At 30.0% G+C, this 40,890-nt stretch carries 37 protein-coding genes, 9 tRNA genes and 1 rRNA gene (1 of these 47 cut by a window edge); 19 read left to right on the top strand and 28 right to left on the bottom strand.

The window, feature by feature from the left end:
• The 3 genes from lepA to KQ878_RS01940 form a co-directional block, all read left to right on the top strand.
• On the top strand, nt 1–845 hold the end of the coding sequence (gene lepA, locus KQ878_RS01930) for a translation elongation factor 4 (protein WP_216505535.1). It extends 949 nt beyond the left edge of the window; only the last 845 of its 1,794 coding nucleotides appear in the window; the start codon falls outside the window, past its left edge; the stop codon is at nt 843–845.
• A gap of 90 nt (nt 846–935) precedes the next feature.
• Nucleotides 936–2,753: an MAG1210 family protein gene (locus KQ878_RS01935; protein ID WP_216505536.1), complete on the top strand. Its 1,818-nt coding sequence runs from the start codon at nt 936–938 to the stop codon at nt 2,751–2,753.
• A gap of 30 nt (nt 2,754–2,783) precedes the next feature.
• Complete coding sequence (locus KQ878_RS01940) at nt 2,784–3,452, top strand: LemA family protein (RefSeq protein WP_216505537.1); 669 nt, start codon at nt 2,784–2,786, stop codon at nt 3,450–3,452.
• Between the two features lie 43 nt (nt 3,453–3,495).
• Here KQ878_RS01940 and KQ878_RS01945 read toward each other — a convergent pair whose 3' ends face one another.
• Nucleotides 3,496–4,323 (bottom strand): HAD hydrolase family protein, encoded by an 828-nt coding sequence (locus KQ878_RS01945; protein WP_216505538.1) that lies wholly within the window; start codon nt 4,321–4,323, stop codon nt 3,496–3,498.
• A gap of 234 nt (nt 4,324–4,557) precedes the next feature.
• Between KQ878_RS01945 and KQ878_RS01950 the strand changes: the two genes are divergently transcribed.
• The 14 genes from KQ878_RS01950 to KQ878_RS02015 all read left to right on the top strand — a co-directional run bounded on the left by KQ878_RS01950 (nt 4,558) and on the right by KQ878_RS02015 (nt 16,696).
• Nucleotides 4,558–5,574 carry a nicotinate phosphoribosyltransferase gene (locus KQ878_RS01950; RefSeq protein WP_216505539.1) on the top strand — a complete coding sequence of 339 codons (1,017 nt, stop codon included), beginning with the start codon at nt 4,558–4,560 and terminating at the stop codon, nt 5,572–5,574.
• Nucleotides 5,574–6,314, top strand: a complete 741-nt coding sequence (gene plsY, locus KQ878_RS01955; protein WP_216505540.1) for a glycerol-3-phosphate 1-O-acyltransferase PlsY — start codon at nt 5,574–5,576, stop codon at nt 6,312–6,314. Before KQ878_RS01950 ends, plsY begins: the two co-directional genes overlap by 1 nt.
• Nucleotides 6,315–6,424: 110 nt before the next feature.
• A complete protein-coding gene (gene efp, locus KQ878_RS01960; RefSeq protein ID WP_216505541.1) occupies nt 6,425–6,988 on the top strand; it encodes an elongation factor P in 564 nt (187 codons plus the stop codon).
• Nucleotides 6,988–7,290, top strand: coding sequence for an MMB_0454 family protein (locus tag KQ878_RS01965; protein ID WP_216505542.1), 303 nt, complete (start codon nt 6,988–6,990; stop codon nt 7,288–7,290). Before efp ends, KQ878_RS01965 begins: the two co-directional genes overlap by 1 nt.
• Before the next feature lie 46 nt (nt 7,291–7,336).
• Nucleotides 7,337–8,458 carry a tRNA 2-thiouridine(34) synthase MnmA gene (gene mnmA / locus KQ878_RS01970; RefSeq protein ID WP_216505543.1) on the top strand — a complete coding sequence of 374 codons (1,122 nt, stop codon included), beginning with the start codon at nt 7,337–7,339 and terminating at the stop codon, nt 8,456–8,458.
• Between the two features lie 8 nt (nt 8,459–8,466).
• Nucleotides 8,467–11,085 (top strand): alanine--tRNA ligase, encoded by a 2,619-nt coding sequence (gene alaS, locus KQ878_RS01975; RefSeq protein ID WP_216505544.1) that lies wholly within the window; start codon nt 8,467–8,469, stop codon nt 11,083–11,085.
• Nucleotides 11,078–11,506 (top strand): Holliday junction resolvase RuvX, encoded by a 429-nt coding sequence (gene ruvX, locus KQ878_RS01980; protein ID WP_216505545.1) that lies wholly within the window; start codon nt 11,078–11,080, stop codon nt 11,504–11,506. Before alaS ends, ruvX begins: the two co-directional genes overlap by 8 nt.
• Nucleotides 11,506–12,210, top strand: a complete 705-nt coding sequence (locus KQ878_RS01985) for a BC85_0335 family putative methyltransferase (protein ID WP_216505546.1) — start codon at nt 11,506–11,508, stop codon at nt 12,208–12,210. Before ruvX ends, KQ878_RS01985 begins: the two co-directional genes overlap by 1 nt.
• A gap of 58 nt (nt 12,211–12,268) precedes the next feature.
• Nucleotides 12,269–12,757 (top strand): transcription elongation factor GreA, encoded by a 489-nt coding sequence (gene greA, locus KQ878_RS01990; RefSeq protein WP_216505547.1) that lies wholly within the window; start codon nt 12,269–12,271, stop codon nt 12,755–12,757.
• A gap of 48 nt (nt 12,758–12,805) precedes the next feature.
• Nucleotides 12,806–13,477, top strand: coding sequence for a deoxynucleoside kinase (locus tag KQ878_RS01995; protein WP_216567830.1), 672 nt, complete (start codon nt 12,806–12,808; stop codon nt 13,475–13,477).
• Nucleotides 13,477–14,148 carry a deoxynucleoside kinase gene (locus KQ878_RS02000; protein ID WP_216567831.1) on the top strand — a complete coding sequence of 224 codons (672 nt, stop codon included), beginning with the start codon at nt 13,477–13,479 and terminating at the stop codon, nt 14,146–14,148. The genes KQ878_RS01995 and KQ878_RS02000 overlap by 1 nt, the downstream gene beginning before the upstream one ends.
• A 17-nt stretch (nt 14,149–14,165) precedes the next feature.
• Nucleotides 14,166–14,702, top strand: a complete 537-nt coding sequence (gene hpt, locus KQ878_RS02005; RefSeq protein ID WP_216567832.1) for a hypoxanthine phosphoribosyltransferase — start codon at nt 14,166–14,168, stop codon at nt 14,700–14,702.
• A gap of 220 nt (nt 14,703–14,922) precedes the next feature.
• Nucleotides 14,923–15,747, top strand: coding sequence for a DNA adenine methylase (locus KQ878_RS02010; protein ID WP_216567833.1), 825 nt, complete (start codon nt 14,923–14,925; stop codon nt 15,745–15,747).
• A gap of 82 nt (nt 15,748–15,829) precedes the next feature.
• Nucleotides 15,830–16,696: a type II restriction endonuclease gene (locus tag KQ878_RS02015; RefSeq protein WP_216567834.1), complete on the top strand. Its 867-nt coding sequence runs from the start codon at nt 15,830–15,832 to the stop codon at nt 16,694–16,696.
• A 36-nt stretch (nt 16,697–16,732) separates the two neighbouring features.
• Here KQ878_RS02015 and KQ878_RS02020 read toward each other — a convergent pair whose 3' ends face one another.
• Nucleotides 16,733–18,097 carry an FAD-dependent oxidoreductase gene (locus KQ878_RS02020; RefSeq protein WP_216505553.1) on the bottom strand — a complete coding sequence of 455 codons (1,365 nt, stop codon included), beginning with the start codon at nt 18,095–18,097 and terminating at the stop codon, nt 16,733–16,735.
• A gap of 1,228 nt (nt 18,098–19,325) precedes the next feature.
• Between KQ878_RS02020 and KQ878_RS02025 the strand changes: the two genes are divergently transcribed.
• Complete coding sequence (locus KQ878_RS02025) at nt 19,326–19,586, top strand: hypothetical protein (RefSeq protein ID WP_216567835.1); 261 nt, start codon at nt 19,326–19,328, stop codon at nt 19,584–19,586.
• A 32-nt stretch (nt 19,587–19,618) separates the two neighbouring features.
• Here the strand turns inward: KQ878_RS02025 and argS are convergent, their stop codons facing one another.
• From argS to KQ878_RS02145, 24 genes are all read right to left on the bottom strand, one after another.
• Nucleotides 19,619–21,244 carry an arginine--tRNA ligase gene (argS, locus tag KQ878_RS02030; protein WP_216567836.1) on the bottom strand — a complete coding sequence of 542 codons (1,626 nt, stop codon included), beginning with the start codon at nt 21,242–21,244 and terminating at the stop codon, nt 19,619–19,621.
• 69 nt (nt 21,245–21,313) lie between these two features.
• Nucleotides 21,314–21,580 carry a 30S ribosomal protein S15 gene (gene rpsO / locus KQ878_RS02035; protein ID WP_171110956.1) on the bottom strand — a complete coding sequence of 89 codons (267 nt, stop codon included), beginning with the start codon at nt 21,578–21,580 and terminating at the stop codon, nt 21,314–21,316.
• A 111-nt stretch (nt 21,581–21,691) separates the two neighbouring features.
• On the bottom strand, nt 21,692–22,558 hold the full coding sequence (locus tag KQ878_RS02040; protein WP_216505556.1) for an FAD synthase: 867 nt from the start codon (nt 22,556–22,558) through the stop codon (nt 21,692–21,694).
• 14 nt (nt 22,559–22,572) lie between these two features.
• Entirely contained in the window at nt 22,573–23,415 is an 843-nt protein-coding gene (locus tag KQ878_RS02045) for a YcsE-related riboflavin metabolism phosphatase (protein ID WP_216505557.1), read from the bottom strand.
• A 2-nt stretch (nt 23,416–23,417) separates the two neighbouring features.
• Nucleotides 23,418–24,272: a tRNA pseudouridine(55) synthase TruB gene (gene truB / locus KQ878_RS02050; RefSeq protein ID WP_216567837.1), complete on the bottom strand. Its 855-nt coding sequence runs from the start codon at nt 24,270–24,272 to the stop codon at nt 23,418–23,420.
• A gap of 40 nt (nt 24,273–24,312) precedes the next feature.
• Nucleotides 24,313–26,940 carry a protein translocase subunit SecDF gene (secDF, locus tag KQ878_RS04380; protein WP_216505559.1) on the bottom strand — a complete coding sequence of 876 codons (2,628 nt, stop codon included), beginning with the start codon at nt 26,938–26,940 and terminating at the stop codon, nt 24,313–24,315.
• Between the two features lie 137 nt (nt 26,941–27,077).
• Nucleotides 27,078–28,034, bottom strand: a complete 957-nt coding sequence (ruvB, locus tag KQ878_RS02060; protein WP_216505560.1) for a Holliday junction branch migration DNA helicase RuvB — start codon at nt 28,032–28,034, stop codon at nt 27,078–27,080.
• Nucleotides 28,006–28,617, bottom strand: coding sequence for a Holliday junction branch migration protein RuvA (gene ruvA / locus KQ878_RS02065; protein ID WP_216567838.1), 612 nt, complete (start codon nt 28,615–28,617; stop codon nt 28,006–28,008). The genes ruvB and ruvA overlap by 29 nt, the downstream gene beginning before the upstream one ends.
• 338 nt (nt 28,618–28,955) lie before the next feature.
• Nucleotides 28,956–29,040 (bottom strand) — tRNA-Leu (locus KQ878_RS02070).
• 5 nt (nt 29,041–29,045) lie between these two features.
• A tRNA-Thr gene (locus KQ878_RS02075) sits at nt 29,046–29,121 on the bottom strand.
• Nucleotides 29,122–29,254: 133 nt separating this feature from the next.
• Complete coding sequence (locus KQ878_RS02080; RefSeq protein WP_216567839.1) at nt 29,255–29,695, bottom strand: carboxymuconolactone decarboxylase family protein; 441 nt, start codon at nt 29,693–29,695, stop codon at nt 29,255–29,257.
• Between the two features lie 91 nt (nt 29,696–29,786).
• A tRNA-Val gene (locus tag KQ878_RS02085) sits at nt 29,787–29,862 on the bottom strand.
• Nucleotides 29,863–29,865: 3 nt separating this feature from the next.
• Nucleotides 29,866–29,941: transfer RNA gene (locus KQ878_RS02090), tRNA-Glu, on the bottom strand.
• Nucleotides 29,942–29,945: 4 nt separating this feature from the next.
• Nucleotides 29,946–30,020, bottom strand: a tRNA-Asn gene (locus KQ878_RS02095).
• A gap of 126 nt (nt 30,021–30,146) precedes the next feature.
• Nucleotides 30,147–30,220: transfer RNA gene (locus tag KQ878_RS02100), tRNA-Gly, on the bottom strand.
• A 148-nt stretch (nt 30,221–30,368) separates the two neighbouring features.
• Nucleotides 30,369–30,445 (bottom strand) — tRNA-Arg (locus tag KQ878_RS02105).
• Nucleotides 30,446–30,451: 6 nt separating this feature from the next.
• Nucleotides 30,452–30,526 (bottom strand) — tRNA-Cys (locus KQ878_RS02110).
• A 150-nt stretch (nt 30,527–30,676) separates the two neighbouring features.
• Nucleotides 30,677–32,815, bottom strand: a complete 2,139-nt coding sequence (locus KQ878_RS02115) for an MSC_0775 family lipoprotein (protein ID WP_216505563.1) — start codon at nt 32,813–32,815, stop codon at nt 30,677–30,679.
• 12 nt (nt 32,816–32,827) lie between these two features.
• Complete coding sequence (locus tag KQ878_RS02120; protein WP_216505564.1) at nt 32,828–33,721, bottom strand: MAG4940 family membrane protein; 894 nt, start codon at nt 33,719–33,721, stop codon at nt 32,828–32,830.
• Nucleotides 33,722–33,959: 238 nt separating this feature from the next.
• Nucleotides 33,960–34,991: an NAD(P)H-dependent glycerol-3-phosphate dehydrogenase gene (locus KQ878_RS02125; protein WP_373422572.1), complete on the bottom strand. Its 1,032-nt coding sequence runs from the start codon at nt 34,989–34,991 to the stop codon at nt 33,960–33,962.
• A 383-nt stretch (nt 34,992–35,374) separates the two neighbouring features.
• A complete protein-coding gene (gene rsmA, locus KQ878_RS02130; RefSeq protein WP_216505566.1) occupies nt 35,375–36,154 on the bottom strand; it encodes a 16S rRNA (adenine(1518)-N(6)/adenine(1519)-N(6))-dimethyltransferase RsmA in 780 nt (259 codons plus the stop codon).
• Nucleotides 36,141–36,908: a TatD family hydrolase gene (locus tag KQ878_RS02135; protein WP_216505567.1), complete on the bottom strand. Its 768-nt coding sequence runs from the start codon at nt 36,906–36,908 to the stop codon at nt 36,141–36,143. The genes rsmA and KQ878_RS02135 overlap by 14 nt, the downstream gene beginning before the upstream one ends.
• A gap of 8 nt (nt 36,909–36,916) precedes the next feature.
• Nucleotides 36,917–38,254 carry a tRNA uridine-5-carboxymethylaminomethyl(34) synthesis GTPase MnmE gene (mnmE, locus tag KQ878_RS02140; RefSeq protein ID WP_216567840.1) on the bottom strand — a complete coding sequence of 446 codons (1,338 nt, stop codon included), beginning with the start codon at nt 38,252–38,254 and terminating at the stop codon, nt 36,917–36,919.
• Nucleotides 38,255–38,327: 73 nt separating this feature from the next.
• Nucleotides 38,328–38,401: transfer RNA gene (locus KQ878_RS02145), tRNA-Gly, on the bottom strand.
• A 325-nt stretch (nt 38,402–38,726) separates the two neighbouring features.
• On the opposite strand from KQ878_RS02145, the gene KQ878_RS04205 reads away from it, so the two are divergent.
• A complete protein-coding gene (locus tag KQ878_RS04205) occupies nt 38,727–38,852 on the top strand; it encodes a hypothetical protein (protein ID WP_258451776.1) in 126 nt (41 codons plus the stop codon).
• A gap of 214 nt (nt 38,853–39,066) precedes the next feature.
• Here the strand turns inward: KQ878_RS04205 and KQ878_RS02150 are convergent, their stop codons facing one another.
• A complete protein-coding gene (locus tag KQ878_RS02150) occupies nt 39,067–40,119 on the bottom strand; it encodes a zinc-dependent alcohol dehydrogenase family protein (RefSeq protein WP_258451777.1) in 1,053 nt (350 codons plus the stop codon).
• A gap of 531 nt (nt 40,120–40,650) precedes the next feature.
• Nucleotides 40,651–40,890 (bottom strand): 23S ribosomal RNA (locus tag KQ878_RS02155); the annotation flags it as partial.

Below are 40,890 nucleotides of genomic sequence, written 5' to 3' on the forward strand. Positions count from 1 at the left end.
TGAGCGATAGTTCTATTTCATGAGAACAAGAAACATCTCGGGCATTAGGTTTTGGATTTAGAGTTGGATTTCTCGGTATGCTGCATATGGAAATACTTCAAGAACGTTTAAATCGTGAATACAATATTGGTGTTATTGCTACATCTCCATCTGTTGAATATAAAGTTTATCGTACTGATGGAACATTAGAAATGGTTTCTAATCCTGCATTTCTACCTGATAGAACATTTATAGATAGAATTGAGGAACCATATATTTATTCAACAATTATCGTACCTGATAGCTATATCGGGAATGTTATGGAACTATGTCAAGGCAAAAGAGGAATCTATCGCGATATGGAATCACTAGATGGTAACAGAAGCAAAATTACTTATGAAATGCCATTAGCTGAAATTGTTGTTGACTTTTTTGACCGATTAAAAAGTTCAACAAAAGGTTACGCCTCATTCGAATATGATTTATTTGGTTATAAAGAAACAGACTTAGTAAAAGTTGATGTTTTATTAAACGGTGACAAGATTGATGCCTTCACAATTATCACACATCGTGACAACGCATATTCAAGAGCTAGAGATCTTTGTCAAAAACTTAAGGATGCTATTCCAAGACAAAACTTTGAAGTACCTGTTCAAGCAGCTATTGGAGGAAAAATTATTGCTAGAGAAACTATTAAAGCTTATCGTAAGGATGTTACAGCTAAACTTTATGGTGGAGACGTCACTCGTCGTCAAAAACTACTAAAGAAACAAAAAGAGGGTAAGAAACGTATGAAAATGCTGGGTTCTGTTGAAGTTCCGCAAGAAGCGTTTCTTAAAATATTGAAAACAAATATCGACAATTAATGGAGTGGTTACGCTCCGTTTTTTATTGGAGTTCCTTAATCAATATATAATAATTAAGATATAATTTAAGTTACTAAAATAAGGAGTAAAATGATACCAACAATATCGATTGATCAACCACTTGATGAATATGAATCATATAAAAATAAACATACGGAAAATGTTGAAAATTTCTTTAAGGAATTAACAGAAAAATCAAACATAGATGTCAACGCGAACCGTGCAACAGCAGATAAGATTTACAAAAAAGAAGAATTAATAAATAAATGAAAAAATAAACTAAGCAAACTATGAATCGCTAAAGTATTTAATATAATATTTATTACTTTGGCCTGTGTGGTATTGGTAGGAACCATATTCACCCTAGTTTATAAAGGTATGAATGATAATGAAATTTCCACTGAAAATATACTAATTTGCACAGCCCTAATATTAATTTCTGTATTATTAATCACCGGTTTAAGCGTTATACAAGCATTAGTAATAAAGAAACATATTAATTCAGCCGAATTAACAAAACATAAATTAGAATCAGAGAGAGAAGAACTTATAAATGAGGCCTTTAGTCAAATAAATCCTCTATTAAACCTAATCAGACCGGGTTATAAAATTAAATTATTTAAAAAAACTATGCCAATTTTACAAATGGATCGCCATTTAAATCTTGGTAGATTGCGTTCATTAGCTCAAAACTATGATTTTAAAGGCGATACAAATCACAACCAAATGCATGAAAGAATTCAATCGGGAACAATTTATGGCAACCCTTTCGTTATTTCGTCAAGGTTATTACATGAAATGGGTACTAAAACATACACAGGAACTTTGCTTATTTCATGAACTGAGTATTCTTACGATTCTAACGGGAAGCGTGTTGCTGTACACCGCAGCGAAACACTTGTTGCAAGAGTTATCAAACCTTTCCCTGAATATTGGCACAAAACTTATATTTATATAGGTTCACAAGCTGCCCCTGACCTACATTTCACCAGAAATGCAAATAACATTAATAACGAATCAGATTCGCAAATAGCTAAATACGTCAAAAAATATGATAATGTATTGAAAAAAATTATGAATGACAATCCTAAATTTACTGCCTTGGCTAACACAAAATTTGAAGCTTGTTTTGGTTCCACAGATCGAAACCATGAGCAGCAATTTAGATTATTATTCACTCCTCTTGCTCAGCAAAACATTGTTAAGTTATTAACCGACAAAAAACATGGTTATGGCGATGATATGTATTATGGAAAATACGGAAAGTTAAACCTATTTCAGTTTGACCACTTAACAGGTGAAATTCTAAATGAAGATGTATCATTATTCCGCATGTTTGATTATGATAACATTAAAGAATTATTTATTAAAGTTAACCATGAATACTTCAAAACACTTTACTTTAGTTTTGCTCCTTATTTTTCAATACCAATTTTTCAGCAAACAAAAGCTGTCGAATATATATATAATGATAAAATTGATTACAATTTAAACGAATACGAATACGAACATCAAATATCATATTTACCAAGAGCTGTTTTTGATCACCCAAGTACACAGACTCAATCAATTTTGAAAACAAGTTATGTTTCAGATAACGGAAATGATACAGAACAAGTTAAAGTAGAATCTAGTAGTTTTAAAATTAAACAAAGAGTTGATTATGTATCTGTTAGAGGTGGTGATGGACGCCATCACATGGTTCCCGTACCTTGAGATGAATATATACCAATTTCTAAAGAAACAGATATTCTAATTAAAAAAATACAAAACTATCCAATAGATATTGATGAATACAAAAAAGAAATTTATGAATCAGTAAATAATGGTTCGTTAGGTTTTGATACAAATATCGAAGACAAAGATGTTTTTCTATCATTCGGTTCTATTATCAAAATATTAAATTAATATATAATTTAACCACTAGAAGGAGGACATATGTCAAATCAATTAGACGAAATGGAAGGACCTATTCTTGAACAAGGTCACGATGTTAACGTAATTAACAAAAAATTACCTATAAAAACAGGAGCAGGTTCAGTAATATTTGAAATTATTCTGTGAGTTTTAGGAATCATCCCAGGGCTTATATTCTTGTTTGTAAAAATTAAAGCTAAAAATTATTTAGCACAAGTTGAACAAAAAATTCAACATAATGCTTCGCAAATTGATAACTATTTAGAACAAAGAGTTGTCATTATGACTAACATTGCTTCAATAGTTTCTAAATCAATCGACCTAGATAAAGATGTTATGAAGTCAGTAGCTTTATATCGTTCAGGTATGAAACCAACTGAAGAAAATAGATCAAACTTTGCAAGTTCAATTGACCAAACAATTGGAGCAATTAACGTTCAACTTGAAAATTACCCTGAATTACAAGCACACGGAGCTTTAAGAGATGCGTTGCAACAAAACTCGTACTTACAAAAGGAAATTACTGCTGCCAGAGAAATCTACAATGACTCAGTATATCAATGAAATAGATCAGTAAATGAATGGCCTGCTAAAATGATTGTTGCATCGAGAAATAACTACACAACGAGAATTCCTTTTATTGCTAGTGCTCAAACTAAAGCGGATGCTAGAAAAGACTTCTTCGCTTAATTTAAGCAAACAAAAATGAGCAATTTAAATTTTGCTCATTTTTTTATTGATTTTCCAAATGCTCTATTTCTGACATAATTTTACCAACTCCACCATTTTTGTAATCATGATTTGATACAAAATCTGCAATTCTTTTAATTTCATCCATCGAATTAGCAACAGCCATTAAATATCCTATTTCGGGTTTAGCTGTTACGTCATTTCCTGAATCGCCAATGTGCATGGCAGTTTTAATGTCTAGCCCCAATAATTTACAAATATACTGTGCCGCCTTCCCTTTGGTTGCTGATTTATGGGTAATCTCAATAGAGTATCCTTTTGAAACAAGATGAAAACTTAATGAAGGGTACTTATTTCTTCATTTTTCGAGTTGTAAAGCCATCACATCTCTTTCAAGTCCAAATACTAAATACTTAAACACTTCCTCTTCGTATGGAATTTTGTCATAGTTTAATCTGGGAATTTGCGACGCTCATGAACGGATGAACAATGGGTTGTTGTTACTTGAACAATATAAATATTCAGTATCGTTAACAAAAATGAATAAACCCAGTTTTTGAAACTCACTCATTATCTTTTGTTTGTCGTCGGCGCCAATTGTTGCTTTTCAAACAGTTTTACCTTTATTATCGATAATTTGAGCTCCAACTGAACATATAGTAAAAGGAGCATTAATTTTCTTCATTAATTCTCTCAAAAATTTATTATTTTTTCTGCCGGTTGAAACAATAACGGGTTTATAATTGTTTATTTTTTTAGCGACAGAGATATTAAAATCAGAGGCCGGATAATTCGCATCAGGTTGATCAAAAAAAGTACCATCTAAATCTAAAAAATAGGCGCATGGATTAATATCTTTGTTTATTTTCATTTAATTATTATAAACCATATTTTAATAATGATTTATAACTAGTTTACTAAGTCTATTTATTTTTCCTAAAATACTGTAATATGTGTATTTATGAAAAAAATTACAATCCTATAATAAAACTAACAACAAAAACATTAATTTATGTCTTCTTAATTATTTAAATTAAAAATAAAACTTTACTATTTGTCGTGGTAAAATTTAGCAACTTAATATTAATATAGATAGGAGAATAATATGAGCAATAAATACGATAAATATATTTCGAATTATTTTCATAAAACAGAAAAAATAATCGAAAAATACAATCCGAATAACATTATTCGTATGCAATTTTTCCAACGTAGAGATAATGTTCTTTTAGGTGGTATGGACGAAGTGCTAGAACTACTGAAAAATAACACAGATACGTCAAAATACACAATTAAATATCTCCCAGAAGGATCAATAGTAAATAATCTTGAGATTGTACTTGAACTAGTTGGAAATTATCAACTTTTCGGTAAATATGAAGGGATGATAGATGGAATTTTAACTCGTTCTTCGACACTTGCAACAAACATGCGTAATTGCGTATTGGCTGCAAAAGGTAAAGACGTAATATTTATGGGGGATCGCGCAGACCACTGAATGATGCAAGAAATTGATGGCAAGGCTGCGTATCTAGCCGGCTGCACGTCTATGTCAACAGAAGCTCAAAATGTTGTGGACTCTCAAAATGTATTCGGTTCGGTTCCTCATTGCTTAATTCAAAATTTTGCTGGCGATACCAGTGCTGCTATGAAAGCATATTCTGAAATGTTTCCAGAAGATAAAATTATTTCTTTGGTTGATTATCACAACAATGTTATACGCGAAGCACTTGATTCATATAAAACAATAGGAAAACACCTGTGAGGCGTAAGAATAGATACTTCAAAAAACATGAAGGACCATATGTTTGACAACGAACCTGACAATCCAGAATTTTATGGAGTCAACCCTGAACAAATTAAGAGATTGAGAATAGCTCTAGACCAAGCTGGTGCTAAACACGTTAAAATTGTTGTATCAAGTGGTTTCAACGCTGAAAAAATCACTAAGTTCGAAGCAGAAAATGCACCAGTAGATGCTTACGGTGTTGGTCAAAGCATTTTTAGACCATATGCTTCATTCTCAGCTGATGCAACTATGTTAAACAATCACAGAGAAGCTAAAGAAGGTCGCGGATATAGAAATAATGATAAATTAATTAAATTCAAAGGACAAAATTAATGATTAATTATCCTAAAGCGCTGATTGTGTGGCTTAGTATAATCGCCTTAAATCTCGCCCTATTGATATTTGGTTACATAATTGGTTCGTTTAATACAGCAATTATCTTAAGCAAAAAATTAAGAAACGATGATGTTAGAAATCACTTTTCGCAAAATGCCGGGGCAACCAATTCATTAAGAACTTATGGCAAAAAATTTGCATTAATTGTTTTTATTATCGACTTTATGAAAGTTTTAATCCCAAGCTTAATTTTCGCGACCCTACAAAACCATCTTTTTCGTGATTTTTCTGCAACACATTGAATGAGTCCGCAGTCAATTGGCTTAGGAGTAATTTTGGGTCACTGCTTCCCAATTTTCTTTAAATTCAAAGGTGGCAAAGGTGTCGCTTGCTCTTCTGCTTTCATCTTAAGTATTAACCCAGTTTTATGATTGATTGCCTTCGTTGTATTTTTTGCAACTGTTATCATTTCTAGAAAAGTTTCATTAGGTTCATTATTGACTGCCGGTATTATTGCTCCATTGGTTTTTATTCCATGATTCAGTCAGGGAATAACTGGTTATTGATTGAATTTTATTAATTTATCAAATTGCATTTCCCCTCAATGTTTACAACCTTATTGATTTGTATCAGCCGTATATTTCCTAATCGCTTCCATCTTAATTATTTATCTTCACAGAAGTAATATAAAAAGACTTATTAGTGGCACTGAATCACAACTTCAATTAAAAAAATAATCAACACTTTAAACATTTTTTTTAGTGTTGATTTTTATTTTTATAAGCAAAAACTGTTTTTATATTAAAATAGATACATATATTTAATAGTAATTAATTAGGAGATAACAATGATTAACGTAAATACATTTAAAGGTGGAATTACATTTGAAGACGAAGGTGAAATCTTTGTCGTTATAGAAGCACAGCATTCAAAACAAGGACGTGGTCAAGCAAACGTTAAAGCAAAAGTCAAAAACTTAAGAACTGGAGCAATTACCATCAAATCTTACACTGGTGGAACAATGATTAAAAAAGCCCATATTGACAAACGTCCAATGAATTACCTATATTCAGACGGGGAAAACTTAATTTTAATGGATAACGAAACATATGAACAAGTAGAAATTCCATTGAGTCACGTTGAGTGAGAAATGAACTTTTTAAAAGAAGGGTCTTCAGTAAAAATTAGAAAATTTGAGGAAGAAATCCTTGACATCGAACTAGAATCATCAGTTACCTTAGAAGTAATTGAGGCACCAGACGCTGTAAAAGGAAATACAACGACAAACCCACAAAAAAGAGTTAAGGTTGAAACAGGTTTTGAATTAGACACTCCAATGTTTATTAAACAAGGCGATTTTATTTCTATCTCAACAGAAACTGGTAAATACCTAGGCAAAGGAAATAAATAATGAATTTTATAACCGTTTCTTTAGGATTAGGGCAAAGTTACTCTGTATCAGAAGAAACATTGCAACAACTAATTCAACAATGTGCTGACGATATAAATTTTTTGAAATTAGACGGGTCTCCAAGAATTATATTCAATAAAGACTTCTCTAATGCTTCTTTTATTATTGACATTAAGATTAAAAGAAACAAAAATTTAGGCGAGATTATTGAACAATTTTCAAAGGAATTTCAAACTCGTTTTGAAAGTTTAATAGATATAAAACCACAAAATCTAAGAGTGTGTTTTACAGGTAATTACTAATTACAACCAACCACTCAATGTGGTTGGCTTTATTTTTAGGGGGATTATGAAAAAAAGAAACAAAGTTATATTGGGAATGTCTGGTGGTGTTGATTCTTCGGTTGCGGCAAAGTTATTACTTGATCAAGGTTACGCTGTTGAAGGTTTATTTATGAGGAATTGAGATTCTTTTGTAAACAATGATTTTTTGGGAAATGAAAATATTTCGAAAGATATATGTCCTCAGGAACAAGATTTTCAAGATGCATTAAAAGTTGCTGATAAACTAGGTATAAAACTGCATAGAGTTGATTTTGTTCGCGAATATTGAGACAATGTGTTCGAAAATTTTATCGAAGAATACAAAAAAGGGCGTACACCAAATCCAGATATTTTATGTAACAAATTTATTAAATTTAAAGCTTTTGCGGACTATGCATTCAATGTACTAAAAGCCGATTTTATTGCGATGGGGCATTATGCAAAGGTTGAAAATGGACATTTATTTAGGGCCAAAGACAAAAATAAAGACCAAACATATTTTTTGGCTCAACTTACTAATCAACAACTATCAAAAGTGTTGATGCCACTAGCCGACTTCGAGAAATTACAAATTCGTGAAATAGCAACCGAACTTGGTTTAGCAACCGCTAATAAAAAAGATTCGACAGGAATATGTTTTATTGGGGAACGAAATTTCACCATGTTCCTTCAAAACTATATACCGGCACAGCCTGGAAATATAGTTGAAATCAAAACTAATAAAGTGGTGGGCAGACATGATGGATGTTATTATTACACACTAGGTCAACGTAAAGGACTAAATCTTGGTGGAATGACCGAACCGCACTATGTATGTGGTCATAATGTTAAAGAAAATATTTTGTATGTGGCTCCAGCCAGTGACATCTCATATTTAGAATCAGATTCACTATTAGCAAGCGGACTTACACTTAACAATGAAGAATATAATCCATTAAATTTAACTGCCAAATTCAGATATAGACAACAAGATATTCCGGTATCTATTGAATTATTACCCAATAAAGAAATAAAAGTTTTTTACCCTTCCAAATCTCAAGCAGTCACCCCTGGTCAACAAGTTGTTATTTATGATGGCGATAAATGTTTGGGTGGAGCAACAATTGAAAAAATTTATTTAAATAATATTGAAAAAAACTACGTATAGGAGAAATCATGAACTCAAAAGAAATAAGACAAAAATGACTAAAATTCTTTGAATCAAAGGATCATTTAATTGTTGAAAGTAAAAGTTTAATACCTGTTAATGACCCTTCGCTTTTATGAATTAACTCAGGAGTAGCTACTCTTAAGGATTATTTTAGCGGTAAAAAAATACCGCCAAAAAAACGTTTAACAAACTCTCAAAAAGCAATCAGAACAAACGACATTGAGAATGTTGGGGTAACATCTAGACATCACACATTTTTTGAAATGCTGGGTAACTTCAGCATTGGAGATTATTTCAAGAAAGAAGCAATTGAATTTGCTTATGAATTTTTAACTAAAGAACTTAAATTATCTTTAGACAATCTATATTTCACATATTTTGAAGAAGATTTAGAAACTAGAGATACATGACTTTCTCTTGGTATTGAACCGTCACACCTAATCAAAGGAACAAGAGATACTAACTTCTGAGATGTTGGATCTGGACCTTGTGGGCCTTGTACCGAAATATTCTATGACCGCGGACCAAAATATGACCAAAGAGGGATTGAATTACTTCAACAAGACATTGAAAATGACAGATATATAGAGATTTGAAATGTTGTTTTCAGTCAATTTAATAATGAGGGAGACAATAAATATACCGAATTAGCACAAAAAAATATCGATACTGGTGCCGGTTTCGAGCGTATTGTTTCAATTATGCAAGATGCACCAACAAACTATGATTCAGATTTATTTTTAAATATCATTCATGAAATAGAAAAATATACAAAATACCGTTATGATATAAACAACTATTTCACAAAAGAACCAGAACAACGCGAAATTAATACATGTTTCAAAATAATTGCTGACCACATTAGAACAGTCGCAAACGCATTAGCTGATGGAGAAAGTGTTTCAAATGTTGGTAGAGGTTATATTATTAGAAGATTAATCAGAAGATCGATCTATAAAGGAATGCAACTAGGCATTAAAGGAATATTTTTAAATAAATTAGTACCCGTTGTACGAGAATCACTGCCTTTTGTTTATGATGTAAATCCAGTAATGAAAGCAATTAAAGATGAAGAAGAAATTTTTGCTAAAACTATTGAAAATGGGAAGTCATTGTTGGAAAATTACATAGAAAAAGGTATAAAAACTTTTGATGGTGGTATCGCTTTTAATTTATTAGAAACATACGGTTTTCCAATTGAATTAACCGTAGAAATACTTGCGAATAAGGGAATTGCTGTTGATATGGATGCTTTTGCCGAGGCAAGAGAAAAACACGCTGAAGCAAGTCGCGGAAGTAAATTAAGTGGTATGGAAAAAGCTATAAATTCACTTTCTCTAATCAAGCAAAAAATATCTGAATTTGTGGGTTATGATTTTACTCAATACAAATCTACTATTGTTGAATTATTAAATTCCGAAAAACGCATTTCAGCAGCTGATGGTGTTTCATACGTTGTTTTAGATAAAACACCATTTTATGCTACTAGCGGCGGACAAAAGCACGATGAAGGATACATGTTACAAGACGGCAATAAAATTAAAATTATTGATGTGTTCAAAGATAAATTTGGTAACCACATCCACGTTGTTGAAGGAAAAATAAATAATACTCAACCATTGGACTGTTTCGTAGATGAATATGTTAGATTAAACTGTGCCCGTAATCACTCAGCAACACACCTAATGTTTTCAGTATTGAGAAAAGTCTTAGGCCCCCAAATTAAACAATTAGGTTCTGATATCACTGAACAAAGATTCACATTCGACTTTCCAGGTGATAATAAACCAACCGATGAACAAATCTCAGAAATTGAAAATCAAATGAAAGTAATCATTAACAGAGATATTAAAAGAGAATATATTATTTCAACAATTGAACAAGCTAAAAATTTACATGCAGTTATGACTATTGAAGAGGATCAATACATGGATCCTAAGTGCGTCAGAATTGTTAAATGAGGCGACGTTACAAGCGACTTATGTGGTGGAACACACTTGTCACATTCTTCCATATTAGAAAACTTTAAGATTACAAATTGTGACAAAAAACAAGCCGGAGTTTATCGTTTTAGAGTAGTAACATCTAATAAATTGGTTAATGAGTGATTAAATGAACAAATATCAGCAACAACTGAAGAATTAAACAATATTATAGCTAAAATAAAAAACCTTGACCAAACATATGAATTTTTAATACCAAACTCAAACAATCTTGAGGATAATCTAAAACAACTAAAGACATGTATTGAACAGGCAAGAGAAGACTATAAACAAATTTCAAAATCGAAGTCTAATATCGAATTCGATTTTGGCTCAATTGAATTCGAAAAAGTTCACGGTTCTGATATTTATTTCAATGAAAATATGGATTCTAGCCAAATTAAAATAATTGCATCAACATTACGTGAAAAATATCCGCAAAACCACATAATTCTTGCCTCTATTGGACCTGAACAGACACTTTTAGCTATCGCTTCAAAAACAAAGGATTCAAATAAAATATTTAAAAATGTAGCAAATAAACTTAACGGACGCGGTGGTGGATCAGCAATTTTAGCAATGGGTAAAATTAATAATTCAAATAATCTAAAAGGCATAATTTTAGAGGAATTTAATGCGTAAAATCGCTTTAGACCTAGGTACTAAAACGTGCGGTTTTGCCATTACTGACTCTTCAGCAATTATTGCCACCAGTTTAGAGACAATTAGGTTTGACGAAAATAATTTCAATATTGTCATTGAAAAAATAAAGGAATTTCTCTCAAAATACGAAGATACCGATTCTATAATTGTCGGTTATCCAATAAGAAGTAATGGCGCCAAAAGCGAGCGAACAATCATGGTTGAGGAATTTGCACTATCTCTGAAATCCATTTTTAACCAAAATATCTTTTTAGTAAATGAATACGGAACAACAATTAAAGCTGAACAAACATTGAAATCTGCAAAAATAAGTATTAAAAAACGAAAAGAAATCAAAGATACATTATCAGCAGTAATTATTTTGCAAGAATTTTTAGATTACGGTGGAAAGAGGTTGTAATGTCAGGAAAGAAAATAATGTTGCCCGATTGAGCAACTTGATTACTATTTGCCTCAATGATTATTGTTGCTATCGCTGGTATAGGAACATGATTTTGATCAAGATGAAAAGTTAAAAAAATTCAAGCCCAACAATCTAATGAGCAAGAAAAACAACGTAAATTAGAAATTTTGCAAAAACGTGGCGACGATCTTGGAACCTTGCCATACGATTTAAAGGATTTTTTCGGTTCACGTGTGCATGATTGAGATTTAGAAAGCTGAATCAACACCATTTTTTTAAATGACTACAAAAATGTACTTATAGTAAACAAAAACACAGAATACGAATTAGCTGTATTAATGTTGAAAACAAAGGCGAATATATTTGAAATTCAAAATAACATTAATATTAATTTGTGAAACAAAGCTGTCTTAAATTTTCCACACTATTTTAACCGGAAATGTGAAATCAAAACAGAAGCTGAACTGCGTAGCCTATCACTGAATTTAGTTTTATCGAATAATAATTCAATAGAGTCATTTGACATATTCAATAATTATTTCAATATGTTAGATAAAAATGGGATGATAATTATTAGACTTGACAATAAAAAAGATAAAAGCTTCAAAAGCCTTTTAAAGAATTTAAAACAATCTTTAATACCTTTTGAAATAACGACCGTGAATTCGAAATTCATCTATATAGTTAAAAAAAATAATTAAATTGAACAAATAGTTAAACAACTTGATAAAATAAAATAACTAATTTGAAGGAGCAAATATGACAAATAAAAAAGAGGAACAAATTTATTTAGCTCAGGAAACGCTTGATAAATATAAATCCGAATATCACGAACTTGTAAACATTAAAAGACCAGAAGTGCAAGCAGCTCTTAAGGAAGCTCGTGCACAAGGCGACCTTTCAGAAAATGCTGAATACGATGCTGCCAGAGAAATGCAGGGTATTGTTGAGGCAAGAATACGCGAATTGGAAGCAATTATTGAAAGAGCTGTTGTTATTACTAATGACGAAAGCAGAAGTTCTTCAAAAATTGGGGTCGGTGCAACTGTTACATACGAAAAATTAGACACCAAAGAAATAAAAACAGTAACAATTATGGGTATTCACGATAGTGACCCTTTAAATGGAAAAATTTCAAATGAATCAGCACTAGCATTGGCGTTAGCTGATGGTAAAGTTGGTCAAATAGTTGAAGTTGATGCAATAAATAAATACAATATAAAAATAATAGATGTGGAATATAAGTAATTTAGGTTACTTTTTTTCATTGAATTTTAGAAAAAATAGGGAGAAAATATGCTAATAGGAATAAGCGGAATGATTGGGAGCGGTAAAAGTGTCCTAACAAAAAAATTGATGACTCACTACAAATCATCAATGTTATTAAAAGAATTTGAAGAGGATGATGAAGTGTTCAATCAATTTTTAGAATGATTGTACAATAAAACACCAAACCTAACAATAGGTTTCCAATCTTATGTTGTTGAAAACCATACATCAAAATTGGCTGATTTATTCGATGAATTCAATAAATTAGACAAAAAACACAACAAAGATCATATATTTTTAGATCGTTTCAGTATTGAACACTATATTTTTGCTAGTGTTAACCTTTCATCGAAAGGACCAAAGTACATGAAGGGTTATGACTCATTATTTACCCATTTAATCACCAAAGATGAAACACCAGATTTGGCTATTTATTTAGATATGACCTTTGAGACATTTAAAAAACGCTTATTCTCGCGTGGTAGAAATGTTGAAACGGATAATTACGCAGCAAATGAAGCATATTTTAGAGAATTACATAGCGTATATCGTCAAACCTTTGAACGTCAAGCTAAAAAATTTAATATGGATTACATAATTCTAGACACAAATAACATGACTGAACAAGAAGTTTTTGAAGCAACTATCAAAATCATAGAAGAATTTGATTTCAGTAAGAAGGAACGTTTTAATAAATAATGGTTATAGGTATTAGCGGAATGATAGGTAGTGGTAAAAGCACTTTAGCAAAAGGGTTAAATAATTACTACAAAAATTCAATATTGCTAGAGGAATTCGAAGAAAATGACCCCGTTTTCAATACATTTCTTAGATGATTTTATGAACAAAAACAAAATATCGATATAGGTTTTCAATCTTTCATTATTGAAAGTTTGTCAGATTCATTTCAAAAATGTGTCAATAAATTCAGTGAAAATAAATTAAACTGAAAAACTGATCATATATTTTTAGATAGGTTTAATTTAGAACATTATATTTTTGCTGTTATGACTCTAAAGACAAAAAAACCTAAATATTTAAAAGGTTTTGATGCAATGTTTAGAAACTTAATCGATCCAAATGAAAATCCCGATTTGGCGATTTATATCGATATCAATTTTGACACTTTTAAAGAAAGAATAACAAAAAGAGGCCGTAAATCAGAAATTGATAACTATGAACAGAATGAAGAATATTTCAAGGAATTACACGCCTTATACAAAGATTTATTTATAAACTTAATGAAGTCGTTTGATATTCCTTTCGCTGTAATAGATTCTAATGGAAAAAATGATATACAAATATTAGGTGAAGCAATTGAAATTATTGAAAAATTCGATTTTAGTAAATCTAAACGTTATAATTACTAATAAGATAGCGAGGAGAAATGGATCAAAGATTTACTAAAATACTGCTAACTAGAGACGAAATTGAATCTAAAATCAAAGAAATAGCCGATTGAGTTAATGAAACTTATAAAGATTCAACTAATTTAATTCTAGTCGGTTTATTAAAGGGTGCGGTACCTTTTTTAGCACAATTAATTAAAGATGTGACTGTAGAGAATGAAGTTGCTTTTATGATTGCGTCTAGTTATGAAGGTGGAAGCGCTTCAACCGGTAATGTTAAAATCATAATGGATTTAGAAACTGACATTGAAGGTAGAGATGTTTTAATCGTTGAAGACATTATAGATTCTGGTATTACACTGCAAAAAATAAGTTCAATGTTAAAAAATAGACGCCCGAAGAGCTACCGTATAATCACTTTATTAGACAAACCCCATAATCGTAAGGTTGATTTAAAACCAGATAAGGCAGCATTTGTTGTTCCGGATGAGTTTTTGGTAGGATATGGACTTGATTTCGAAGAGAAATTCAGAGGAGCTCCTTTTGTTGGTGTTTTTGACCCAAATAAAAAATAATTTCAAGCAACAGTATCATCTTTATGATGCTGTTTTTATTTTTAAATCGAACAAATATATAGCCAGAAAACATTGTTAGTTATAATAACAAAATTTACTTGCATCAGTTTATTATTAGTAATTTCGTCAAATTTATTTAATAAAAAAATTCAACTTACTATATGTATAAATAGAAATATTTTGTTTTTTTATATAATGTAATTATTAAAAAGAGGTGAATATGAAACCATTTGTTAAATGAGCTGGGGGCAAGGCTAAATTAATACCTAAAATAAAGTCCAAAATGCCAACTAAATATAATAAATATATAGAACCATTCGTCGGAGGTGGAGCTCTTTTTTTTCATATTCAACCGAAAGACTTTATTATAAATGACATTAATAGTGAATTAATTGATACATACAAATGCTTCACAAATAAAAGAAATTACAATGGACTTATTAAAATTTTAGAAAATCACGCGCAAAACCATAATGATGAATATTTCTACGAAATAAGAAATCTTGATAGAGATTCTAATTTTTCATTACTCACACGACCAGAAAGAGCAGCCAGACTCATCTACCTTAATAAATCTTGTTTTAATGGTTTATATCGTGTAAATAAAAAAGGTTTTTTTAATGTGCCTTCAGGCAAAAAAAATATTGTTAAGCTTTTTGACAACGGAAATTTCGATTCAATATATAGATTGCTAAACGGAAAAAATAAATATATTTATAACAGCGATTTCGAAAAAGTGCTGAAACTAGCTCAAACTGGTGATTTCGTCTATTTAGACCCACCATATGCAGATTTAAATGAACGTAAATCTTTTACTTCATATACTAAAGACAACTTTTATATTGATGACCAAATTAGACTGAAGAACATTGTTGATTCCTTGACAAAAAAAGATGTAAAAGTCATGATTAGTAACCATGGTTCAGATTTTATTAAGGAATTATTCAAGGATTACAATATAGAAACCATTTACGTGAAAAGATTAATAGGTTCCAACGTTAATACTCGCAAAGATGTAGAAGAAGTTTTAATAACTAACTATTAATTTATGATAAAAAAGTTTTTTCACGCTTATATATTTAAATACACTTAATAATTTTAGAAACAAACAATCGATAAGGAGCAAAATGAAACTTAAATTTGAAGATTGACTAAAAACATTTAAATCTGTATTGTTCACATATGACTATTTTGTTGATTTTCCTAAAGTTCGCAGCAATGCAAATAAGATAAATAATGAATTAAGTATAATGAATTCCTTAATAAGCTCTAAAAACATAGAGGAAGATTTTAGGAAAATAATTCTAAACAATCCAAAATTAGTTGAATTTTTACCAATATTATTAGCAAAAAGAATAAAACATAATGAATGCATAGAAGTGGCAAATGGAAGAAAAATATATTTTAATAAATTTGAAAGTGAAAATCTTCAAAATTATGTTGATTTGATGAATAAAACAGGTTTTTTTAAAATTTTAGAACGTAAAGAAATCACAAATATTAAAGATTATGTTTTTGGTCTTGAAGTGGGTTTGGATAGTAACGCTCGAAAAAATCGAGTTGGAAAATTAATGGAAGAGCTTGTTGAAAACTCATTAATAAATTTTGGTTATGCTATTAATGATAATTTATTTAAACAAACAACTTTGTCAAATCTTGGTGTAGAAATTAATAACAAAAATATACAAAATAAGAAAAAATTTGATTTTATTGTTTTCGACAACGGAATTTACTATGGCATAGAATGTAATTTTTACAGCTCAGGTGGCTCAAAATTAAATGAAACAGCAAGGAGTTATAAAAATATAGCTATTGAAACCGCAAATGAAGAAAAATTCAAATTCGTTTGAATTACTGATGGAGTTGGTTGAAAAACCGCAAAAAATGCTTTAAAAGAAACTTATGAACCTACAGATTCAGTCTTCAATATTGAAGATATCAAACAAAAGCTGCTTATTGCTTATTTTAAAAATAAACAATTGTTAAAAAAATAAAATTCAGACACTGCCTGAATTTTATTTTATTTATTTTTATTTTTTGTAGTTTAATCCTAATGCTTGTAGCATAGGCATTAAGAAAAAGTTAAATGGTTTGTTAAAGTGTGGTAAGAAGAACACGTCTGTTAAAGCAATTTCAGGTAATGTTAAACCTTTTTGAATTGCTAGCGCAAACATATAAACAGTTTCTGCGTGTACTGTGTTTCCTCATGAACCTAATTGAACACCTAATAATTTCATTGTTTCTTTGTCATAAACAATAGTACATGCAACTTTTTCAGCATCGTGCATAAATTCAGGTTTGTCCATGTCTGATCAGTGAACTGAAGCAGCGTTTTCAAAGCCGTTAGCTTTAGCCATTTCTTCAGTGAAACCGGTTCCGGCATAGTGGCAACCAAATACATTAATAGCGTTAGTACCAGCAACACCCGGGAATGGAACATTAACACCCGCCATGTGTAAAGCTGCAACTATACCTGATTTAACAGCGTTTGTAGCCAAGGCAACGTGTCTATTGTCCCCTGTTACAACGTGTTTTAGGGCACATGAATCACCTAATGCATAAATGTTTTCATCTGAAACTGATCTTTGGAATTCATCAACAACAATCGCTCCATTAGCAATCTTTTCAACATCTAACACTTCTGTTCTAGGTTTGAAACCAATGCACATTACTACTAGATCTGCTTTATATTCGCCTTTATCAGTAACTACAGATGAAACGTCTTTACCATTTTTAGACTTAAATTCTACTACCTTTTCGCCTAAAGCTAGTTTAACGCCATCTTTAGCCATATTTTGTTCCATTACCGATGTAAATTCTTGACCGAAGTAATTACATGCGACTCTTGAATTAATGTCAATTAATGTAACTTTTTTTCCTTTAATATGGAATGCTTCAACTAGTTCAACACCGATGTAGCCAGCCCCAACAATAATTACATCCTTAACTTTTGAATCATTTGCATATTCAATAAGCTTTTGTGCGTGTTGATAAAGTTTTGATAAAACAATGTTATTGTAATCAATACCTTTAATTTTTGGTTCGACAGGTCAAGTACCACCAGCAAATACTAATTTGTCGTATTTATCTGTAAATGTCTTTCCATCAGCTAAATTAACAACGGTAACAGTTTTATTTGCCTTATCAATTCCGATAACTTCATGGTTAGTCTTTAAATTAACCCCATAGTCGTTTTTCAAAATTTCAGGCGATGAATAGAATAAACCACCAGGTTCATTAAATTCGCCTGCCACTCATACTGCAATCCCACATCCTAAAAATGATGTGTTTGTGTTTCTGTCATAAGCAGTAATTTCTGCATCTTTATTAACTGTTTTTAATGTTCTAATAAAAGATGTTCCGGCATGGTTAGCTCCAACAATAATAATTTTCATAATTTTCCTTTCATAAATATAAATATTTATACTTAAATTATATAAAACGTTAGAAATTGAAAACATAAAAAAGCAAAAAAATGGTATAGAAAATATATTCTTATTTATAACTGTGGAAAAATATGAAAACCGTATCATTCCATTATTGATGAAGTGCTTTATTCTCATTAGAATTTACTTAAATTAATTTTGATTTTTAAAAATAAAAAAATTAACATTTCATCTATATATAAAAATAATATTTTTTTAATAATGATTAGTAAAAAGGTGCATTACAATCTTGTCTAAGATCATATATTATCTTTTTTTATATATCAATATTTTTTATTAAATTACGTCATTCATCCAAAGTTATCAATGCACTTATCCTCATATTAATCTATACGACTGTGTTCAAGCAAATTTTGAAATACCGACCGAATTTAAGAGAAACTTTATAAGTCTATATATTTTTTAAGTATAAGCTTTTGATAAACTCAAGGCCTAGTTATTTTTTAAAAGAGATGCAAATTACACTTCTGGATATTTCGTTATTTTATTCCCTCTTTTGATGTTTATCTAAGCAACAAAACTCGAGCAACAAAAATTCAAAAAGTTATATTACTACTAATCCACATTAAACTATAATATTAATGTGAATTACATAATAATTTATCTTTTAAATGCAAATTTTGAAAGAACAATAACTCAGTGGTCCCTAACTCACATAATAATCATAATTACTGGTTTTACTATTGCAATAGCCTTTGCTTTATTTATTGATGCAAATCTCAAAAACCAAAGAATAGTAATTACAACAGTGTCTTGGCTTTTTATTATTACAGAAATTTTAAAATGAGTTTGCAAACAAGCATATGTTGAAAATGGGTCTTTAAAATGATACTCCCATCTAAATTATTTTCCATTTTACATATGTTCAATCTTACTATTCTTAGGTGTTATTTACACTGTTATTTGAACAAAGGAATTTCACAATTTTATTATCAAATTTATTGCACCGTTTTATTCTCTTTTTGGGTGGTCAATGATAATCGGTATCGATTCAATTGTGACAAACAACATTTTTACCTTTTGACACAGTATAGTGTACCATTCGTTAATGGGAATTATTGGTTTTTGATTAATTTTGCGCAAAGCAGTAAAATTAAATGTCATAAATATTTTAATTAGTTGTGGTATATGAATGGGGTGAATAATATTAGCTACCTACTTAAATATATTTCAACATATGCTTGAACAAAAAAACTTAATTAGACATACCTGAAATATGTTTGTTTCATCTCCATATGAATCACCATTATTTGGAATAGAAATAATGAACCAATTATTAAAATGAAATTCCAACCCTTGATTTCTAAATCCATTTTGGATTTGAATGGGAATTTCAATTGGTGCTATCATGCTATGATTTTTTACTGCCACACTTAGATTTATGTATGATAAGATAAATAAGGTTGTTTTTAAATTGAATAAAAATCAACATCTCTAGCAACAAGATGTTGATTTTTATTTTGAAAATTATTATATTTTGTGTGGAATTGAAATTCCCAATAATTTCATTGAATTTTCCAATACAATGTTAACTGACTTCACTAGTGCTAGAGCACTTGTTTGGTCTTTTTTATCAATTATTTTTTCGGTATTTGAATATCATGAGTTAAATTCTTTTGCTAATTTGATTGCATACTGAGTTAGCAGGTTCGTAACTAATTTATCAGCAGATTTTTCGATAATTTCGGGAAATTCTAACAATGTTGAAATCAATTTAATGTCTGCTTCCTCATCATATCCTTGAGCAACTAAATTTAGCTCACTGGCATTAGCTTTTTCAAGCAACGCAAATGCTCGAGCATTTGAATATTGTACTAAAAATGAAGGGTTATCATTTGTTTTGGTTGTCGCCAAGTCAATATCGAAATCAAGTTTGGTATTTGTTGTACGATCTAACAAGATAAATCTTGCTGAGTCACTGCCAACCAAATCTATAAATTCACGCAATCAAAAACTGGTTCCTTTACGTTTTGACATCTTAAATTCTTCACCATTTTTGATTAAACGGACGAGTTGCATACATAAAACAATCAATTTGTCTGAATCGTGACCTAAATTTTTCATAGCTGATTCCATTCTTTTGACATAACCTGAGTGATCAGCTCCCCAAACATTTAATATGACAGGATCTTTTCCGTTAGAATTAAATTTAATATTATGGTAAGCAATATCTGGTAAAAAGTAAGTGTATGACCCATCACTTTTAATTAATACTCTATCTTTATCATCACCATCTAAGGTTGTTTTTAACCACAAGGCGCCATCCTTGGTATAGGTGTTTTTCAATTTATTTAATGTGTGTTTAATTAATTGACTATTATTTGTATAAAGTGATTTTTCACTGAAGTATTTGTCAAAATATACATTAAATCTAGCTAAATCATGTCTAATTTGACTTAAAAATAACGTAACACTCTCTTGTTTAAAAATATCTAAAACTTCATTTTCCAATTTAGTGTTCTTATATTTATTACCAAACTGGTTCTTGAATTCATTTGCGGCTCATATAATATCTTCCCCAAAATATGCATCTTCAGGCATCTGAAAATCAGGATTAAATATTTGTTGGTAACGTGCGAAAACACTTTGTGCTAATAAATTAATTTGATTACCAGCATCATTAATATAATATTCTCTAGTTACATTTAGACCGCTGAATTCACAAATATTGGCAATAGTAGAACCTATTGCAGCATTTCTCGCATGTCCAACATGCATAAAACCAGTTGGGTTTGCAGAAACTCACTCAATATTGATATTGCCGTCTCTATTTCCTCTTCCATAATCCTGACCAAGTTCGAGAATTTGATTTACCCCATCAACAAAACTAGATTTTTTAATGAAAAAATTAATAAATCCTGGACCTGCTATTTCAATATTTGATATACCCAGTTCGTTTTTGTGGTCATTTATTTTTTCAACTATTTTTTGCGCTAAATCTAAAGGTTTAATTCCTTTGTTACCCATCGCCATATTAGTTGTCAAATCGCCATGGTCTTTAGGTTCAATTAGAACTACTTCACGGCTAATTTTTAATTCTTTTGCAACTTTGCTCAATTCTGTTAATAATAAATCTTTAATTTGTGTTTTAGTCATAGTTTTCATTATACTTTCTATATTTATAAATTTTAATAAAAAACTCGCAGAAGCGAGTGTTTTTTTGAACTATTTTCTTAAGTTTAGTTCTGTTAATGCTTTGCTGTATAAATCGAAGTCGTCTTTTTTAAGTTTTGCTAATAAAACACGACGTTTTGAAATTTTAGCCAAGAAACCACGACGTGAATGGTTATCTTTAGGGTTGTTTGCAAAGTGTTGTTTTAAATCTTCAATTTCAGCTGTCAAGATAGCAATTTGCACAAATGAACTACCAGTATCTTTAGCATTTTTTCCGTATTTAGCAACTAATTCTGCCTTTTGGTTTTTTGTAATCATAATAATCTCCTTTATTATGTTTTGTCCAAGTGAAAATTCCATGATTTTACCTAGAACAAAATTTATTTAATTTTTACTGTAATATCTTACCACAATATTTAAATTTTGAAATTATTTATAATTTTGCGATTGGAATATAAAATATTCTTTACTGTGCTCAAAATCTTCGGCAATTGATTCTTCAAGAGAATTAGGTAAAAAAGGTCTCAGTAGCATATTGACAGTTATTTTACAATTAAATGTAGATAATGATTTTCAATCAAAATCAATCATCTCGATGGTTCTTGAACCATTATTCTTGACCAACAATAAACAATAATAATACATATTATCCACTTCGATATTCGCGCAATAAACACCAGGTCTCATTTTAATAAGTTTAGAATCAAAGTCTAGCAATAACTCATTATTAATTTTAGTAATCTTCGAATTGAATCCAAATTTAAAAAGATTAAGAAAATTAACTAAGTCTAAATCTCCGGATAAAACACATTCTTTTATAAAAGATGTAGAAATTTTATGCTCGCCATTCAACTTCATTAATTCAACCGCATGAAAGTTATTATTCAATAGACGATCTAGAGTTTTAATATTACCGCTAGCATTAAGTCCAAATCTAAAATCAGCACCAGTTACAATGTCGTAATCAGTTTGGTTTTTTACAATTTTGTCAATAAATTCTTCGGGTGATAATTGACGAATTTCACTGTATTTTAATTGAAGTGCGATATTGAAGCCAATTCCGGCAAAAGCTTGCAGTCTAAATAAATGGTCAGTAAAAACACCTGTATTATTTTTAGGTAAGTTTTCAACATCGACGAAATAAACGATTACAATATCTCTTATCCCCTTACTCAATTCTTTTGCTTTTTCAAAAAGCATATTGTGCCCAGCGTGAAATGATTCAAAAGAGCCAATCATAAAGATTGGCTTATTCAAAGTAGGTAAATTATTTAAATTATATACATGTAATGACATGATTTTATTATATGTTATTTTATTAAATTTAATTCTTTTAATTTTCAATATGCGCCATCAACATTAACACTTTTAGCAACATCTCTCGCAACAAGTTTTAGATATTCATCGGCATCTTCCATTGCTACACCATAAGCTGCATCTTTTAGCATTTCATAATCGTTTGAGCTATCACCAAAAGCTATAACATTATTGTGGTTATTTAGATCCAGATAATTAGCTAATCACTGAATGGTATGAGATTTAGTAACGCCTTTTGGACACACAAACACACCTTTATGTCATGATGAATTAATTTCAAGCGGCATATCGTGTTTTTCGATAATTTCATTAATTGCTTCAATAACCGCATCAGTTCCCTCTTGATTTTCAGTTTGAATAGTAATGATATGAAGGTGATTTTTATCCATGATGTCTCAGTTCATTGGTTTCATTTTTTTGTTATGAGGTCTTAAAAATCATGTGTCTAAATTCATTCCTGGAGTGTGGTAACAATAGTCTAAATCTGTAACTGTTAAACCTTTGTATTCAGGAATTGAAGATAATTCTTCATATAAAGTTTTTAAATCTTCAAAAGCTATTGTTTTTTCGTAAATTATTTTATTAGACTTAAGGTGATAAACAAACATACCATTAGCACCAATAAAAAAGTCTAAATCTTCAGTTTTATCCATTAAGCTTCCAATAGTAACAAATTCTCTCGCTGTGGCCAACGTAGAATAAATGTTGCTTTCTTTTAATTTAGTAAACATTAAGGAAACAGTGTCACTAAATTCTGGCTGTTCATACGGCAATAAAGTACCGTCAATGTCAAATGCTGCTAATTTAATATTTTCTCTAAGTGCTGATTTTGTCATATTTACTCCTTTTTAAACAACCGGTTGCCAAATAATTTTTTCACTTTAGCTTTATTTTGGTTGATTACTATAATCCCTAAAACCATATCTTGTGTGTTTTGAGAAGTGAGTAAATAAGTTCCGTCATCTGCATTGATATCTATTATTTGTCCTTTTGACAGAAGTTCTAATTGGGTATTATTTACTATAATATTTCCCAACTCCACAAGGGGTAGGACATTTATTATAGCAATATAATTGTTTTTCGAAAGTAGATTTTTATGTAATCCTGAAATTTCAATTCGTTCCAGTTCTAGCATAAAAGACACCGTGCCAAACGCTAGACCTAGATCATTTGCAAGTGAACGAATATATGTGCCGTTGCTGACTGATAATTCAACTGTCAATTGTTGTTTTTTCTCATCAAAATCAATCAGTTTGACGTTATTTACTGATATTTTTTGAGACTTTAATTGAAATGCTTTGTTTTTGCGGGCCAAATCATAGCTTCTGACACCATCTACTTTTTTAGCACTAAAGATTGGTGGGATTTGCGTCGTTTGATTACTTAATCAATTTAATAAATCATGAACTTGATTCGATTTAATTTTTACTGTTGAAGTATCAGTAATATCGCCTTCTGAATCATAGGTTGAAGTAGCTTTCCCGAATTGAATTGTGGTTATATATGTTTTGTTTTTGTTGGCTACATATGAAATTAGTTTTGTTTCTTCATCTGTAGCAACTAACAATAAACCACTAGCTAGCGGGTCTAATGTACCGGTATGTCCTATTTTTTTTATCTTGTGTTGACGGGCAAAATCTCTTATGCAACTAAACGATGAAATACCTTTAGGCTTATAAATTAAATAAAACATATTTGACTCCTTAAAAGAAATATCGCCTCCGGCGATATTACTATGCTATAAAATCATTAATACCGGGGAAAATTTGTTCATCATGCCCAGGTAAAACTCAATATTTATTTTTGTAGCGTTTTTTGATTCCTGTTTGACGTTTGATTTCCAATTTGCTTCATATTTTCATTGAAATAAATATCGAAGCATATATTGATGTGACAGAACCAAACAATAAAATCAAGGTAAATGATGGATTAATTGAATTAAAGAAAATTAACATAATAATACATATAGTCATTATCGTAAACGTGCTATACATACTACGTTTCATATTTGCGTTTATTGCTACCTTAGCAATGTTTTCAACATCCTCTTTTTCAATAAAATCGGTGTGATAATTTAACTCGTGTAATTCTTTTGCTTTAGCAGCTAATAGCAATTTGTCTTTAACACTAATGACTATAATCGCAATAAAAGCTGTAATTGTCAATACATTTAATTGAATTCGTGCTAATGCAACAAAAGATAGAGTCAGCAGAATCTCAAATATAATCGAAACCGAAATAGCAATTGCATATGTTCATTTATATCTAATTAAAACGTAAACTGAAATTATAATTCAAGCCGCAAGTAATGCATATGAAGTTGTCGCTATTAATGATAGAGACTGATTTGCGTTGACGCCGTAACTCATTACATCAATACCAGTAAAAGTTTTATGTAAACTATCTGAGATGTTTTTTAATTGAATATTATCAAAAAACTGAGTTGTTTGAATAACCAATTTAAATGATGCATTGTCAGAATTTAGTGAATTAATTTTCAATACATCATTAATATTTTCGATACCAAACTGAGTAGCATTCGTTTGTAAATGAGATGAAATTTGGTCGGCGATTGCTTTATTAATTGAAGAATCAGGGGCAGCTTGAATAGTGATGTTAGTACCACCATGGAAATCAAATGATCTAGAAAATCCCGCGGCAACATCTTTGTTTATTCCCGCAAAAGTTGCATACACAACCATCGAAATAAGGATAAAAGCGAAAGCGGCAATAATAAATCACTTGGCATTTTTTAAGTAATCGAAATTAGCTAACTTATTTTCTTTTTTAATTGACATCTTATTAGGTCTAATGCCTAAAAGTTGAGGTTTATTAATAAACACTTTTGAATTTACCAATAATAAAGCAGCTAGTCTGGTGATTAATAATGTCGCAATTAATACTCCAATTATTGAAAACACCAATGAAATTCCAAAGGTTCTTACGGTTTGAGAACCAAAATAAAACGCCATAAATGAAATTAATAAAGTTAATATCAATGAATCGGAAATAGGTTGAAGAGTTGCTCGTCGAGTGGTGCCTACAGCTTTCCTCATTTTTTCACCTTTATAAACTTCCTGTTTTAATCTCGAATAAGTTATGACACTCATGTCAAAACATATTCCCATTCCGACAATTATAGAACCAAGCGCTATAGGAGAGTATTCTCCACGAAGTACCGAAAATAGAGTCATTGTGATAAAAATATACAATGCCATTGAAATAGTACTTAAAGCTCCTAAAAGTCCATAATTAATCATTAGCATAATTGCAATTAGAGTGAAACATACACCAATTGCAATTAAAGATATTTCATAACCCGAGTTAAAAATATTATGGTCAGAACCGTTGTTTAAATTAATATAGTTGCTTGAAATTACTTTTAATTCGTATTTAGCTGTACCGAAGTTTATTTCTTCAGCTAATTTTTGGGCTGATGATTGTTGTAGTGGTTGTCCCGATGCATTAGAAGGGATTACAAAACTATCTCCGTTAAGCGATCTATTAACTCCGATTTTATTTATTAGATAGCTTTCAGCATTGATTGAATTTAATTTGAGTATGCTACCTTCAGGATTTTCCCCAACATAAACAAAATTGTAAGGATTGCTCATAGCTTTATCTCATTCAGCTGAATAATCTTTTTTTGCTTTTCTTATTAGGTCGCCAATGTTTAATCATGTTAATAGGTAGTTTTTACCTTGACCTTTTTTAGCTAAATACTCGGTGGCTTTAGTCCATTCTATTTCAGCAGCTTTAGAAGCTAGTTGTACTTCAACGCCGAAATAATTATTTTGTCCTGTAAAGGTTGATTTTGCAGATTTAATAGGGGGCACAAAAGTTTTTAATAAATCATCATTATCAAATTCTTTATTTCAATCGATTTTATTATTTACGTTTGGTTCCACAAAAACATTATTTCTGAATAAAGGTTGACCATCAATATCAGTAAAAATCATAGTTGATTTAGTTGTAATTACATTTTCTAACGTCTTGCGATCATTAGCACTCAAATCACCATTTTTTGATAATTTGATTTTGTCCCTTCCCTCTTCTGTTACGGTAGCCCCAAATTCAACTCCACCTCCAATTCTATTTTGCAAAGATTTTGCAATTGATTTTGCAGGCGTGTTTGAATCGTTATTTTCAATTTGAACCAAAAATTCTTGACCGCCTCCATATTCGATTGATTTATTTACATTTTTAGATGTATATAAAACTGACCCGGTTACTACTGTTGTAACAGCAGCGGTAACAATGAAAAACGAAAGAAATCACCTTTTTCAACCTGATAGGGTAAAAAATTTCTTTCACGCAGAGGATTTAAATATACCTTTAAAGAATTCAACTATTTTTTTCATAATTTTATATTATATAATAAGTATTAATTTATATATTAATATTTAAGTCTTTTTATAGATTTATGATTACCTATATTGATAATGATTTTTAACTTTCACGATAAATAAAGAAGAAAAATAGAGTAACTAACACTCTATTATTCTTGTCTATAATTTTTTAAAACGTATTGTGTACCCTTTCGTGTTAATTTTCTACCCCTGGGACTTTTTTCAATTAATTTGAAATACAGTAATAAAGGTTCAATTTCGTAAAGTATATTTTCTTTTTGAAAATTAAGTATTCCAACCAACGAATCAAGCGAAGCTGATGAATCTGGAAATACGTCATTTAAAACTCTCAGGTATTCCAAATGTTCTCTCCCCAAACCAAATTCAAATAATTCTAAATATTTGAAAGTTTGTCGTACAGTTTTGGCTGTTAAAATTTTCTCCTTATTTTTTATTGCAAAATCATAAATTCTTTTTAATAAATTCAGTGCAACTCTTGGCGTTGCTTTTGAATGTTGAGCTATAACCAATAATAATTTTTCATCGCTTTGAATGTCAAAATTATTGCTGATATTCAGTAGTATTCGTAAAATATCTTCGTCTTTATAAGGATTGAGACTGCCCTTAAATCCAAATCTATCTTTTAGTGGCTGACTTAGTAAATTAATTTTCGTCGTCGCTCCAATCAAAGTGAATGGTTTTAGGTTCATTCGCATTACTTTTGAATCGCCTTCTGGTCCAATAATGATGTCTATTTTAAAATCTTCCATAGCAGAATACAATAATTCTTCAACGTTTTTATTGATACTGTGAATTTCATCAATAAAAACTATATCTCCAGAATTAACATGGGCAAAAATACTTAATATATCTGATTTTTTTTCCAATAATGAGCCTTGAAGATAATGAACTTTCGAATTTAATTCATTACCTATAATCGTTGCCAAGGTAGTTTTACCAGTTCCTGGAGGACCATAAAAAAGAATATGGTCCAGAGGCTCATTTCTGTGTTTTGAACCTTGAATCATAGTTTTCAAGGTAGTAATTAATTTTGTTTGTCCTATGAATTCGACAAAATTACTGGGTCGTAAATGTTGAGGTTTCATTTTCAAGTTGTTTTCCTGTTAATTCATACATTGCTTGTTGAATAATAACTTCAACATCATTAGATAAAGGCACATTATTAAGCGCTTGATCAATTTGTTTTTGCTGAAACCCGAGGGTTTTTAGTGTTGTTTTTGCTTCATCTAGCACGTTAGAAGTTTTAGAAATTTCTCGAGCTTTTTTATTATTAATCATTTTAGATCACTTATCACTTAATTCTGCAACGGCTAATCTAGCAACCTTAGGATTTAGGTAAGGTGTTTTTACTAATCCATCAAGATCACCGAGCGAAAGCATACTTGCGATCTTTTCTCACCCAACATTCAACATATTAAAAGCTACTCGGGGCCCTACTCCACTGAGTGAAATTAAGTCAATAAATAATAACCTTTCTTTAAATTCTTTAAAAGCGTATGTTGCATTATAGTAATCATTTTTAATTTCAAACAAATATAATTTAATTTTTTGTTTTGGTTCAATTCTTTCGTGTTGAGGCAATATTAAACTGTAACCAACTCCCCCAGATTCAAAAATAATATTTGAGTTATTTTTATAGATTACTTCCCCAATTCTATATAAAATCATTTTTCTCCTTATTTAATTAAGTGTTGATTCACTTATCTTTTTTATAATAAGTAAATCATTTTGTTAAGACATAAATTCTTAACTGTAACAAAAAAGATTCCATTTTTTTATCCATTTTTTCCTTTCTTTTTTCTTACAATTACATATTACAATGCTTTAATAACTAATTTTTATCAACTTTTTCCATTTATATAATGTGGATAAATTGCTGCACAATCGCCATATTTAACTTAAAATTAGCAATTTAGGGAATAATGATATTACAATCAAATTGCGTGGATAAATTTAAAATAGATAATAAAAAATATCGCGAATGCGATATTTGGTGCTAATACATATGGTGCGCGAGGAGGGACTTGAACCCTCACGCCGTGAAGCACTAGAGCCTAAATCTAGCGTGTCTGCCAATTTCACCACTCGCGCAAAAATGGTGCCGGCTATAGGACTCGAACCTACGACCTACTGATTACAAGTCAGTTGCTCTACCAACTGAGCTAAGCCGGCGTATATTTGTAAATACATTATATACATTTTTTTGTTTTTGCAAATAAAAAAAGTATTTATTTTAATTGTGTTAAATATATATCATTTTTAGTGTTTAAATAAAAAAAGTCAACATTATTTGTTGACTAAAAAATTATTTTTTGTGTTCTAATTTTGCGCTTAATGCAACTCTATTTCAAGCATTCATAGAAATTGCCACCATAATTAATCTAGCGATTTCGTCTTCAGTAAAATATTCTCATAGTTTTGAGTATGTTTCATCTGTAACACCTTGATTTGAAATATGGGCTATTTCTTCAGTCATTAATAAAACCGCTTTTTCTTTATCGCTAAATAGTGGTGATTCTTGTCATGCTGGTAGTGCATATAATCTTCTTGGTGTTTCACCTGCGTCTAAGGCTATTTTGGCGTGAATTTCAATACAGTAAGCACATTTATTGATTTGTGATGTTCTAATTTTAATTAATTCAACTAAAATCAAGTCTAATCCTTTAGTTTTCAAATATTCAGAAACATCATTTAAACCTTCTAATAATTTCGGATCATTTTTTGCAATAATTACTCTTTTTGTCATATTTCTTTTTTCTCCTAAACTTATTTTTACACAAGAACTATAAATTGTAAATAAAAAAACTAGCTAATCTAGTTTGGTGTATTTAAACAAATGGTAGAGAATAAGGGGCTCGAACCCATGACCTACGCCTTGTAAGGGCGCCGCTCTCCCAACTGAGCTAATTCTCCAAATGGCAGTCTGTACGGGGATCGAACCCGTGTATGCATGGATGAAAACCATGTGTGTTAACCGCTTCACCAACAGACCATAATGGCGCCGATTGCGGGGATCGAACCTGCGACCAACTGGTTAACAGCCAGCTGCTCTACCGCTGAGCTAAATCGGCACTGAAAATATGCTTAATTATTATAACTAAAAATAATTTTTACAAAATATTTTTTTAATTTTTTTCACATATTTTCGACTTTATCAAAATAAATTATTAATTTTATTTCTTAGGTGCTTTCGCAAATGGAGCAAACGAGGGGAATCGAACCCCCATTACTAGCATGGCAAGCTAGAATTTTGCCATTAAATTACGTTTGCAATTGCAATAAAATAATAATATATTTATACAAAAAACAAAATAAAAAATTAAAAAAATTATTTTTGATCCCTTTACATGTTATATATCTGACTAAAACTGCAATTTTATAAAAAAATCCGCATCGCGGATAAGGTGTCTAACGACAAATGGCGCGCCCGGCAGGAGTTGAACCCACAACCTCTTGGGCCGTAACCAAGCACTCTGTCCAGTTGAGCTACGGGCGCATAATATGGAGGCACCAACCGGATTCGAACCGGTAATCAAAGTTTTGCAGACTCATGCCTTGGCCATTTGGCTATGGTGCCATATGCGAAAACATTATACAACAAACTTATTAATTAGTGCTGAAAATATTATACATATTTAGAAAAAAAATAAAAATAAATATCATTAACCTTTTTATATAGTATTTTGAACTGTTGTGTAAAATAATAAAAAAAGCAACAATTAAGTTGCTATTTATTCAATTTAAAATAATCCTCTAAATCAAACGAAAAACTTTCATTACCTCTTATTTTAAATAACACATTTGGATTTACAAATCCGTTTCGTTGCTCTTGTTGTTGCATAGGATTTGAAATTCAAATTGGGGGTTCATCAAGTTTTTTTGTTTTATCCTGCTTCGCTGTTAGGTCGTCTGTTTCGTAAACAGCTCCGGCTGGTTTAGCAGTGACTCCGTCTACTCTTATCGATGAAAATGGATTTGAATTAACTTTATATTTCTTCACGCGATCACTTCTTTGCGTCATTTTTGATACAATTCGGTTTTCATTGTAATATTTGTCTTGATCATTGTAAACAGTAATGTGTACGTGAGGCATTCAACCTCCGTTAGTATCGGGTGTTCCTAAAAAACCTATAATTTCACCTTTAGAAACTTTTTTTGGTGTGTCAGGGTATACCCCTTCAACAATATCAAAATCATTTTTGCCATCTTTTGTTAAAGAAACTTTAGAACTTGTTCAACCTAAATCTGAATTATTCATAGTCAAGCCCGCATCCAAATGTATAAAACCAATGTAAATATAACCGCTTTCTAATTCGGATTCGTCTTGGATACCAAAATTAATTTCTAGTTCTCTAGGAGAGTAATTACGTAATTTATTCTTTTCAACTCTTAGCATCAATGATGTCCCCGAGGCATTTGCAATTTCTTTTTGACCATCTTTTAATGATCTAGCAAAAACCCCTACAATTTCTGCGTCAAAAGGGGCAACAATTGGTGTATATTCTGGTGCTAAATAATCTTCACCAACATGTAAGAATATTGGGGTATCTATTCTTGAACCATACACTGATCTTGTTGAATCATATCCCCCTGACAATAATTTTGTCGAATATATATTATAAATTGAAGAATTAACCTTAGGTAAGTCTTCTTTGGTTAAATTATCTATAATAAAGTTAAACGCGTTCAAATTTTCCTTAACAAACTCATTTTTGAATGGATTAGTAAATTCACCAACACCAACCTTTTTAGTTAGTTCGTATTCATGTTCGAAAATTTTTGCTTTTAAATGCAACAAACCGTTTCTGAAGTTAACAGGCATATAATCAATGATTTCATATTTGATATTACTATTCAACGAAGAGATGACAAAATCATTTTTGGTAAGTTTATTAAAATCTGAATTGTAAATATTTGAATCAAAAATTGAATAATGTAAATTTGCTAAAAGCGATTGGTTAATCAACACATCTTGTATTTTTTTGTCATTAACACTTTGATTTAGGTCTATAAACTTTTCTATGTCAAAGCCTATATTGTTTGGTTTAGATTTGTTTAATTCACTTACAACAACTCTAATGGTTACATTAATTTTATGCAAATCATCAAAGCGGGTAAAATCTATATTTTTAACAAAATAATCTAATTTATGAGTGTTATCTACAAAATCAATCTCTTTGGAAAGCTTAACATTAAATATATCATTTAGTTGTTTAGTAGATAAATTTGATATTTCCCACTTATTTAATAATTGCATTTTTTTAGTTAAATTCGAACTATTAATTTCAACTGTGAAAAGAGCGGTTTCGGCCTGCAGTTTTTCAATAATGGAATTAATTGGTTCTACTGATTTTTTATCGCTAGATCTTAACTTCAATCCTTTAAGTTTTAAATTTAATGTGTTTTCAACAAATAATCCTTGAAATGCTACTGATTTATCAATCGGTGTAATAAGTTTTATTGGCATTAATAAATCATTAATATTTGCCGGATCGGGTTGAATGTTATGAAAATCATATTTTCATTTAAGACTGTCAGTAAAATACTTATCCAATTTTACTTCGTCAATAAGAATTTGTTTGAATTCGTCGAAATCAAAATACAATTTATTTGGAATATAGTTGTTTCTAGAAATATCAATGAATTCTATATCAGATAACTTTGTATTCTGGTTTTTAAACTTTAAAACTCTATGTGAAATATCATTATACTTCAGATAATTATTAATTTTTATAGTATTAAGCTCATTATCTGCTGTAATACTGTTTTTATTTTTGTTATTTGAATTTTGCAATGTGCAAGATGCAGCCATTAAAACCGGCGCTGAAAACACTGGCAATAATTTTAGTATTTTATTTTTTTTCATACTTTCTTTCCTTTAAAAATTTAATGTTGAACTAGATATATTTGTTATACCAAAAATAATTAGGGCAAAAATAATCGGTATAGCGAATGTAAATATTAATATAATAGAGAAATTGATTGAACTTCGTTTCAATAAAAACATTGATTCTCTTTTTTGGTCATTAAGTTTTTTTAGTGCTACTATAATAATTAAAATTACGGAAGTAACTAAATTCATAAACGAAAAATATAAATGAAATCCATAAAATCCAAAAAATGCCGATAAATACAGTGTAAATCAAATTACCAATATAGTTATAATCATTTTATCATAACCATTTGTCCCAAAATTTACTTGGCTTATATAACTTAATAATGGAACAGTAGTAACAAACAACGAAATGAAAATAAATTCTTTGATTGTGAATTTAAAAACATTAGAATTACAATCTTCGTTGTTTTGAAATATTCTTAGCAATGAAATATTCTTTGCATCATATTCACTATGATGCTTTATAAAATAATTTCTCATCAAGAAGTGTAGTGGAGTAAATAAAATAAACGCACAAACACCTCCCAAAATTTGAGCACCTATCAAATAGGATACCCCCGAAAATATCGGAGAAATGCTATGATTTTTAATATCAATTCCTTGTAGCATTGCTTGCAATATAACTATTAATGGGTTTGCTAACGGCATTGATGCTTTTGAAGACAAGAAATGACTTCATGATCAAGGAATAACAAACATTAAAAACGTGACAAAAGTCAGGCCAAAAGTCATATATATTTTATTTTTATCTTTTTTAGTTAATTTTGCAATAAACATTCAAATCATAGTGAAGAACACTAGAGTAAATGTAGCTAGAAATTCGTATAAGAATCCTGTGGAACTTCAGTTAGTTGATAAAAGTTGTTTCGGGGTCATAAATCTCCTTTCTTTAATTATTCACTTATTATATACTGGAAAAGGTTTAAAAAAATGACCAAAAAAGTCAAATAAAAAAAATGAACATAAAATTACGTTTTTTAAATAGTATTTTAAAAACATTTTTTTACGTAAGCGATTATAAAATGAGTAAATTCGAAATTATTTTATAAATATGGAATCGTTTTCATATTTATAAAATGATAAAGATTGAAATGCACTTATTTTTAATAAAAAATTATAATTTATCAATAAATTTTAGTAAGTCGTGGTGATCTTCTTTACCGGTTAAAACATCAACAATACTTTGAATAAAAGGAACATATATATCATTATTTTCATCTAAAATCTTATTTAAAATTTTAGCTGTGTTATACCCTTCAACTGTTTTTGTGTTACTATTCAAGGCTGAAAGTAAACCATTTTTAGCAATCTCAATTCCAAAACTAAAATTACGACTTGTCATGTTCAAACAAGTTAGAACTATATCCCCAATTGCTGCTAATTCATAGCCCGATAATGGGTTAGAATCGGGATATAATTTTTTTGCAATAACCGATACCTCTTTTAAACCTATAGATATCAATGCAGGAGCTAAATTTTTAGCAGAATACAAACCAGATGAAATACCGATACCGATAGCTAATACATTTTTTAAAGCTGAATATACTTCGCTTCCTTTTTCGTCTAAATTTATTACTATTTTAAAAGTCTCGTTATTAAATAAATTTGCTATTTCTGATAAAAACGTTTCGTTCTTTCCCACGGCATTGATAATAGTCAAATTATTCTGAAATACCTCAGTTGCAAATGAAGGCCCGATTAATGAACAAATGTTTAATAAATTTTGATCTAATACATCAGAAATTACCTCAGAAAAAAATTTTTTAGACACACCGTCAATACCTTTAGCAACATTTATGACATTAATTTTTTTATCGCCGATTATTTTTTTAATATTATTTAAAACCGAAACGATAACTGTTGTAGGAACAGCAAGTACTAATAAATCAAAATCTTCAAGGGCTTTAGTTAAATCCGCTGTAGCTTGAACATTTTGTGGATTATTAAATTTAGTTTCTCCAAAATATTTTGTATTTAGTCCATTATTTATATCACTAATTTCTTGTTGATCAATACCTCATAATGTTACTTTTTTATTGTTTTTCGATAGAACTGTAGCTAAACCAGAAGCTCAGGCCCCAGAACCTATAAATGTTATTTTTTGCATAATATCACCATGTCTTTCTTTAACTATAAATTTTATCAAATTTAATTTATTTTCTTATAGCAAGTTCAATCAAATTTACAAAATTTATATATCTTATAGTTTTTGTAAGCTTTTTTGCTTTCTGAATCTTGCGCTGCTAACCTGAATGTTTTTTTGAAACTGAATAGTCCTATAAGTTTAATAAAACTGAAAATGTATAGGACTACAGTGATAATAACCGAGAAGCTTAATAAGACTTTATGCCATGTTTCAATTCAACCTAAGAAGAAGAATAGTACAGCAGTGCCAATGTGTATTACTATAGATATTAAAAATAAGAATTCAGTCATTTTAGAGTAGCTTTTAAGTCTGGACTCGATAATTTCAGGATTAGTTTGAAAGGTTTCTAAATCATTTTTATAATCAAATTCACAAATATTCATTTATTCACTCTCCAATTGGTCGTATAATTTTTCAATTTTAAATAGGTCTAATTCTTGAATTCTAGTAAATTCACCTAAATTAAGATTTTTGTACGCCTGTTTTATTTTTTCGTCACTATATTTTGTTTTTAAACTTCATGACAATTTTTTTCGTCTAGAAAGAAAACATAATTTAAAGAAATCCTTAAGCTTATTGAATTTTGAATTATTTTCGTCCTTAAATTCTAATGTAACAATTGCTGAATCAACCTTAGGACTTGGTGAAAATAATGTTTTTTTAACAAATAATTCTTTTTTTACATCAGCAACGTACTGGACAGTTATTGATAATTTTGAATAATCTGGTGTATTTATTTTTGCTACTAATCTGTCTGCAACTTCATTTTGAACCATTAATGTAGCTCTTTTGAAGTTATTACGGTTTTCAATTATTTTAAAAATTATTTCACTAGTGATGTAATATGGAATATTGCCTACAATTTCAAAACCATTAAAATCACTTAAGTCCGCATCAAGAAAATCACCCTTAATAATTTGATTTTCGGACAAAATATTATTTTTAAGCAAGTGATTAATCATATCTTCATCAATTTCGAAGGCAATTAATTTATTTGCCTTCTTGTTTAGTTCTTCGGTTAATGCTCCTAAACCCGGACCAATTTCAATAATTTTCTTACCTAGTGGACTTATTACTTCAATAGTTTTTTTAATTATGTTTTTATCATTCAAAAAATTCTGCCCAAATTTCTTTTTCGCTACTATACTTTTACCTTTTGACATTTAAATTAAAAAACTCCTTCGCATTTTTAACAACTTGTTTGGCAAATTTTTCAGGAGCCATTTTTTTAATTCCGGCTAAAAACATAGTTGTATAGATTACATTTTCAGAAACATTTTCAGTTCCTCTCTTATTAGCGGGCGAAAGATAAGGAGCATCTGTTTCGGTTAATATTCTGTCAATTGGAAGCCAATCAACAACTCCAATAGTTTTTTGTGCATTTTTATAAGTAGAAACACCGCTTATACTGAAATATGTATTGAATTCAGAAAATTTTTTGGCTCAGTAAAGGTCTCCGCTAAATGTGTGTATCATAAATTTAACATCTTGATACTGTTTCAATATTTCATACAATTCTTCATATGAATCACGCATATGAATAACAACGGGTAAGTTATATTTTTGAGCAACTTTTATTTGTGAGTGCAAAGATGAAATTTGGATTTCTCTGGGGACCGAATCTCAAAAGAAATCTAAACCAATTTCACCAATAGCTTTAACATCACCGGTTATTTGTTTTTCAAGGTTTAACCCATCTATCTCGCCTGTGGCATGATTTGGATGAATACCAATTACAGGATATGTAAAATCGTATTTTTTACAGGTGTCGATTACCTCATTATTTTCTTCAAGACTGCAACCGGTAACCATCATAATTTCAACACCCTCATTAAAAGCATTCATTATTGTTTCATCAGGATTTTTATAATATTCTTTCAGTGGATGCGTATGCGCATCAACAAATTTTATTGCCATATTTTCCTCTACTTCCCTAGACAAAAGTTCTTAAACATATCATCCAATAATTCTTCATTGTCTGCTCTACCTGTTATATCGGTTAAATTTTTTCAAGCCTCTGTAATATCAATAATTACCAAGTCAGAATATAGACCCATATTTAATGAATTGATAGCAGATTCAATATTATTCTTAGCTTTTTTAATTAAAGCTAGTTGACGAGCATTCGTCACAAAATCAGCATCATTAATACTCATTGTTTTAAATTTACTAACTAATGTTTCTAATAAGCTATCAATATCATTGTTTTGAGCACTTATAGAAATGAATCCTTTAGGTGCCTTAGCTAGGTCTTTTTTATTTCAAACTGTAATTAATTCTTTGTTATATTTTTTACCTAACTCAATTACTCTCGTGTCGAATTCGTCATTTTGTTGTTGTGTATCACAGACATGAATAACAACATCGGCATTTTTTATTTGCTCAAAAGACTTTTCGATTCCTATTTGTTCAGCCTTAGCATTTGCATGTCTGATTCCGGCGGTATCAATAAGTTTAAATAGAATACCTTTATACTGTCAAGAAGCTTCGACTAAATCTCTAGTAGTACCAGCTTCATCGGTAACGATAGCTTTTTCCTCACCAAGCAAACAATTTAATAATGAACTTTTTCCAACATTGGGCTTTCCAATTATTGCGACTTTAATTCCTTCGAAAAGCAGTCTGGAATTCTCACTTTGTATAACTAAATTACTTATTTTAGTATTTAAATCGGATAACTCTTTAAGTAATCCGTTGTCAAGAATTTTCTCTACATCATCATATTCAGGATAGTCGATATTAACTTCTATTTTTCCAATTAAATACATTAATTTTGATTTCAAATCTTCAATTAATTTACTCGTACGTCCATCAAATTTTTGAACAGCTAATTCAGTTTGAATCATTGATTGAGCATGTATTAAATCATTTATTGCTTCCGCTTTGATTAAATCCATTTTGCCATTCAAGAAGCTTCTGCGAGTAAATTCACCCGGTGTGGCTAATCGAGCCCCGTTAGCTAAAAGCAATTCTAAAATACGGTTAGTTATTACAACACCACCGTGACAATTTATTTCAACTGTATCCTCACCGGTGAATGTTTTTTCACCTATAAACCACATAACTAATACTTCATCAATTATTTTGTTTCCATTTAAGTTATCAATAATATTACCGTAAGTTATCGTGTGATTTTTTCCTATTTTTCCAGAGAAAATTTTCGAGACTATTTGAGTACTTTCACTACCACTAACTCTAATTATTGAGATGGCTTGATTTATTTTTCCACCTGAAGAAATTGCTGCTATTGTGTCATTTATCATATTATCTATTTTACCTTATTATTAATTTATATTAAAAAAAGCAGATAACTGCTTTCGGTGTTATTTAAACAAATGGAGCGGATGACGGGAATCGAACCCGCATAATCAGCTTGGAAGGCTGGAGTTCTACCATTGAACTACATCCGCATAATTTCTTATTTATTATAATAAAAAAACAAAATGAAAAAAACAAAAAAATATTTTTTTCATTAGATGATCAAATATTAAACAAATATAATAAATAAAAGCAGGGTAAGAAGGAAAACTTAGATTTTAAAGAACTATAAAGCTATTAAAACAACATTAATAAGATTGATTTAAAAATTCTAATTTTTCTTTTATAATTTTTGTCAAATTAACTGAATAAATCACCTAAGTTGGCGAAGTTATTAATATCAAAAATCAACGACAAAAAAGCTACTGAAGAAAATAATGCTAGTGTGATGAATTATCAATTGTTGAATTAGGACGCATGTCACATCATATTTTTACAATTGCTACACATACTAATATTAATTTGGCAAAATTGGTTATAGTCAAAGATGTCGGTGCAGCAACGTGCAATAAACTTAAAGTAATACATTGAATCAATAAATAAAATCACCAAATTATGCGTTGGTGATTTTATTTTTTCACATCTTATCTACAAAAAATAAATCATTAACCTTCACAAAAGAATTTTAGACGTCTAAACGCCTTAAGTCAACGTTAGAAAAGGTCTTTTGCCAAAACTTTTTGATTATCCTTTAAATAATCTTATTTAGCAGTAGCTTAAAATAAAAAAACAAGGATAATGCCCTTGTTTAAGATTTTTATTTTGTTGCGTCAATTAACAATTTCATTGCTTTAGTATCAGCAGCATTTAGGAAAGTTTCATATGCTTTCATCATATCACTTAAATTGAATTCGTGAGTAATTAGTTTTTCGACTGGCAATTTACCTGTTGACACACCATTAATTAATAATGGAGTCGTATTTGTATTAACTAAACCGGTTGTAATTGTCAAGTTTTTAATTCATAGATTTTGAACATCAAAATCAACTTTTTTACCGTGAACACCAACAACAGCAATGTGTCCTCCGGCTTTAACGATTTCTTGACATGTTTGTCATGTTTGTGGAACACCAACAGCTTCGATAGCAACATCAACACCATCTGCACCAACAATTTTTTGAACATCTGCTAAAAGATTTGCTGATGGAACAATTGTGTGAGTTGCACCTAATTTTTTAGCCATTTCCAATCTGTTTGGGTCAAGGTCAATAACGATGATGTTGGCAGGTGAGTATAGTTGTGAAGTTAATAATACACCCATACCAACCGGACCAGCACCTACAATGGCAATAGAATCTCCAGGTTTAACATTACCATATTTAACACCAATTTCGTGTCCTGTAGGAAGCGCGTCAGACAACATAACTGCTATATTATCAGAAATTGTTTCTGGATATTTATATAAACTGTTATCCGCGAATGGAACACGTACATATTCTGCTTGGGTACCATTAATCATGTATCCAAATTTTCATCCACCTTCGTCTTCACGACAGTGTGAGTAAAGTTGTTTTCTACAGTTGTCGCATTTGCCACAAGGTGTAACACAAGAAATAAGAACTTTATCTCCTACTTTAACGTTTGTAACACCTTCACCAACTTGTTCTACAACACCAATTCCTTCGTGTCCTAGAATTCTTCCTGAAGCTACTTCAGGGTTTTTGCCTTTGTAAATACCTAAGTCAGTACCACAGATTGTTGTTTTCGTGACTTTAACAATTGCATCTGTAGGTTTTTGAATAACTGGTTTATCAACTAGATCTAAAGAAATCTTGTGATCTCCATGATAAACTAATGCTTTCATTTTCATATATTTTGTTCTCCTATAAAGTGATTTTTTATAATATTGCGTTTTCACACAATATTAATATTAATATATCAAATTTATATTCTCTATTAAATATTTTTTTATTTTTTTTAATTTTAGTACTTGTAGATAGAACACCAAAAACCAATATATATAGGTATTTTGGGAACAAACATTTAAAAATATATAGTGTAGACTACACGTATATTTTTATAAAAAGACTATATTTTACGCAAAAAACAGCATTTTTAGTGGTTTTTGGTATATTTATGTTTTTAGTTGAGTATGATTCATCATATATATTGTTTTAGAAATATCAAATTAGAGGTTATGAAATTGTTTCCAAATTTTCCACATTATCACATAATTAGTTAATTTTAGTTGAATTTAAATAATTAAATTCAACAGGTTATTTTTATTACCTTTTTGATTATTTTTGTTCTAAAAATCAATAAAAAAAACTCCATCCGGAGCATTATTCTCTGAAAACTGAATAGTAATTTAAAACTCATTGAAATGTATAAAATACACATTACTTTTAAACCTATTGATTTATTAGTACTGGTCAGCTCAACATATCGCTATGCTTACACATCCAGCCTATCAACCTCGTAGTCTACAAGGAATCTCAAGGGAATACTAATCTTTGAGGAGGCTTCCCACTTAGATGCTTTCAGCGGTTATCCTTTCCGTACTTAGCTACCCAGCTATGCTCCTGGCGGAACAACTGGAACACCAGTGGTACGTCCGTTTCGGTCCTCTCGTACTAAAAAC

It is taken from the genome of Mycoplasma zalophidermidis (assembly GCF_018913985.1).
GTDB lineage: Bacteria > Bacillota_I > Bacilli_A > Mycoplasmatales > Metamycoplasmataceae > Mycoplasmopsis > Mycoplasmopsis zalophidermidis.